This window comes from Streptomyces ziwulingensis (genome assembly GCF_039542605.1).
GTDB lineage: Bacteria > Actinomycetota > Actinomycetes > Streptomycetales > Streptomycetaceae > Streptomyces > Streptomyces ziwulingensis.
This window is the reverse complement of record NZ_BAABIG010000052.1, coordinates 113,692-171,362: the sequence shown is the minus strand read 5'-3', so window position 1 is coordinate 171,362 and position 57,671 is coordinate 113,692. Positions and strand designations below refer to the sequence as shown.

The window sequence follows — 57,671 nt, the reverse complement described above, 5'->3', positions numbered from 1 at the left end:
CGACCGCAGTTGCGGGTGGGGGGTGTGCAACGCCTTGTGCGCGATCTGTCTGCCGTGGAAGCGCCGGATGACCTCGCGGGAGTTCTTGCCCGCCGAGTTCGGTGCGGGTTCGAGGGGGTGCGGGTCGCCCACCCCGAGTTTCAGCGGGGAGAGCGGGATCCGGGCGATGCCGTTGCCGTGGAAGAAGCGCTCGGGCGGCACCGGGCGGTTGAGGAAGACGTCGTCGTTGAAGTACAGGTAGTGGTCCGAGAGGCCGGGGATGTGGTGCAGCCGGGTCTCGATCGCGTGCGAGTTGAAGACGGGCAGCGCGTCGGCCGGGAGGATGTCCCGGTGGTCGACCACGGTCAGGCCCGGCGCGTCCGGGTCCAGCCAGGCCGGGGTCTGCCCGTCGGTCACCAGGTAGACGTGCCGGACGAATCCCGCGTACATCTCCAGCGAGCGCAGCGCGTAGCGCAGTTCGTCGTGGCTGGTGTAGCGCGAGGCGCCCGTCTCCCGCGGCGCGATGGCGTTCTCGCGGCCCTGCTGGTGGAAGCGGCGTTTGGCGGCCATCTCCGGGTCGTCCCCGTCGACCCAGGTGTAGACGGCGTCGACGGGGAAGCACACCGTGTCGATCCCCGGCTCGGCGAACGCGGCGAACGTCGGCACGCTGCGGCCGGGGGCCGCCACCGCGGCCGGCCGCTGCGCCGTCTGCGGCAGCACCTCGGAGACGGGGTTGCGGCGCGGAGCGACGAGCGCGGTCGCGAAGACGTCCCCGAGGCGGCTGCCGGGGACGGTGAGCCAGGCCGGGTCCGCGGCCCGGCGGGCGGCCAGGTCCTGGCCGCGGCGCCAGAACTCGATGTCGCAGCCCGCCTCGATGCCGCTGAGCACCTGCCCGCCGGGGCCGAGGCGCACCACGCCGGTGCGCAGCACCCCGGCCCGCCGGAGCGCCGGCGGCAGCGACCCGTCGGCCCACAGCACCGCGGTGGTGACACTGCCGTCGGGTCCGACGGCACCGACGTATCCGGCGGTGTCCGCGAAGCGCCGCGCGGCCTGGGTGAGGACGGCGGCGCGGTGGCTCTCCTCGACGCCGATCACCTGGCGCGGCGCCTGCCGCCCGTGGTCGGCGGGGACCAGGAAGTAGGGGGCGCCGACCGCCTCCAGCAGGGCGCACACCCCGTCGAGGTCGGTGGCGGCGGCGTCCGCCGCGGTGTATCCGGTGACCGTGTGCCCGTACAGCCGCACGGCCCCGAAGGCGACCGGGCGCAGTCCGGGAACGGCCGCCCGCAGGTTCCGCCGGGCCCGGAACGCGCGCAGCGTCCAGAGCCGGGCGGTTCCTCGCCGGCGCAGGCCCGTCAGCATGTTCCGGGCGGCTCGTATGCCCGCCGGCCCGGCGAGTCGGTGACGCATGTCCATGCCGGGGCCTCGTCAGTCCTGCTTCTCGAAGGGGCTCGGGAACGGGAAGTAGTCCGCCAGGAACTGGTTCATCCGGGCGCTGATCGGCTCGCGTTCCTCGGGCGGTACGTCGACGTCGTTGAGGCAGAAGAAGTCGAAGCGGCGGGTGCGGCTGAGGTCCGCCAGGCGTCGTTCGGCGTCCGGGCGGCTGATGTTGACGTACCGGAAGCTGAATCTGCCCGGCACGCCGTGGCCGGTCATCAGCGCGTACTGGTAGAGCAGCGGAGCCGTCAGGGCGATGTCCTGCGGTGAGCGGAACCGGGACGCGGTGGTGCGGCGGATGTCCTGGGCGAACAGTTCCTCCAGCCTGGCCAGCGTCTCGCGCTGCTGCGGCAGGGGGGTGTGCATGAAGTTGTTGGTGGTCATCCGTCCGAACATCTCCAGCAGCAGGCGCCGTACGTTCTTGCTGGCGGAGTTGGTGGCGGTCTCCTCGGCGTGCGGTTTGCCGATGCCGATCTTGAGCGGGGAGACCGGGATCTTCATCAGGCCGCTGCCGTGGAAGAAGTGCTCCGCGGTGACCCGGCGGCCGACGAACACGTCGTCGTTGAAGTACAGGTAGTGGTCCGAGAGGCCGGGNGCCGTGGAAGAAGTGCTCCGCGGTGACCCGGCGGCCGACGAACACGTCGTCGTTGAAGTACAGGTAGTGGTCCGAGAGGCCGGGGATGTGGTGCAGCCGGGTCTCGATCGCGTGCGAGTTGAACACCGGCAGGACGTCCGGCGGGAAGATGTCGCGGTGGTCGACGACCGTGATGCCCGGGGCCTGGTCGTCGAGCCAGTGCGGCTTCTGCCCGTCGGTCACGAGGTAGATGTGCCGCACGAAGTCGGCGTACATCGCGAGCGAGCGCAGCGAGTACTTCAGTTCGTCGTGGCTGGTGTAGCGCGAGGCGTTGGTCTCCTTGTCCAGGATCTCGACGGTGCCGCGCTCCTGGTAGCGGGCCCGTTTGGCGCGCATCGCGGGTTCCTCGCCGTCCACCCAGGTGTAGACGACGTCGACGGGGAAGGTGACGGCGTTGACGGTCGGCAGGGTCAGGGGGCGGAAGGTGGGCAGGTCCCGGTCGCCGACCCGCACCGTGGCCAGTTGCTGGTCGGACGTCGGCAGCACGTCGGTGACGCCGTTGTTCCGGGGGGCGACCAGGGACTCGGCGAAGACGTCGGCGGACGCCTGCGGCTGCACCTTGGCCAGTCGCCGCTCCCCGTCGGCGGAGGCCAGCAACCGCGCCCCGTCCTCCCAGAACTCCACGTCACAGGCGAGTTCCGGTCCGGCGAGCAGTTGGCCGGCCGGGCCCAGGTGGTTCTCGCCGATGCGCAGCACGGGGGCGGTGCGCAGGGCGGCGGGCAGTACACCGTCCATGAACAGTGCCGGGCGGTACAGCCTGCCGCCGGGCAGCGGCCGGCCGATGAAGACCGCGCTGCCCGCGTGGCGCGTCTCCAGCGCGGCGAGGAACCGTTCCCGGTCGACGGCGTTCACGCCGACCGTGTGCCGGGTCCGGGAGCCCGGCACGAGGAAGTGGGCGATGCCCTCCTGCTCCAGCGCGGCGACGACCAGGCCCAGGTTGGCGGCGGCCGCCTCCACGGCGGTGAACCGGGTGACGACCCGTCCGTAGAGCCGCTGGCCCCGCACCGCCACCGGACGCAGGACCGGGTCCGTGACCGCCGCCCTGCGCCGCCGTCGCATGGTACGGAGCTGCCAGACCTGCTCGGCGGCCTTCCGCTCGACCCGTGGTTTCATCCGCCGGGCAAAGGAACGCACGGTCACGTTCTGAACTCCTCTTCATGAACCTCTGTACATATAACTGTTAACCAGACGCGTCTTGTAGGTGAAGGGTTGTAGAAGTTTCCAGCCAAGTTCGGTGTCGATGCGCTCGGTTGGGAGAATCCGGCCGTCTTCGCTGTCCGCCGGGACGGCCGGGGCGCGTCGGCGGTCGAAGGCGCGGACCGAAGGCAGGGATCGAAGGTGTGTGCGGAATCCCTCCGTCGGCCGGTCCGGCATGAGTAAGGTGCCTCGCATGAAGGCACTTGTGTTGTCTGGCGGCTCCGGTACCCGTTTGCGCCCCATCACCCATACCTCCGCCAAGCAGTTGGTCCCGGTCGCCAACAAGCCGGTGCTGTTCTACGGCCTGGAGGCGATCGCGGACGCCGGGATCACCGAGGTGGGGATCATCGTCGGGGACACCGCGCCGGAGATCCGGGAGGCGGTGGGGGACGGTGCGCGGTTCGGCGTCGAGGTCACCTACATCCCGCAGCGGGAGCCGCTGGGGCTGGCCCACGCCGTGCTGATCGCCCGTGAGTTCCTGGCCGAGGACGACTTCGTGATGTACCTCGGCGACAACTTCGTGGTCGGCGGGATCACCCCACTCGTGGACTCCTTCCGCGCCGAACGCCCCGCCGCGCAGATCCTGTTGACGAAGGTGCCCGACCCCCGCCAGTTCGGCGTGGCCGAACTCGACGCCGAGGGGCGGGTGGTGGGCCTGGAGGAGAAGCCGCAGACGCCCAGAAGCGATCTCGCGCTGGTCGGCGTCTACCTCTTCACCCCCGCCGTGCACGAGGCCGTCCGCTCCATCAAGCCGTCCGCGCGGGGGGAGTTGGAGATCACGGACGCCCTCCAGTGGCTGATCGACGCACGGCGTGACGTCCGCTCCACGACCGTCTCCGGCTACTGGAAGGACACCGGCAACGTCACCGACATGCTGGAGGTCAACCGGTCGGTGCTGGAGACCGTGGAGCCGCTCCGGGCGGGCACGGTCGACGCGGACAGCGAGATCATCGGCCGGGTCCGCATCGAGGCGGGCGCCCGTGTCGTGCGCAGCCGGATAGTCGGCCCGGCGGTCATCGGCAGCGGCGTCGTCGTCGAGAACGCCTACATCGGCCCGTTCACCTCGGTCTCGCCGGACTGCCGGATCGTGGACAGCGAGATCGAGTACTCCATCGTGCTGCGCGGCTCGTCGGTGACGGGCGTGCGCCGTGTGGAGGCGTCCCTCATCGGGCGGGACGTCGAGGTCACGCCCGCGCCCCGCAACCCGTCGGCCCACCGGCTCGTGCTCGGTGATCACAGCAAGGTGCAGATCTCCTCGTGACCACCCGGATACTGGTGACCGGCGGTGCCGGTTTCATCGGCTCGCACTACGTCCGCACCCTGCTCGGCCCCGACGGTCCGGGCGAGGTGTCGGTGACCGTACTGGACAAGCTGACCTACGCCGGCAACCCGGCCAACCTCGACCCGGTACGCGCCCACCCGGGCTTCGCCTTCGTGCACGGCGACATCTGCGACCCCGGCCTGGCCGCCGCGCTGACGGCCGGGCACGACCAGGTCGTGCACTTCGCCGCCGAGTCCCACGTCGACCGGTCCATCGACGGCGGCGCCGAGTTCGTCCGCACCAACGTCATGGGCACCCACACCCTGGTCGACGCCGCCCACCGGGCCGGTGTCGAGACCTTCGTGCACATCTCCACCGACGAGGTCTACGGCTCCATCGACGAGGGCTCCTGGCCCGAGACGCACCCCTTGCGGCCCACTTCGCCGTACTCCTCCACCAAGGCGTCCAGCGACCTGATCGCACTGTCCTACCACCGCACCCACGGCCTGGACGTCCGCGTCACCCGCTGCTCCAACAACTACGGGCACCACCACTTCCCCGAGAAGCTCATCCCCCTGTTCGTCACCCGCCTCCTCGACGGCCGCAAGGTCCCGCTGTACGGCGACGGCGGCAACGTCCGCGACTGGCTGCACATCGACGACCACGTCCAGGGCATCGAACTGGTCCGCACCAAGGGCCGGGCCGGCGAGGTCTACCACATCGGCGGCGGCACCGAACTCTCCAACAGGCACCTCACCGACCTGCTGCTGAGAGCATGCGGCGCGACCTGGGAGAGCGTCGAGCACGTCACCGACCGCAAGGGCCACGACCGGCGCTACTCCGTCGACTGCGCCAAGATCCGCGAAGAACTCGGTTACGCCCCGCGCAAGAGCTTCGAACAGGGTCTCGCGGAGACCGTCCGCTGGTACCGCGACAACCGCTCCTGGTGGGAGCCGCTGACGGAACGCGCGACCACCTGGCAGAAAGGCCCGACCAGATGAACTTCCGAGTCCAGCCGACCGCCCAGGTCGACGAGTCGGCCACGATCGGGGACGGGACGGCCGTCTGGGACCTGGCCCAGATCCGGGAGGACGCGCGGCTCGGCGGCAACTGCGTCGTGGGCCGGGGAGCCTACGTCGGCCCCGGGGTGCGGATCGGCGACAACGTGAAGCTCCAGAACCACGCGCTGGTCTACGAACCCGCGGTCCTCGGCGACGGGGTGTTCGTCGGCCCGGCCGCGGTGCTCACCAACGACCACTTCCCGCGGTCGGTGGATGCGGCGGGCCGGCTGAAGCGGGGCGGCGACTGGGAGGCGGTGGCGGTCGTGGTGGACGAGGGGGCGTCGCTGGGGGCCCGGTCGGTCTGCGTGGCCCCGGTGCGCGTCGGCCGGTGGGCGCTGGTCGCGGCGGGCGCCGTGGTGACCCGGGACGTGCCCGACTTCGCCCTCGTGGCGGGCGTGCCGGCCCGCCGGATCGGCTGGGTCGGCCGGGCCGGCGTCCGGCTGGTCGCACGCGAGGGCGCGCCCGGCGGCTGGGCGTGCCCGGAGACGGGGACGCGGTACGACGAGCGGGACGGCGTCCTGGTGGAACGCGTCTGACCTCGGGGGCCGTGCGTCGTCCCCGGCTGTTTTCGGCTCTTTCCCGCAAAGGCCGAATCCTCGAACACTTACCGGCATAACATGTGTGCGAAGTGTGCAGACCAAGCACGATGAGCACACACACATCAGTCGTGCCCAGGGGGGGTTACGGGGTGACGGGGACACCTGCGTCCAAAGCCGGGAGCGTCCGCCGCTCCGGCGTCTGACGTCTGACGTCCGTCTTCTTCCGTCCGGCCGGTCGCGGCCCGACGGACCACAGTCTGTTCCGCACAGGACCCACAGGGGGGTTGGTGTGTCCGAAAGATGACCACTTCACGTCTGGCGAGGCTCGGCCGTGAGGAACCGTCGCTGCTTCCGCTCGCCCAACGGCTGCTCACCTTGGCGGAGTCGGGCCTTCCGTCGATGCTGCTGCCCGGCAAGGAGGCGTTCGCCTTCACCATGGCCGGGACGAAGGCCGCCGACGGTTCCTGGCGTCTGGAGCGGCGCGGGACCAGTACCCGGTACGCGGCCATCACCGCTCTCGGGGTCCGTCACCTGCCCGAGGACCGTCAGCGGACGGTGCTCGCGGGCCGCAGCGCCCAGGAGTTCACCGGCCTGCTGGTGGAGTCCCTGCCCTCGGTGACCAACCTCGGCGACGCGGCGCTCATCGCCTGGGCCGCCGCCGAGACCGGGCATCCCAAGCTGTCCGACGCCCTGGCCCGGGTCGAGGCCCTGGACGACGACCCCGGCCGGCCCCGCTACACCGTCGAGGCGGCCTGGGTGCTGTCCGCGCTCGCGGCGGCCCGCGACACGGCCGACGTGGAGAGCCGTCTGCGCGCGGCGCGCGACCGGCTGCTGCGCTCCAGGAGCGACGGCAGCCCCCTGTTCCCGCACGCCACCGGCCCCGGCCTGGTGCCCTGGTACCGGTCGCACGTGAGCTGCTTCGCCGACCAGACGTACCCGCTGCAGGCCCTGGCCCGGGCCCACGCCGGCGGCGACGGCGACCCCGAGGCGCTGGCCGCGGCCGAGGCGTGCGCGGAGCGGATCTGCGCGCTCCAGGGCGAGGGCGGCCAGTGGTGGTGGCACTACGACGCGCGCACCGGCGGTGTCGTGGAGGGCTATCCGGTCTACAGCGTCCACCAGCACGCGATGGCGCCGACCGCGCTGTTCGATCTCGCCGACGCCGGCGGCAGCGACTTCGGCGCCTCGGTCCGCAAGGGTCTGCGCTGGCTGACGGACGTGCCGGAACTGGCCGGACACCCGACCGCCCAGGAGCCGTTGATCCTCGACGAGCTGGGCGTCACCTGGCGCAAGGTCTACCGGGGTGATCCGAAGAAGGCCGTACGTGCCGCGCGCGGCCTGTCCACCCGGGCCGCCGCGGGCCTGCGGCTGAAGCCGCTGGACCGGGTGTACCGCCCGCTGTCCGTGGACCGCGAATGCCGGCCGTACGAGTTCGGCTGGATGCTCCACGCCTGGCTGGGGGGCCGGATATGAGCGAGCGGCGTGCGCTGTTCGGCATCGAGCTGGACCCGCTGACCATGGACCAGACCGTTGAGCGCTGCCTCGCCGCGGTGCGGGACGGCGGGCAACTGGAGATCGGCGTGGTCAACGCGGCCAAGCTGGTCAACATGCGGCGGGACCCGCGGCTCGCCGAGGCGGTGGCCGGCTGCGACCTGGTCCTCGCCGACGGACAGGCCGTGGTCTGGGCCGGGCGCGTGCTGCGGGCTCCGCTGCCGGAGCGGGTGGCGGGCATCGACCTGTTCCTGAGGCTGCTGGCGGAGGCGGAGTCCGCGGGCATGTCGGTGTACTTCCTCGGCGCCCGGCACGAGGTGCTCCAGGAGATGCTGCGCCGGGTCGCCGACCGGTTCCCGGCGCTGAAGGTGGCGGGCCACCGCCACGGCTATTTCGACGACACCGAGCAGGAAGCCGTCGCGGACGCGATAGCCGCGAGCGGCGCCCGGATGCTCTTCCTCGGCATGACCTCGCCGAAGAAGGAGATCTTCACCGCCGCCCACGGGTCGCGTACCGGTGCCCGGGTCGTGCACGGGGTCGGCGGCTCCTTCGACATCCTGGCCGGGGTCACCCGGCGGGCCCCCGAGTCCTGGCAGCGCCGGGGGCTCGAATGGCTCTACCGGGCGCTGCAGGAACCGCGCCGCCTGGGCCGGCGCTATCTCACCACCAACGCGGCCTTCGTCCTCATGACGGCCCGCGAGCGCCTCCGGCTCAGCCCGTCGATCGTCCCCGCGAACAGGAGTCACTGATGCGCGTCGTCGTGGTCGGACAGGGTTACGTCGGGCTGCCGCTGGCCGTCCGGGCCGCCGAGGTCGGGCACGAGGTGATCGGCTACGACGTCGACGCCCGCCGGATCAAGAGCCTCGCGGCCGGCGAGTCCTTCGTGGAGGACGTCTCCTCCGAGCGGCTGCGCGCCGCCCTGGACAACGGCACCTACCGCCCGAGCGAGTCGGCGCGCGACTGCGGCGGTTTCGACGTCGCCGTCGTGACCGTGCCGACCCCGCTCCACGAGGGCACCCCCGACCTGCGGTACATCCGGGAGTCGGCGGTCACCCTCGCCCGCTATCTGCGCCCCGGGGCCACGGTGGTCCTGGAGTCGACCACCTACCCCGGCACCACCCAGGACCTGTTCGCGCCGCTCCTGGAGGAGGGCTCCGGTCTCACCGCGGGCAGCGACTTCCAGCTCGGCTACAGCCCGGAGCGGATCGACCCGGGCAACGCGGTGTGGGGTTTCAAGGAGACCCCGAAGGTGGTCGCCGGGGTCGACGAGTCCTCGCTGCGGGCGGTCCAGGACTTCTACGGGCAGCTCGTCGACACCACCGTGCCGGTGAGTTCGCCCAAGGAGGCGGAGCTGGCCAAGCTGCTGGAGAACACCTTCCGGCATGTGAACATCGCGCTGGTCAACGAGATCGCGATGTTCGCCCACCACCTGGACATCGACGTCTGGCAGGCCATCGAGGCCGCTTCCAGCAAGCCGTTCGGCTTCATGAAGTTCACCCCCGGGCCCGGTGTCGGCGGGCACTGCCTGCCGATCGACCCCTCGTACCTGTCCTGGCGGGTGCAGCGCGAACTGGGCCAGAGCTTCCGCTTCGTGGAGCTGGCCAACGACATCAACAATCACATGCCCGAGTACGTGACCCGGCGGGTCGGCGACCTCTTCAACACCCGGCGCCGGTCGGTCAACGGCTCCCGGATCCTGCTGCTCGGGCTCGCCTACAAGAAGAACACCGGCGACGCCCGCGAGTCGCCCGCGCTGCGCATCTCCCAACTGCTTCTCGACATGGGAGCGCAGGTCAGGGCGGCGGACCCGCATGTCGTGGAGAGCCTGCCGATGGACACCCGGCTGGTGCGGGTCGATCTCGACGCCGAGGAACTGGCGGCCGCCGATGTGGTGGTCCTGCTCACCGACCACGACTCCTTCGACTACGAACTCGTCGCCGAGCACGCCCCGCTGGTCCTCGACTGCCGGCGGCGGCTGCCGTCCCGACCCACGATCGAGGTGCTCTGAGAGATGCCGCGCATCATCTGCGTCGCCGGGGCCCGCCCCAACTACATGAAGATCAAACCGGTGATGGACGCGCTGGAACGCCGGGGTGCCGAGGTGCTCCTCGTCCACACCGGGCAGCACTACGACCCGGCGATGAACGACGTGTTCTTCGCCGATCTGGGCATCCGGCCGCCGGACCGCTTCCTCGGCGTCGGCTCCGGCAGCCACGCCGAGCAGACCGGCCGGGTGATGACCGCGTTCGAACCGCTGCTCACCGAGGTGTCCCCGGACCTCGTCGTCGTGGTCGGCGACATCAACTCCACCCTGGCCTGCGCACTGGTCACCGCGAAGGCGGGCCCCTTGCTGGCACATGTCGAGGCCGGTCTGCGCAGCCGCGACTGGAGCATGCCGGAGGAGGTCAACCGCGTCGCCACCGACCGGGTGAGCGACTATCTGCTGGCCCCCTCGCCCGACGCGGTGGAGAACCTGCGCGCCGAGGGCTACCGGGAGGACCAGATCCACCTGGTCGGCAACGTCATGATCGACACGCTGCTGGCCGGCCTGGAGCGCGCCCGCGCCTCGGACGTCCTGGAACGCTCCGGCCTGACCAGGGGCGGGTACGGGCTGGTCACGCTGCACCGGCCCGCCAACGTGGACGACCCCGGGGTGCTGGCCGGGCTGCTGAAGGCGCTGGGCGAGATCGCCGGGCGCTGCCCGCTGGTGCTGCCGGTGCACCCGCGCGCGGCCGGCAGGCTGGCCGAACTCGGTGTCCCCGGGGGCGTCCGGCTGGTGCCGCCCGCGGGATATCTGGACTTCCTCGCGCTGCAGGACGCGGCGCGCGTCGTGCTGACCGACTCGGGCGGGGTGCAGGAGGAGACCACCGCGCTGGGTGTGCCGTGCGTGACGTTACGGGACAACACCGAGCGGCCCATCACCGTCGAGCAGGGCACCAATGTGCTGGCCGGGCGCGACCCGGCCCGCATCGTGAGCATCGTGAACAAGGTGCTGGACGCCCCTCCCGCGCCGCGCCGGCCCGAGTTGTGGGACGGCCGGGCGAGCGACCGTATCGCCGAGGTGCTGCTGCGCTCAGGCACCGCGGGCACCCGGCCGCGGCCCACCGACCGGCCGGGGCCCACGGGCCCGGAGTTCCCCATATGATCCGGTTGCCGCACCTGCTCGTCGTACATCGTGTCGCCAGGGGGGACCACCATGGATCTCGCGGAGATCTTCCGGGTCATGCGCAGGCGCTGGTACGTCCTGCTGCCGGGACTGCTGCTGACCGCCGCGCTGATGGCCGCCGTGGCCCTGCTGGTCCCGGTGACGTACCAGTCGCAGAGCACGGTGGTCCTGCTCAACTCGCAGAAGGCCACCGTCGCCTACGACGGCAACCCCTTCCTGAGCACGCAGACCTCGCTCACCGGCATGGCGGACGGGCTGGCCCGCAACCTCAACTCCGACGGCTCGGTACGGGAGCTGAAGTCGCGTGGTGCGACCGGCACGTTCGAGGCCAAGCTCGCCGACAACGCGCAGGGTCCGCTGATGTGGCTGACCGTCACGGGCACGGACGAGAAGGCGGTGCTGGCCTCCGCGAAGGTCCTGACCGGGTACGCCGAGGAGCGGCTGAAGGACTTCCAGAAGCAGCAGGCGGTCACCCCGAAGGCCATGATCCGGATGACCACCGTGGTGGCCCCGCAGACTCCGGTGGCGCAGACCAAGACACGGCTCCAGTACCTGGTCATGGCCGGCGGGCTGGGCCTGGTGCTCAGTCTGGTCGCCGTGTTCTACGTGGAGGCGCGCCGCCGCCCGCGGCCGCCCCGGCGCCCGGACCCGGCCGGGGAGCCGGCCGAGGGGGGCACCGGGGAGCCGGAGAGCGTCCCGGGGACCGGTGAGGAGGGCGCGGACCGGACGATCGCCCTGCGGCGCCCGCCCGAGTGGTCCCGGGCCGCCGGGAGGCGGGCCCGGGCGGACAAGACCCAGGCGGAGCCGGAGGCGGGGCGCGTGGCCGTGACACCCGCCGCCGAGCCGCTCGACGAGGAGCCGACCCATGGACAGCGTTCGCACACCGGACAGCGGGACCGCTGAGCCGGGCGCCACCCCCGCCGCGGCCTCCCTCGGCGTGAAGGTCCGCACCGCGGCCCGCTGGAGCCTGGTCAACACCATGGTCATGCGGCTGGGCAACTTCGCCACCGGCATCGTGCTGGCGCGTTTCGCCCTCGGTCCGGCGGAGTGGGGCGTCTACGGCATCGCCCAGACGGTCCTGCTGGTGCTGCTCTCCGCCAACGAACTCGGCGTCAGTCTGGCCCTGGTCCGCTGGGAGGGCGACCCGCGCCGCTTCGCGCCGACCGTGCTGACCCTGTCCGCCGCCTCCAGCGTGCTGCTGTACGCCGCCCTGTTCGTCACGGCGCCGACGGTGGCCGGGCTGCTGGACTCGCCGGACGCCGCCGGTGTGCTGCGGGTGATGTGCCTGTGTCTGGTGATCGACGGGCTGGCGCAGGTGCCGGCCGGCTTCCTGACCCGGGAGTTCGCCCAGGGCAGGCGCATGGTCATCGACGCGCTGAACTTCGTGCTGAGCACCGCGGTGACGCTGCTGCTGGCCTTCGCCGGCTGGGGTGCGATGAGCTTCGCCGTGGGCGCGGTGGCCGGCAACATCGCCGCTCTGGCCGGCTGCGCGCTGGCCGCCCCCGGGACCCTGCGGTTCGGCTGGGACCCGGAGCAGGCCCGCGAGCTGCTGAAATTCGGGCTGCCGCTGGCCGGCGCGAGTCTGCTCGCCCTGGCCGTCGTCAACGTGGACACCATGGTGGTGGGCTCCACCCTCGGCGGGGTCTCGCTCGGTTTCTACGTGATGGCGTTCAACATCTCCGGGTGGCCGGTCCGCATCATCTCCGAGGCGGCCCGGCGGGTCTCCTTCGCCGGTTTCTCCCGGCTCGCCGACTCGCCGGGAGCCCTCGCCGAGGGCTTCAGCCGTGCGCTGGGCGTCCTGGTGACGGGCACCGTACCGCTCTGCGTGCTGCTCGGCGGCCTCGCCGCCCCGCTCATCGAACTCGTCTACGGCTCCACCTGGGTGCCCGCCGCCGCCGCGCTGCCCTGGCTGATGGTCCTGGGCCTGATCCGGATCGGCTGCGAACTCGCCTACGACTGCCTGGTCGCCGCCGGTCAGCGCCGTTCCCTCATCCTGGTGCAGGGACTGTGGGTGGCGGCGCTCGTTCCCGTCCTCGTCGTCGGCGCGCGGCTGGATGGCATCGTCGGTGTCTCCCAGGGCCATGTCCTGGTCGCCGCCGTGCTCGTCGTCCCCGTCTTCCTGTACGCCCTGCACCGCGCCGGGATCGGCCTCGTCCACGTCGGCAGAGCCTGCGCCTGGCCGTTCCTCGCGGGCACGGTGATGGCCCTGGTGGTCCTCGCCGAGCGGCGGCTGCTCGGCGACGGCATCCTCGCCCTGTCCCTCGTCGCCACCACCGCTTCGGCCTGCTACGTGGTGTGCGTGCTGCCCAGCCGGCGCTTCCTGCTCGGCTCCAAGACCCCGGAGGCCTGATGACGAGGCTCCGCCGGCTGCCGGCCGGCCTGACCCTGCTGCTGATCGCCGCCTGTTCCGCGGGAACCTCCGAGACCGGTTCCCCGGGGACCGGTTCCGCTACGGCCCGGGCCCCGGGGACCGGCTCCGGGTCCCCGGCCCCGGGTTCCTCCCCGGGGATGCCGCCCGCCACCTCGGCGGCCCCCTCGGTGTCCACCGCCGCGCCGCCCCCCGCGCCGAGCCCCTCCTCGGCGGCGCCGCCGCCCGCCGTCTCCGCTCCGCCCGCGGAGGCCGGTTTCCCCGACGCGGGCAGCACCGGCCCCCGGGTCCGGCTCACGCCGAAGCCGACGGGGAACATGACCGTGCGCAGGGACGGGACGGTCATCAGGGGGCAGGACATCACCGGCTCGCTCGACGTCTACGCGAACGACGTCACCGTCATCGACTCCAGGATCACCTCGGCCAACTGGTGGGGCGTCAACCTGCGCCCCGGCTACCACGGCCTGCGGGTGCTGCACAGCACCATCACCGCGATCCCCGGCAAGGGCCCCGACAACGGCGGGGTCGACTACGCCGTGTCCAACATGGGCACCGGCTCCGTCGAGGTCGGCTGGTGCGACATCTCCGTCTTCGGCAACGCCCTCTCCATGGGTCAGGGCCACCTGCACGACAACTACGTCCACGGTCTCGTCCCGTTCCGCAACAACGGCGGCGAGTGGCAGCACACCGACGCGGTGATCAGCGGGGGCGGCGGCCGGGGCAGGCTGGTCGTCCGGCACAACACCCTGCTCAACCCGGTCGCCGTGGACCGCGGCGCGTCGGCCGCCGTGGGCCTGTTCGCGGACACCGGCCATGTCTCCGACACGGTGATCGACGGCAACCTCCTGGCCGGTGGCGCGTACGCCCTGTACGGGGGCGGCGCGGGCGCCACCGGCATCACGGTGACCGACAACGTCTTCTCCACCCGTTACCACCCCAAGAGCGGCTTCTACGGACCGGTCACGGCCTGGAACGCCGACGGCGCCGGCAACGTCTGGCGCGGCAACCGGCTCTCCGACGGCACCCCGGTCACCCCCGAGCCGGCCGGCTGAGGAAGAGGATCATGCGACGCGTCGCCCGCGCCCCCTGGGAGCTGCTCAAGCGCGCCTTCGGCTGGCTCGTCCTGTTCGAGCTGCGCAACAAGGTCCTGCTGTTCCCCTCCGCGCTGCGCCTGCGCCGGCTGGAGACGGCCGAGACACGCCGCCTCGCGGCGGCCACCGCTCCCCCGCCGGCCGCCCTGGTGGCAACGGTCATCGCCACCCACCGCCGGCCCGAGGAGCTGCGGGCGGCGGTCCGCTCGGCGCTCGCGCAGACCGTTCACGACCAGGTGGTCGTCGTGGTCGACGACGGTGCCGGACTCCCCCGCCTCCCCGCCGATCCGCGGCTGTTCGCCGTCTCGCTGTCCCGCAACACCGGGGTGGCCGGGGTGGTGCGCAATGTGGGCATCCGGCTCACGCGCTCGCGGTACGTGGCGTTCCTGGACGACGACAACCGGTGGGAGCCCGACCATCTGGAACGGGCGCTGGCGGTCCTCCAGGCGCCCGGCGGGCCCGACGGCGTGTACACGGCACTGCGCCGGGTCCTGCCGGACGGCACCGAACGGGACGTGCTGTCGGTGCCGTTCGACCGTCGCCGGGCCGCGCGGGAGTCCTTCCTCGACACCAACGCGTTCGTCGCGCGGCGCGCCGGCTCCCTGCGCTTCAGCCGGCTGCGCCGCACGCCGGAGGTGCTGCCCCGGGAGGACTGGGAGCTGATCCACCGCTACAGCCGCGGGCACCGGGTGCGGCATGTGCCGCACGCCACCGTGCGCTATCTGGTGAACCCCGCCAGCTTCTACACGACGTGGTCCGGCTGAGCCTCATGGACCCGGCGTCGCCTTCAGCACGCCCGGCCGCAGCAGGGCCGCCGCCGCCGCCCGGCTGGCCTTCCTGCCGAGAGCGGCCCGGGACGCCTCGCGCAGGAACACGGCCGCTCGGAAGCACACCGTGGCGAGAGCCCCGTGGCGCCGCTCGTACAGCCGCACGCGGTTGACCGTGAGCAAGGTCCACAGCCGGGGCGACACCCGGGAGTCGCCGCCGAGATGCACCGCCCGCGCGGCCGGTTCCAGTCGCGTGGCGTATCCCAGGTCGCCGGCGCGCAGGCAGTACTCGGTCTCCTCGGAGTAGAGGAAGAAGGACTCGTCCCAGGGACCGCAGGCGGCCCGGCAGTCGGCCGAGACGGCCATCAGCGCACCGGTCGCCCAGTCCGCGCGGGTGGGCCGGCGGTACGCGGCCGGGTCGGTGACGATCTCGCTCAGCGACGGGAACCGCCCGGCCCGGCGGTTGCCGATGAGGGCCTCGCCGAGGGCCCGGGTCACGCTCGACTCGCGGCGCAGCGAATGGTGGGGCGTGTCCCGGCCCTCCTCGTACAGCAGGGGTACGGCGATCCCGGTGCCGTCGCCGAGCCGGTCGACCAGGCGTCCGGCGCAGCCCGGCCGCATCCGTACGTCGGGGTTGCAGACGAGGGCGGCGCCGAAGTCACCGGCGGCGGCCAGCGCCGCGTTGATACCGGCGGCGTACCCGGCGTTGCGGCCGGTCCGCACGACGGTGGCGGTGGGCGCCAGCGTACCGAGGACCTCGACGGTGTCGTCGGCGGAGTCGTTGTCGGCGACGACCAGCCGCCAGTCGAGTCCGGCCATGCCGTCCTCCAGCGTGGCGAGGAACCCGGGCAGCACGGCGGCGCTGTTCCAGGTGACGACGATGACGGCGACGGGACTCATCGGGACTCCGCTGGTCGGGGAAGCTTGATCTCTGCGGTCGGGGCGGTCTCCGCGGTCTCCGCGGTTTCGCGGGGCCCGGGGGCGTCGGCGGTGGCCGCCGCGCGCCGGACGAACCCCAGATAGCCGGCGCCCGCTCCGAGCAGCAGGAAGAAGATGCCGGCGAACATCGGGAAGCTGAGCGAGTCGAAGGTGGCGCTGATGACCAGGGCGACCAGCGACGAGGCGAAGAACGCCTGCCCCAGTTCCCGGTCGCTCTCGGTACGGGCCAGCCGCCGCACGGCGCCGCCGTGGTGGATGCCGGTGATGAACAGGGCGAGCAGGGCGACGATCCCGAGCAGCCCCAGTTCGGCCAGGGTCAGCATGTACTGGTTGTCGGTGAAGAAGTACAGGTCCGGGGTGAAGGTGCCGAACCCCCGCCCGAACAACGGGTGTTCTTTCAGGTAGGGCACGATCGCGCTGTACTTGACGGTCCGCGCCTGGGTGCTGCTGTCGGAGTTGGACAGGAACGAGGCGAACAGTTCGGTGATCGTGCCGAGCAGACCCGGGATGAGCACCTTGAACACGGCGACGGAGGCCGTCAGCACGCCGATGGCGGCCCAGCGGCGGGCCGGCTTCCAGCGGGGCACCATCACCAGGGCGACCAGCAGCAGTCCGATGATCGAGGTCCGTGACACCGTCAGGGGCAGCGCGCCGCCGATCAGGATCACCGGTCCCCAGCGGCGCAGCGCGTGCAGGGAGCGGCGGACCGGGTCGAGGGCCTGGTGGATCGCGAAGGGCAGCAGGATGGCCAGCATGCCGCCGAACTCCAGCGGCTGGGCGGTGGTGGACCGGGGGCGGGTGAAGGAGCCGCGGTCCATGACGGAGACCTGGGCGACGCTGGCCCGGAGCCCGGGGATGTGGATCGAGTCGGCGATGTTGGTGGCGGCGGCGAAGTCGTAGAAGCCGATCGCGGCGACCACCGACCCCATGACGACCATCCGGCGCATCAGGACGTCGAGCCGGGCGCGCTCCTGCACTCCCGCGGAGACCAGGACGACCAGCGCCACCCACACCAGGAACCCGATGAGGCCGCGGTCGGCGCCGAGGATCTCCTGGTGGGAGCTGCCGCGCAGGGCGTCGGAGAGGTAGGCGGCGAGGACCGCCAGGCCGAGCAGGCACATCACGAGCCGTACCGGCCGGGTGCCCGGCGCGGGCAGGACCCGGCCGCCCAGCCAGGTCGCCAGGTACCACAACAGCCCCAGCAGGGCGAAGACGTTGGCCGGGGTGCCGACGCCGCCCAGGGCGGGCAGGGCGAGGTTGGAGGGGACGAAGAAGGCCAGCACCAGGTAGCCGGTGAGGACGGCGGTGGCGTCGATCCGGCGGCCGAGCGGTCCGGTCCGGGCCCGCTTCGGGGCGCGGGGGCCGCCCGGTCGGGGGAGGGTGTGCCGCCGGCGCACCACCGCGACGCCCTCCATCAGGATCGACAGCAGGAACGCGCTGACGACACCGAGGATGACCACGGCCGCCACGCCCTGGTAGCGGCTCTTCGGCTCCGCCACCGGGGTCTGCGGCAGCACGATGGGCGCGGTCCCCACCAGATAGGCGGGCGGGACCTCGGCGGCCTCCTGGAGGGCGGTGAGCTGCTCGCCGGCGAAGGTGGTCAGGGTGTCGGTCTCCGCGAGCACCTTCGCGCGGTCGGTGCCGGTGACGCTGAGCAGGAGCAGTGGGCTCTCGCTGCCCGGGGCGAAGCCGGCCGTGTAGGCGTCGGTGACCCCGCGGCCGCGCAACTCCGCCGCGGCCTCGCTGGATTCGAGCGTTCTGATCAGGACGTCGGCCGTGACGATGAGCGAACCGCCCGCGTTCGAGAGGGGGTTGCCGAAGGTGGGGGCCAGTTCGGCCACGGCCGAGGAGTCGAGGAGCGCCACCGAGCTCTGCGACTCGTAGGAGACGGGGACGGTCAGGTACAGGTAGGTGCCGCCGAGCAGACTGAGCACGGTGAAGGGCACCATGAAGTACCAACGCCTGCGCAGAATGGCCCATATCTCACCAAGGCTCACGTACTGTCCCCCTCCGTTCGCTGGCACCGCGCGGCGCGCCCTGCCAGTATCGGGAGTGACGGAAGGAACTCGTAATGTCGCCTGGGAACGTCGCCGACGCGCTGCTGCGCCGCTGGTACGTCGTGGTGGTGGCGCTGCTGCTGACGGCCGCCGGCGCCCATCAGGTGGTGCGGCCCGCCCCCGAGTACGTCGGGTCCGCGGTGGTCGTCCTCAAGCCGCCGGTGACGCGCAACCAGCCCAACCAGCTCACCAATCTCCAGCCGCCGCTGGCCGCGCTCTCCTACGCGGTCGTCCAGCAACTGCGGTCGCCCGCCGGGACCGAGGCGCTGCGGGCGGCGGGCGTCCGGGACACCTACCGTCTCGTGCCGCGCAACAGCGGCACCAGCGCGACGCCGCAGTATCTGATCCCGTCCCTCCAGGTGCAGTCGCAGGCGTCCGACGCGCGGGCCGCGGTGACGGCGGTGCGCCGCGTCATCGACGTGTACTCCGCGCATGTGGAGCGGCTCCAGTCGGCACAGGGCGTGCCGGACCGGTCGCGGATCGCTCCCACGGTGCTGACCTCTCCGAGCGCGGCCCTGGTGCGGGGCGACCGGAGCCGTGCGCTGGCGGGCACGGCGCTGCTGGGCGCGGCCGGCGGGGTGCTCGGCGCGCTCTGGCTCGACCGGTGGCTGGTGGGCCGGCGGACGGCCGCCGGGCACGGCCGCCGGCAGCCCGGTCCGGTCGCCGCGGCCCGCTGAGACGCGCACCGGGTGGAACTGTCCGCTCATCAGATACCGCGGCGCTTCCACGATTCCCACCAGAGCCACTCCCGCCCGCGCTCGGCCACGGCCGACCAGACCAGCGGCTGGAGGTACGGCATGGCCTTCGGGCCGATCCGCCTGCGCAGCCGGAGCGCGCGGTACTCGGGCAGCGCCGCGTATCCGGGCAGGCACTGTTCGGCGAAGGCCACGCACTCCTCGACCGGGACGACTCCGGTGCGGCCCCGGTCGTAGGCGCGGTAGGCGCGGCGCAGCGCGAAGCGGGCGAGCCGGGTGTGCACCTGGTCGGCCAGGCGGTCGGCGTCCGGCAGCCGGTCGCCGCACTTGGCCAGCACCGAGTCGAAGGCGATCAGCCGCTGGCGCAGGTCGTCGAGCTGGCCGCCGAAGTCGGTGGTCGACATGTTGTCGCCGTGCACCCGGTAGAAGGCCTGGTCCGCACCGCGTACGTGGCCGACGTCGGCGTGGGCGGCGAGCCGCATCCACATCTCGATGTCGCCGGCGTGCGGCAGGGCCGGGTCGTAGCCGCCGACCGTGCGCTGGAGGCCGGTGCGGACGACGACCTCCGGGGAGGTGATGCAGCCGGTGCCCTCGCGGAACCGTCGCTCCAGCCACCACTGCCCGGGGTAGACCACCGAACCGGTGCCCCGCGTACGGGCCCTGGGCAGCGGTCCGCCGTGCCGGAAGCGCAGGGGGCGGCCGTAGGCGAAGCCCGCCTCGGGGTGGGCGTCGAGGAGGGCGGCCGCCCGGACCAGGGCGCCCGGTACCAGCCGGTCGTCGGCGGAGAGGAGGGCGACGTAGTCGCCGTCGGCCCACTCCAGGAGTCCCTCGTTGTAGGTGGCGATGTGGCCCTTGTTGGTCTCGTGGACCCGGACCTCGATCCGCGGGTCGGCGGCGGCCAGTTCGCGCGCGACCTGTGCGGAGTCGTCGGGTGAGGCGTCGTCGATGACGAGCACCCGGACGTCGACGCCGTCCTGTTCGTCGAGGGCACTGCGCAGGCAGTCGGCGAGGAAGTGGCCGTACTTGTAGCAGGGGATGACAACACTGACGCTGCTCATCGGTGGGAAAGCCAATCCCCGGTGGTGGCCCGCGCCCTGCCGGGCGGGGCCGCCACCGGTGCGTGGGGTCGGGTCAGTTCTTCTTGTGCCGGACGGTCTTGGCGGTCAGGGTCCAGCTCCGGGACGCCACCCGGTGCCGGTGCCGGTCCTTCGCCTCGGCCGTGACCTTGAACCGGGTGCCGTCCGGCAGCGGCGCGGTCAGGTGGACGGTCACCTCGCGGGTGGCCCGGTCGTAGGAGGTGACGGCCTTGACGTGGAGCTTCTTCGCGGCGGCCGCTCCGGGGCCGGGCAGGATGGCCAGGGTCGCCTTGACCGACGAGGGTTCGGCCTTCGCCGGCACGGTCGCCACCAGCGGGCTCGCCGCGTCGGCGGTGTACCGCACCGTGGACGCGGTGGGTTCCGAGGCGGTGGCCGGGGCCAGTGAGGCGCCGGGGTCGTCGGCGGTGAAGACGGGGCCCACCCAGTAGTTCGCGGAGCCGTAGGAGCCGCTGGGGAAGGCCGGGTCGGCGCCGTACTTGTAGAGCCCGTTGTGGTGGGCGGTGGTGTCGGCGGTGCCGGTCAGCGGGTAGGACCGGTGGGCGGCGGCGAAGTAGCCGCCGTTCACCGCGTACCGGCCGTTCGGCGCGTGGTACGAGGCGACGTAGGCGGTGCCGGCGGTGACCGGCACCGGAGTGGCGAAGACCAGGGTCTGCCAGCCGGAGGCCGTCTCGTTGACGAAGGTGCCGCCGGCCAGCAGCGTGCCGTCGTCGGACCAGAGGCTGCCGGTGTGGGTGCCCGTGTTGGCGGCCGCCTTGTAGAAGGTGACGCCGGTGATGAAGCCGTCCGCCGAGGAGGTGAACCGAGTGCCCAGTTCCACGGAGTTGCCGTCGGCGGTCATGTCCGTGACGGCCGGCACGGTGGAGGGGCTCCACAGCGTGCAGGGGCAGGTGACCGCCGGTGGTGTGGAGCTGGTGGTGAAGGACCAGGTCACCGGTTCCGCCATGGTGTTGCCCCAGACGTCGGAGGCCCGGACGGAGGCGGTGTAGGCGGTGTGCGGCGACAGTTCGGTCGAGGGCGTGAAGGTCGCCTTGTCCGCCGCGGGCACGGTCACCGTGCCCGGCACGGTGTTGCCGTCGGGGTCCCGCACGGTGAACGTCAGGCCGTCGGAGTCGACGGCCGCGCTGAACACGGCGGACACCGAGGCCGTGATCGAGGCGCCGGTCGCCCCGGAGGTCGGGGAGGTGGAGGTGACGGTGGGCGGGGTGGTGCCGGCCGTCGAGGTGTCCAGCACCACGTCGACCCAGTAGTTGCTGCCGTCGGACGCGGTGGACGGGAAGGCGCTGGCCGAGGTGTAGCGGAAGACGCCGTTGCCGCCGTCGGTGCCGGACTTCAGGGCGGTCAGCGGGGCCAGGCCGGCGTCGCTGCCGGAGAAGTAACCGGCGTCGTAGGAGTACCCGCCGTGGGGGGCGAAGTAGGAGGCCACGTAGGTGGTGTTGGCCTTGACGGTGACCGGGGTGGCGAAGTTGAGCTGCTGCCAGCCGGAGGCCGTCTCGTTGCTGAAGGTGCCGGTGGCCAGGCGGGTGCCGGAGGCGCTCCACAGGCTGCCGGTGTGGGTGCCGAGGTTGGCCGCTGCCTTGTAGAAGCGCACGCCGGTGATGGAACCGGCTCGGGTGGCCCGGAACTTGACGCCCAGTTCCACCGAGCTGCCGTCGCCCGCGTTGACGGTGCCGGGTACGGCCGAGGCCGGCCAGACGGTGCAGGGGCAGGTCTGGGGGCCGACGGTCAGCGCGATGGTGGTGACGGCGCCGATGTTGACGCTGTCGTCGACCGCGCGGACCTTGAGGGAGGCGGGGCCCGGGGTGGTCGGGGTCCAGGTGTAGCTCCAGGAGGTCAGGCCGGTGGCGGCCTGCCAGGTGGAGCCGCCGTCGGTGGAGATCTCCACCCGGGCCACCGCGCCGCCGCCGGGGTCGGTGGCGGTGCCCTTGACGGTGACCGGTCTCAGTGCCGGGACGGTGGTGCCGGAGGTGGGGGCGGTCACGGTGACGGCCGGACCGGCGGTGTCGGTGGAGGCGGTGGCGGCGACGAGGCCGCTCTGCAAAGTCAGCGGCTGGACACCCATGTCGGCGAGGACGTTGGCGGTCGCCTGCTGCATCCGGGCGTCCTCGGTGACCACGACGTCCTCGGGGTCGTACGTCGGGATGTTGGTCAGTCCCCACGACCACTGCACGGTCCCGGCGCCGAACACCAGGGCCCCGGAGGTCTGGTCGCGGAACTGGACGAGACTGTGGGTGGCGGTGCCGTTGCCGTAGACGTTGCCCCAGTCCGTGCGGAGCTTGCCGTCGTTGATGTCCACGGTGGTCGACGACACGTTGATCGCCCCGGCGGGCCGGGTGCTGTTGTCGATGTCGCTGTCCCACTCGTAGCCGAGGGTTCCGGTCGGGAAGGTGGCGGTCTGGCTCGCGGTCAGACGGGCGATCGAGGTGTTGCGCCAGATGCGGTTCTTGCCGTACGAGCCGGGGACGGTGATGGCGTCGGCCCGGTAGCCGTTCACGGTGAACATGGAGCCGGTGAGGATGTTCGGCGGCTGGTAGTCCTGGCCGTACCGGGTGCTGGCCGGGTCCATCCAGGTGCCGGTCCAGGTGCCGCTGGGGTCGGCGATGCCGTTGTTCTGGGCCATCTTGGTCATCTTGTAGCAGACCAGGGTGCGGTTGTCCGTGCTCGTGCCGTCGATGCTGGGGGTCAGCCGGGTCTGCCAGAAAACCTCGTTGCCGCTGAAGTACGCCTGCCGCACGCCCGCCTTGCGGGCCGCGAGGACGTGGGAGTACTGGCTCTGCGTCCAGTACTCGTCGTGGCCGGAGGAGAGGTACACCTTGTGCTTCTTCAGCAGGGTGCCGCCGTTGACGGAGACGTCCACGCCGGACAGGTAGCTGACGTCGTACCCGTTGCGCTCCAGCCAGGACAGCATCATGAACTCGGAGCCGTAGATGCCGTTGTCGCCGCCGATGTCCAGCGGCCGGTTGTAGCTGACCTCGTAGGCCCGGCCGTCCGGCGCGGGTCCGGCGCCGCCGTAGAGGTCCTGGCCGCCGTAGTCGTTGTACGCCTGCCAGGTCTGGTCGCTGGTCTGCACGACGACGTCGGAGGTGCTGTCGTCGTCGCGGACGACGAACGGGTACGGCATCATGCCGTCGCCGTCGGTCTGCGCGAGGTTGGCGATGTACAGGCCGGAGACGGCGTCGCCGGGCACCGTCCAGGTGACGTTGACCGGCCAGTTCCCGCAGTCGACCAGGCCGGTGCCGCTCTTGGTGCGGCAGGCGGCCGGGCTGGTGGTGTAGTTGGCCGGGTACGTCACCGCCGCCTGGGCGGGGGTCGAGAGCAGCCGTGCGCCGTCGCCGCCGTACCAGCCCAGGCGGTAGATCTCCACGTGGTACGGGACCGGGGACTGGATCTTGAACTGGACGGTGTCACCGGCCTGCACGCTCTCCTTGGTGGAGAAGCCCTTGATGTCACCGTAGGCGTTGGGCGCGAACCAGTCGGACGTCGGGCTGCCCGGCTTGGAGTTCTCGCAGACGATCGGGTTGGAGCCCGTGCCGCACGGATCGGCCGCGGCCTGCGCGGGACCGGGCTGCGGGAGCACCGCCCAGATCAGCGCTGCCACGACGGCGAGGCGGGCGCCCCGGATCCGTCTCCTCCATCGGTTCATGTGTACCTCTCAGCGGTGCTGCGCAGGGCCGGCCCGTGCGGCCGGGGTGAAGCGGTGGGACCGTCAGCCGGCGAGCGCGTGGACGAGTGCGTCCACGACCCGCCGCTGCTGGTCGGGGGTGATCTGCGGGTAGAGCGGCAGGGACAGCATCCGGTCCGCGGCCCTCTCGGCGTGCGGGAAGTCGCCCCGGGCGTGGCCGAGGTGGCGGTAGGCGGGCGTGAGGTGGACCGGGGTGGGGTAGTGCACCCCGGCGCCGATGCCCTCGGCGTTGAGCTTGCCGACCACGTCGTCGCGGTCCGCGCCGGTGATCTGGACGACGTACAGGTGCCATACGTGGACGTTGCCCGGTGCCGTCACCGGCAGGACGGCCCGGTCCGCCTCGGCGAGGTGGGCGAGCAGCGCGTCGTAGCGGGCGGCGGCCGCGCGGCGGGCCGTGTTGGCCGCTGCCAGCCGGGCCAGTTTCGCCCGCAGCACGACGGCCTGGAGACCGTCGAGGCGGCTGTTGAACCCGGGGACGTCGTGGCGGTACTTGGCGACGCCGCCGTGGTTGGCGACGGCCCGCACCCGGGCGGCGAGTTCCTCGTCGTCGGTCAGGACGGCGCCCGCGTCGCCGTAGGCGCCGAGGTTCTTGCCCGGGTAGAAGCTGGTCGCCGCGATGTGACCGCTGCCCGGCGGGCGGCCGTCGCGGGTCGCGCCCTGGCACTGCGCCGCGTCCTCGACGATCCGGACGTGCCCGGGCAGGTGGCCGGCGAGCGCGGTGACGTCGGCCATCTGTCCGTACAGGTGGACGGGGAGGACGGCGCGGGTGGCCGGGCCGACCGCCGCGAGGGCCGCCTCGGGGTCCAGGAGGTGGCTGCCGGGCAGGCAGTCCGCGAGGACCGGACGGGCGGCGATCCTGGCCACCGCGCCGGCCGTGGCGATGAAGGTGTTGGCGGGCAGCACGACCTCGTCGCCCGGCCCCACTCCGACGGCGCGCAGGGCGAGTTCGACGGCGTCGGTGCCGTTGGCGACGCCGACGCAGTGCGCGACGCCGCCGAAGCCGGCGTACTCGCGCTCGAAGAGGCGGACCTCCTCGCCGCCGACGAACGCGGTGTCGGCCAGGATCCGTTCGAAGCCGGCGCGTACCTCGTCGGCGACCTCCTCGTGGGCCGCCTTGAGGTCCACCAGCGGAATCCGGTTCATCTGACAGGTCCCCCCGTTGTTCGCGTGTCTTACGTGTCGTGCGTGTCTTACGTGTCGTGCGGGTCGTGCGGGTCGTGCGGGTCGTGCGTGTGGTGCGGGTCGTGCGTGTGGTGCGGGTCCGGTGTGCCGAGTTCGGCGAGCGCGGGCGGGGCCGCCGCGCGCAGCCGGCGGGCCGGGTTCCCCACCCAGATCTCGCCCGGCGGCACCTCGGTGAGCACGTTGCTGCCCATGCCGATCTGCGACCAGGCGCCGACCGTCGTCCCTTCCCTGACCAGGGCCCCGGACCCCACGTAGGCGCCGCGCTCCAGCCGGGCGCCGCCGCCCAGGCGGACACCGGAGGCGAGGGTGGCGAAGTCCTCGACCACGTCGTCGTGGGTGAGCACGGTCTGCGGCATCACCGCGACATGCGCGCCCACCCGCACCGCGGCGGTCAGCACGCAGTGCGCGAGGAGGACCGAGCCCGGCCCGAGCGTCGAGCCGGCGGAGCGGGCCGCCGCCGGATGGACGACGGTGGCGTAGCGCTCCTCGGGCAGGTCGAGCCGGCGGACCAGCCGGGCCCGGGCGGCGTAGTCGCGGGGGTTGCCCACACAGACCACCACCCGGGCCTCGGGCAGGTCGTGGACGAGGTCCGAGGCGCCGAGGACGGGGGTGCCGTCCACCTCGGTGCCGTGCAGGGCCGGGTTGTCGTCCAGGTGTCCGAGCAGCTTGAACCCGCCCGTGGCGAGTGCCGCCTGGGCGGTCTCCCGGGCGAATCCCCCCGCGCCGACGATCACCAGTGCGGTCATCCGCCCGCCTGCTCGCGCAGCGCCGCCACGACCCGGTCCTGCTGGATCTCGGTCATGGTGTGGAACAGCGGCAGGATCAGTGAGTCGCGGCTGATCCGCTCGGTGACCGGCAGCGGCCCGCCCGGGTGGTCGGCGTAGGCCGGTTCGAGGTGCGCGGCCATGATGCCGCGCCGGGCGGAGACACCGGCGTCGGCGAGCGCGCCGAGCAGGGCGTCCCGGCCGCCGGGGAAGTCCTCGTCGAGGAGGACCCAGTAGGACTGGAAGTTGCTCTGCCCGTGCCCGGGGTCGCGTACCGGGGTGAGGCCGGGCACGTCGCGCAGCGCCTCGTCGTAGCGGGCGGCCAGTTCCCGGCGGCGGGCGATCATCGTGTCGAGCCTGCCGAGCTGGACCAGGCCGACCGCGGCCTGGATGTCGGTCATCCGGTAGTTGAAGCCGACCTCCAGGTAGCTCTCCAGGAGGGGCCGGTCGCTGGCGTGGCGCTGGGCCGCCGACGCGTTCATCCCGTGCTCGCGCAGCCGGCGCAGCCGGGCCGCCCACTCGGCGTCGTCGGTGGTGATCATGCCGCCCTCGCCGGTGGTGACGAGCTTGCGGGGGTGGAAGGACCAGGCGGCGAGCAGCGCGCCGTGGCCGACGGGCTTGCCGCCGACGGTGGAGCCGATGGCGCAGGCCGCGTCCTCCACCAGAGGCAGGCCCCAGTCGGCGCAGGCGGCCCGCAGCGCGTGCACGTCGGCCGGTACGCCGCCCTGGTGGACGGCGAGGACGGCCTTGGTGCGGGGTGTGCGGACCGCGTCCACGGTCGCCGTGGTGAGGTTGCCGGTGGCGAGGTCGACGTCGGCGAAGACGGGCTCCGCGCCGGCGTACCGCACGGCGTTGGCGGTGGCGATGAACGACAGTGAGGGCACCACCACCTCGTCGCCGGGCCCGATGCCGAGCACGACGAGCGACAGGTGCAGGGCGGTGGTGCAGGAGCTGACCGCGACGGCGTGCTCGGCGCCCGTCCGCTCGGCGAAGGCCCGCTCGAAGGCGGCGACCCGAGGCCCCTGGGCGACCCATCCGGACAGTACGGCGTCGGAGGCCGCGCGGGCCTCCTCCTCGCCGAGCCAGGGGATCATCACCGGGATGCGGTCGGCGGTGGGGTCCGCGGGGCGGCCGGCGGGGGAATCGGAGCCGCGGTCGGTGGTGTGCCCGGTGGCGTGGTCGGTGCTCACTTGGCCGCCTCGCGCTCGGCACGCCACCACTGGACCAGGTCGCGCAGTCCGGTGCGCAGGTCGATCCCGGCCGTGAACCCGAGGCGCTCGGCGGCCCGTGAGGTGTCCGCGAGCCGCCGGGTCACACCGTTGACCGCGCGGGCCGGTCCGTGCTCCGGCTCCAGGCCCTGGGCGCCCATCGCCTCCAGCAGGCCCTCGGCCAGCTCCTTCAGGGAGGTCTCGGTACCGCTGGCGACGTTGAACACCTCGTCGGTGAGGTCCGACTCGACGGCCAGGATGTTGGCTCTGGCGATGTCGCGGACGTCGACGAAGTCCATGGTCTGGGTGCCGTCGCCGAGGATCAGCGGCGGTTCGCCCGCCTCGATCCGTTCCATCCAGCGGATGAGCACCTCGGTGTAGAGGCCGTGGATGTCCATCCGGGGGCCGTAGACGTTGAAGTAGCGCAGTGCCACGTAGTCCAGGCCGTACATGGCGTGGAAGCTGCGCAGCACGCCTTCGTTGAACGCCTTGGCCGCGCCGTAGAAGGTGTCGTTGTGGTACGGGTGGTGGTGTTCGGTGGTGGGGAAGGTCTCGGCCATGCCGTAGACGGAGGCCGAGGAGGAGGCGACGACTTTGGAGACGCCGGCCTCGGCCGCCGCCTCCAGGACGTTGAAGGTGCCGTCGACCAGGACCTCGTTGGCGAGCCGGGGTTCCTCCGCGCACTGGGTGATGCGGATCGCGGCGAGGTGGAACACCAGGTCGGCGCCCTCGGTGACCTTCCGCACGGTGGCGGCGTCCCGGATGTCGCCCTCGACGATCTCCACGACGCCGCCGGGCAGGGCCTGGGCGAGATTGGCCCGCCGGCCGCGCACGAAGTTGTCCAGCACCACGATCTCGCGGGCGCCGCCCTCCGCCAGGCGGTCGACGAGGTGCGAGCCGATGGTGCCCGCTCCCCCGGTGACCAGGATCTTCTTGCCTCGTACGGTGCTCAACTGCGGTGCCCTCTCCCTGTGATCCCGGTGGTCCGGTGGTCCCGGTGGTCCGGTGGTCCGGTGGTCCCGGTGGTCCGGTGGTCCCGGTGGTAAAAAACGTCAGCGCCCGGCGCGCAGGCCGACGACCGCGCCCTTGAACTCCAGGCTGCGGGAGGCCGCCTCCAGGATGTCCAGCACCCGCAGGCCGGCTTGGCCGTCGGTCAGCGGGGCCCGGCGTTCGGCGATGGCGTCGGCGAACTCCTCGACCATGGAGCGCAGCGCCTCCTTCTCGCCGAGGGCGGGCGCGACCATGTCGCCGGAGCGGTACGAGACGAGCATGTCGCGGCGCTGGTCGGCGCCGATCTCCTGGGGCGAGGCGAGTTCCACGCCGCGGTCGTAGACCGCCACCCGCTGCAGGGGGTTGAGGTCGTCCCAGACCAGGGTGCGTTTGGCGCCGCCGACCATGGTGGTGCGGACCTTGGTCGGCGAGAGCCAGTTGACGTGCACGTGCGCGATGGCGCCCGTGTTGAGCTGGAGCGTCAGATAGGCGACACATGCCTGTCCGGCGCCGATCGGGTCGGCGCCGTGGGCGGCGACGGCGACCGGCTCGACGTGGTCGGGGAGGATGAAGTCGAGGATCGACAGGTCGTGCGGGGCGAGGTCCCACAGGACGTCGATGTCCTTCTGGACCAGCCCGAGGTTGATCCGGACCGAGTCGACGAAGTGGACCTCGCCCAGTTCGCCGGAGCGGACCGCCTCGCGGATCCGGCCCACGGCGGGCGTGTAGCAGTAGGTGTGGTCGCACATCAGGGTCAGGCCGCGTTCCCGCGCCTCGGTGACCAGGCGCATGCCGTCGGCGTAGGTCGCCGCGAGCGGCTTCTCCACGAGGACGTGCTTGCCGGCGCGCAGTGCGGCCAGGGCGATGTCGAGGTGGGTCCCGGCGGGTGTGGCGACGGCGACGGCGGTCACCTCGGGGTCGGCGAGGACGGCCGCGTAGTCCGAGGTGGCCCGGACGGTCGAGTAGCCGCCGAGGACCCGCCGGGCCCGCTCCACGTCGAGGTCGCACAGCCAGTGCAGCCGGAAGCGCTCGCCGGCCTGGAAGTTGCGCACGAGGTTGGGGCCCCAGTAGCCGGCACCGACGACGGCGACCCCCAACGGCTGCGGTGTCACTGTTCCGGTTCTCCTCTTTCCTCGGTCCATCAGTAGGCCCCCGTTCCGCGCACCACCGCTGACCCGGTGCGCAGCAGGATCGACAGGTCGAGGCTGGTCGACCAGTTGTCCACGTATCCGAGATCGAGCCGGACGGCCTCGTCCCAGGGCAGGTCGGATCGGCCGCTGACCTGCCACAACCCGGTGAGTCCGGGTTTCACGAGCAGCCGGCGCTTGATGTCCGGCGAGTACTCCTCGACCTCCTCGGGCAGCGGCGGGCGGGGGCCGACCAGCGACATGTGTCCCCGCACCACGTTGAGGAGCTGCGGGAGTTCGTCGAGGGAGCTGCGGCGCAGGACCGAGCCGACGCGGGTGATGCGCGGATCCTTCTTCACCTTGAACAGCAGGCCGTCGCTGTTCTGGTTGAGCGGCGCCAGCTCCGCCCGCAGGGCCTCCGAATCCGGCCGCATCGTGCGGAACTTGAGCATGGTGAAGTGGTCGCCGTAGCGGCCCACGCGTGGCTGGCGGAAGAGGGCCGGACCGGTGCTGTCCAGCCGGACGACGAGGGCGACGAGCAGCATGGGAAGTGCCAGCAGCAGCAGGAGCACGGCGGCGAAGGAACGGTCGAGGAGTTCCTTGGGCAGCCGGGCGGCCCGCGAGAGGTTGGGCGCCTGTACCCGCACCAGCGGTACACCGCCCGCGGGCCGGACCGCGAGCCGCGCCGCGCAGACGTCGAAGAGCACCGGCGCCAGCAGGAAGTCGACACCCTGCGCGGCCGCCGTCCAGGACATCCGGCGCAGCGCCGAGGCGTCCAGTTCGGGCGCGGGGAACACCACCACGGTGCCGATGCCCAGGGCCCCGACCACGTCGTTCATGTCCCCGACGCCGCCGAGCACGGGCAGCCCCGCCTGACGTATCAGCGTGGCGTTCTCCGGATCGGTCAGGCACACCCCGGTGACCTGTAACTCCTGGGCACCGCCGCGCCGTACCACGGCGACCAGTTCCAGGACGTCGCGCGCCGGTCCCACCAGGAGAGTCGAGCTGCGGCCCTGGCCCCGCGCCCATCGTCGGTGCAGTCGGCGGCGCAGCGCGCAGCGGACCGCCAGGCCCATCGCGACCACCGGTAACGCGGCCATGGTCATGTCGTGAAGAAGGGCCGCGTCGCGGGTGAACAGCAGGTGAGCGACGGCGGCCAGAGCCGGCAGCGCCACGGCGCCGCGCAGCACCCGCCGGTACTCCTCGGTCCCCAGGCCCAGCGCTCCGCGGTCATAGGAACGATGGACCAGCATGATCACTATCCAGGTCGGCGGCAGCACCAGGGCGACCGCCCACCGGCCGTACGCTCCGTGGATCAACAGGGCCGCGACGACGGCCACGAGGCCGTCCGCGACCAGCAGAACCGTCCGGTACTTCCGGTCCCAGGGTCTTCGGCGTCGTTCCGGACGCCTGCGTTCCACATCAATCGGCTCGTGCGTGACCTCAATGGTCATGGCCCCCCACCACACGCGCAGCTACCTCCGCCCGCGAGAGCGCGGGTGACCGTACGGTCACCCGGCCGCGGCCGGAGCCGGGTCGACGCCGACGTGTCTCCTCCACACAGCGGCACCGACATATGAGAAAGCTGTCAGCGGTTCCCCAACCGCCTTACTGCGTCTGCATGTTGCTCACTTCTCACTTGCCGACCGGTGATCCGGGTCGCGCCTTGGCATGCCATCGGCGACACGTTCCCCTCCCTCGTCACCGGGTCGGCGGACGTCAATCTAGACCATTGACCGCAGTCGCGGGAACAGTTGGACGAAACACACCTCACAAGGGTGACGCCGACGGCATACTGCCCAGGTGACGAGCATCGTGATCCCGGCGCACAACGAGGCGCGCGTCATCGGCCGGCTCCTCGATTCGCTACTGGCCGACCCCGCCGAGGACGACACCGACATCGTGGTCGTGTGCAATGGCTGCACCGACGACACCGCGCGGATCGCCGCCCGACGCGGCCCGGGTGTACGGGTCGTGGAGATTCCCGTGCCCTCCAAACACGCCGCCCTGCGGGCCGGCGACGACCACGCCGCCGGCTTCCCCCGGCTCTATGTGGACGCCGACGTGGTGATCACGGGGGCCGGCGTGCGCGCCCTGTGCGCGCCCCTGGCCGACGACACCTCCGGCATCCTCGCCACCGCCCCCGAGCGGCTGATCCCGCTGGCCGGCTGCGCCTGGCGGGTGCGGGCGTACTACCGGGTGTGGCAGCGCCTGCCCGCCGTCCGGGAGGGGCTGTTCGGCCGGGGCGTCATCGCGGTCTCCAAGGCCGGCCACGCCCGTATCGCCGCGCTGCCGCCGCTGATGGCGGACGACCTGGCCGCGTCCCTGGCGTTCGCCCCGCGGGAGCGGCTGGTGGTCGGCGCCGCCGAGGTCGTGGTGCGACCACCGCGCACCTGGCGGGACTTGATCAGACGGCGGGTCCGGGCCGCGGTCTCCACCGCCCAGGTCGAACAGCGGCAGGCTCCGCAGGACGCCTCGGCGCGCACCAGTGTCGCCGATCTGAGGGGCGTGCTCCGTGCGGAGCCGACACTCCTCGCGGGCGTGGCCGTCTTCGTCGCCGCCGCGGTCGTCGCCCGCCGCCGGGCCGACAGGGCCATCCGGGCCCGGGACTTCGACACCTGGCTGCGGGACGACAGCAGCCGGCAGAACTGAGCCCACCGCTCCTGGAGTTCGCGTACATGTACCTCACCGACCGCTCAGCGGCACCGGCGGCGGACGCCGGGCCGGGCCGAAGACGCGGCCCGCGGCCCGGGGTCGCGCCGGTCGTGCTCGTCCTCGGCACGGTCAGCCTGATCACCGACATCTCCTCGGAGATGGTCACCGCGGTCCTCCCGCTCTACCTGGTGACCACGCTCGGCTTCAGCCCGCTGGCGTTCGGCACCCTCGACGGCGTCTACAACGGCGTCAGCGCGCTGGTCCAGCTCACCGGCGGCCATCTCGCCGACCGGGTGCGCAACCACAAGCTGCTCGCGGGCCTCGGCTACGGGCTGTCCGCGCTGTGCAAACCGCTGCTCCTGTTCGCCGGCGGCATCGGCACGCTCGGCACGGTCCTGGCGCTGGAGCGGACCGGCAAGGGCCTGCGCACCGCCCCGCGCGACGCGCTGATCTCCCTGTCCACGCCGGCCGCGCACCAGGGCCGGGCCTTCGGTGTGCACCGGGCGATGGACACGACCGGCGCGATGCTCGGCCCGCTGGCCGCGTTCCTCATCCTCGGCGCGGCCGCCGACGGCTACGACGCGGTGTTCGGCGTGAGCGCGTGCGTCGCCGTGCTCGGCGTGATCGTACTGGTGCTGTTCGTGCCCGGACGGCGGCGGGGGCCCGCGACGGGCGTCTCAGCCGGGACGGGCGTCTCGGCCGGGGCGGACACTTCGGCGGGGACGGGCGTCTCGGCCGGGGCCGACACCGCGGCCGGGACGGGTGCCTCCGCCGGGGCCGGCACCTCCGCCGGGACGGGCATCTCGGCCAGGACGGACACCTCGGCCGGGACGGGCGCGAACGGTGCCGGGACGCCGCCGGTCCGGGTGCGCGAGGCACTCGCCCTGCTGCGGCTGCCGCGGCTGCGGGCCCTCGTCTGCTGTGCCGCGCTGCTCGGTCTGACCACCGTCAGCGACGCGTTCGTCCATCTGCTCCTGCAGCGCCGGGCGGGCATCGCCGAGGAGTGGTTCCCGCTGCTGCCGCTGGGCACCGCCGCGGTCTTCCTGCTGCTGGCCGTGCCCCTGGGCGCGCTGGCCGACCGGGTCGGCCGGCGCGTCGTCTTCCTCGCCGGGCACCTGGGCCTGCTCCTCGCCTACGCGCTTCTGCTGTGGGCCCCGGCCACCCCGCTGCTCGTCCCGCTGGTCCTCGCCCTGCACGGCACGTTCTACGCGGCCACCGACGGGGTGCTTCCGGCCGCGCTGGCCGGTATCGTGCCCGAGCACCTGCGCGCCAGCGGCCTCGCCCTCGTCGGCACCGGCCAGGCCCTGGCCAGGTTCTGCTGCTCGCTGGGGTTCGGTGCCGCCTGGACCATGTGGGGGGACGGCCCGGCGCTGGCCGGTTCGGCGGTCGGCCTGCTGTGCTGCGCGGCCGTCGCCGCCCTGCTGCTGCGCCCGAACCGCCGGCTCCGATGACCGGCACCGCGGCCGCGACCGTTGCCGTCGCCGTCGCTGTCGCCGTCGCCGTCGGGGGGGCGACCGCCCCCCGGCACCCGATCCGAGAAGCGTCTTTCGACAAGTGACAGGGACCCCCATGACCTCGCTACGCCGCCGCCTGTTCCTCCTCGTCGCGGCGGTCCTGGTGCTCGCGGGCGCGGCGACCGGCATGGTGCTGCACGCCGCCGACCGCGCGGACCGCGCCGACCGGCCCCGGGCGGGCGACCCCACCGTGCGCGGAGGTGTGGTGACACTGCGGCAGCCGGACCGGCTGGCGTTCGTCAACGGCGCCGCCGGCCCGCATCGCACGGCGGTCGCCACGGTGCCGGCCGAGAACCCCGGGGGCGGCCGGACCGCCTCGGAGCTCAAGTGCGTGCGCTTCTACGCGGCGGCCGGCACCGGCGTCTGCCTCCAGTCCGACCCCGGGGTGCTCAAACAGAGCAACCGCGCCCTGCTGCTCGACTCCCGCCTGCGCACCAAGCGCACCTTCGCGCTCGCGGGCACGCCCAGCCGGGCCCGGGTCTCCCCCAGCGGCCGCTTCGCCGCCTGGACCGTCTTCGTCTCCGGCGAGTCCTACGCGTCGACCTTCTTCTCCACCCGGACCTCGATCCTGGACACCCGCACCATGCGGCTGATCCCGAGCCTGGAGACCTTCTCCGTCGTGCGGGACGGCAAGCCCTACCGCGCCGCGGACGTCAACTTCTGGGGTGTCACCTTCGCGGCCGACGACGACACCTTCTACGCCACCCTCAACACCGACGACAAGACCTATCTGGTGCGCGGTTCGGTCTCCGGGCGCTCGGTCACCACCCTGACCGAGAACGTGGAGTGCCCCTCGCTCTCCCCCGACGGAACCCGTGTCGCCTTCAAGAAACGGGTGCTGTCCCGCACCGACCTGTGGCGCGAGTACGTCCTCGATCTGCGCACCCTGCGCGAGACACCGCTCGCCGAACGCCACAGCGTCGACGACCAGGCCACCTGGCTGGACGACGACACCCTCGCCTACGCCCTGCCCACCGACGGCAAGGTCGGCAGCAGCGACCTGTGGAGCGTGCCGGCCGACGGTACGGGCAGCCCGCGGCGGCTGATCGCCGGGGCTTCGTCCCCCGCACCGCTGTAGGACCTGTCCGACAAACCCTGGCCCCCGCCGCACCCGGTGACGGTGACGGTGACGGTGATTCGGTGCGGACTCTGGCGTTCGCGGCTCGATTGTGCTCCCCTGAAGATACAGAGAGCCTCTAGATGTTTCACCGTATCAATGGACGGCCGCACAGTCAGGGGCCGCCGCAACCGCCGGTACCACCAAGGGAGTTCGGAGGGATGTCGGGACAATGGACGGACTCAGCAGGCGCAAGATGTTGTTCGCGGGCGGGACGTTGGGCGCCTTCGGCGCGCTGAGTGTGGCGTCACCGGCCGGGGCGCGGTCCTTGTGGACGTGGGCCCCGAGCGGTTCGGTGGCGGGAGCGGGCGCCGGGCTCGACCCGGAGTGGGTGTGGGACGAGGAGGCCGACCGGCTCGTCGCCGCCGTGCTCGACCGCGGCGGCGTGGCCGAGGTCAACGCGGCACTGCGCGAGTGGACCCGCAACGACCAGCCGCCGCCGGCCGGCCTCCCCGCCGACCTGCGCGACTTCATGGAGCGGGCGCGCCGGCTTCCGGCCTGGGCGGACCGGGGGAAACTGGAGACGGCGGCCGAGTTCAACAAGTCCCGGGGCCTCTACCTCAACCTGCTCAACGGCGTGGGCGGGGGGATGCTGAGCACCGCGATCCCCAGGGAGGCGCGCTCCGTCTACCACTCCAAGGGCGGGGCCGACATGGAGGACCGGGTCGCCAAGACGAGCCTGCTCGGCTTCGCCGTCGGGGCCCTGAACGCCTACCGGCCCGACGGCGACGTCATCGTGCAGGCCGTCAAGACCCGCCTGGTGCACGCGGCCGTACGGCACCTGCTGCCGAAGTCGCCGGGCTGGTCGCGCACCAGCGGCGGCCAGACCGTCCCCATCAGCCAGGCCGACCTGCTCGTCACGTGGCACAGCCTGCCCACCTACACCATGCGCAAGCTGCTTGAGTGGAAGGTGCCGGTCACCCCGGCCGAGTCCGAGGGCTATCTGCACGTGTGGCAGGTGACCGCGCACCTGCTCGGCATCCGGGACGAGTACATCCCGGCCACCTGGGATGCCGCCGACGCCCAGTACCGGCAGGTCCTCGACCCGATTCTCGGCCCCACACCCGAGGGCGTCGAACTGACCGACATCCTGCTGGGCCAGCTCGCCGAACAGACCAGTCCCGGCGGCGTCGACCGTCCGCTCGTCAACGCGCTCGCCCGGTACCTGGTCGGTGACGAGGTCGCCGACTGGGACGGCATCCCGCGCGAGCCGTTCTGGGAGCGGGCGATCGCGACCGCCTGGCCCAAGCTCGTGGCGTTCCGCGAGAAGCTGATCCCGCTCCCGCTCGTGCCGCCGCTCGCCTGGACGATCGACGAGGCGGCCCGGCAGTACATCCTCTTCTACCTCACCAAGGGCCGGGGCACGCGCATCGAGATCCCCGAGACCAACCGCCCCGGCTGAGCGCCGGTGACCGCGGGGAACCACCGCACGGCTCATCCACAGCACAGTCATTCACACCACTGAGGCATCAGCGGAACTCAAGGAGGAGTTCGAAGCGATGGACGAACTCAGCAGGCGCAAAATGCTGTTCACGGGAGGGGCGCTGGGTGCGCTCGGCGTACTGGGAGCGGCGTCGCCGGCCGGCGCCCGGTCCCTGTGGACGTGGGCACCGAGTGGTTCGGTGGCGGGCAAGGGGGCGGGACTCGACCCGGAGTGGGTGTGGGACGAGCAGGCCGACCCGGTGCTCGCCGCCGTCATCGAACGCGGTGACGTGGCCAAGGCCAACGAAGCGCTGCGCAAGTGGACCCGCAACGACCAGCCGCTGCCGGCCGGTCTCCCCGCGGACCTGCGCGACTTCATGGAGGAGGCACGCCGGCTCCCCTCCTGGGCGGATACGCGCAAGCTCGACGCCGCGGCCCGGTTCACCAAGAAGAGGGGCATCTACACCGGCGCCCTGTACGGGCTGGGCAGCGGCCTGATGAGCACCGCCATCCCGCGTGAGGCCCGCGCCGTGTACTACTCCAAGGGCGGCGCGGACATGAAGGACCGCATCGCCAAGACCGCCCGGCTCGGGTACGACGTCGGTGACCTGGACGCCTACCTGCCCCAGGGCGGGATGATCGTGACCGCGGTGAAGACCCGGCTGGTGCACGCCGCCGTGCGGCATCTGCTGCCGCAGTCGCCGGGCTGGTCCCGGACCAGCGGCGGCCAGACGATCCCCATCAGCCAGGCCGACATCATGGTCACCTGGCACAGCCTCTCCACGTTTGTCATGCGCAAGCTAAAAGACTGGAGGGTTCCGATCAACTCCGCCGAGTCGGACGGCTTCCTGCACGTGTGGCAGGTCACCGCGCACATGCTCGGCGTTCCGGACGAGTACATACCGGCCTCCTGGGCCGAGGCCGAAGCGCAGTCCCGGCAGGTCCTCGACCCCGTCCTGGCCTCCACACCCGAGGGGATCGAGCTGACCGACATCCTCCTCGACATCGTCGCCGAACTCGACGCCGGCCTCACCCGGCCCCTGATCAACGCCTTCAGCAGGTACACGCTCGGCGACCGGACCGGTGACCTGATCGGACTGGACCGGGAGCCGTTCTGGCAGCCGCTGATCAGTGCCGCCTGGCCACTGCTGGTGGCGTTCCGCGAGGGCCTCATCCCCCTGCCGCTGGTCCCCGAGGCGGCCTGGACAGTGGAGGAGGCCCTCCGTAAGTTCGTCCTGCTCTTCCTCTCCGAGGGAGAGGGCATCCGCCTGGAGATCCCCGACGCCAACCGTCCCTCCTGAACCGTCCGAGGCACCACCGGCGCGCGGGGGCACGTCGTCACCGGCGTACCTCCGCGCGGCGGCGCACGAGAGATCCGCACACACACCGTGCCGCCCCGCGAGCCTGGGGGTGGGCCTTCCGACCGCGAACCCGAGACAGGACGATGACGACCTCGCGCAGCAACGGCGATCACGGGCCGGACCGCACATCGGCGCCGCGGCCCCTCGCCAGACGCCGGTTCCTCGGATACGTGCTGGCCGCCCCGACGTTGACGGCCGCGGCCGAACTCGTCCCCGCGGCCGGGGCCCGGGCGGACATCCCGTCCCCGGAGATCACCGAGCTGATCGATCTCAACGACGTGATGACGGCGGCGGCCCTGCCGACCTCCGGCCTGATCACGGTCGAGGTGAACAGGGACGGCACCGTGTCCTTCGCCCTGCCGCGGACCGAGGTGGGACAGGGCATCACCACGTCGACGGCCATGCTGATCGCCGAGGAACTGGGCGTGCCGCTGGAACGGGTGCGCGTCACCCTGGCCGACGCGCGACCGGAGCTGCTGTTCAACCAGCTCACCGGCGGATCGAACACCACGTTCTCGACGTACACCCCGATCCGGGTCGCCGCCGCCGTCGCCCGGGAGCGGCTGCTCACGGCGGCGGCGGCCGCCTGGGACACCGACGTCGCCGAACTGACCCTCACGGCGGGAGTCGTCAGCGGTCCCGGGAAGCGGAGCGCCGGCATCGGGGAGCTGTCCGAGCGGGCGGCGGGCGCGCGGACCGAGCGGGTGCCGGTGGCTCTCAAGCCCCGCGACCGGTTCACCGTGATCGGCCGGCCGCACAACCGTGTCGACGCCCTGGCCGCGGTCACCGGCCGCAAGGAGTTCACCCTGGACCTGGCCGTCCCGGACGCCCTGCCGACGATGGTGTGCCGGCCGCCGACGATCAACGGCCGGGTCGGATCGGTGGGCAATGTGAGTGAGGTCCGGGCCATGCCGGGCGTCACCGACGTCGTGGTGATCTCGACCGGGGTGGCGGTGCGGGCGGCCACCTTCGGCCGGTGCATCGACGCCGTACGGGCCCTGCGGGTGTCCTGGAAGCCCGGAAGCGCGGAGGGCAAGTCCGACGCATCCGTGCTCAGGGAACTGAAGGCGGCCGAACTGCCGCTCGGACCGCCGCCGCTGACACCGAGCGTGGAGGAGACGTTCACCTTCCACTTCCGCGGCAACAGCGCACTGGAGCCGAACTGCGCGATAGCCGACGTGCGGGCCGACCGGGCCGAGATCTGGGCGAGCCTGAAGGCACCGATCGTCGCGAAGGAGGCGATCGCCGCCAAGCTCGGCCTGCCGCTCCGGGCGGTGACCGTCCATGTCACGGAGGGCGGCGGCTCCTTCGGCCGCAAGCTCTTCTTCGACGCCGCGCTGGAGGCCGCCGAGGTCTCCCAGAAGACCGGCAAGCCGGTCAAGCTCATGTGGCACCGCGCGGACGACTCCCGTCAAGGACGCGTCCACCCCATGGCCACCTCCCGCGTGCGCATCGCCTACCTCGGCGACACCGTCCTCAGCTACCGGCAACGGCACACCAGTGTCGCCACCGACCTCGGCCACGGCCTCGGGGAGATCTTCACCGCCCTGGCCGCGAGTCTGCCGGTGGGCGACATCGGGTTCTCGCAGACGTTCTTCCAGCTCTCCCAGTCGATGCCCTACGACTTCGGGGCCAACAGCCGGCTGCTGAGCGAGACCGACAAGGGCTTCAACACCGGCAGTATGCGCAATGTCTACTCCCCCGACGTCACCTGCGCCCGGGAACTCCTCGTCGACCGGCTCTCCGCGAGGATGGGCAAGGACCCTTACCGGTTCCGGCACGACTTCCTGCGCGACGACCGCTCCCGCGCGGTGCTGGACAAGGTCGCCGAGGCCGGGAACTGGGGCCGGAGCATGCCGGCCGGCACCGCGCAGGGCATCGCCTTCCACTCCGAGTACCACTCCGTCAGCGCGGTGCTGGTGGAGATCGACTGCCGCCCCGAGACCGTGGGCCGGCCCATCCGCGACGGCGTGACCGGCCCCCGCGTCACCAAGGCGGTCATCGCCGTGGACGTCGGCCTCGCCGTCAACCCGCGCGGTCTGGAGGCGCAGATGACGGGGTGCCTGATGGACGGCATCGCCCTGGCGCTGACCGCCAGTCTGCACCTGCGCGACGGGGCCTTCCTGGAGGCCAGTTGGGACAACTACTTCTACACCCGGCAGTGGAACACACCGCCCGAGCTGCACGTCGTCGTCATGCCGGACTCCACCGGCGAACCCGGCGGTGCCGGGGAACTCGGCGTGGCCGCGTCCATGGCCGCGGTCGCCTGTGCGTACGGCCGTGCCACCGGCACCATGCCCACGGTCTTCCCGCTCAACCACGGCACCCTGTCCTTCACCCCGAAACCCACCGTCCCGCCCGTCCCGGCCTCCCCCACCGACGGCCTGGACCACGTCCGCTGACGGCCCCTGGGCCGGCTTGGAGTTCTCCGTGCCTGAGCACACGTTCCGCCTCAACGGCGAGCAGGTCACCGTCGACGTCCCCGACGACGAACGGTTGTTGTGGGTCTTGCGTGACGTCCTCGGTGTGACGGGGCCGAAGTACGGCTGCGGCATCAACGTCTGCAAGGCGTGCACGAGCCACCTCAACGGCCGGGCGGCCAACCCGTGCGCCATTCCCGTGCGGGACCTGCGGCCGTCCGACGAGATCACCACCATCGAGGGACTTCCGGCCACCGTGGGCGCGGACCTGCACCCCATGCAGGAGGCCTGGCTCGACCAGGACGTGGCCCAGTGCGGTTACTGCCAGCCCGGTCAGATCATGGCCGCCGTCGCCCTGGTCCGCCGGGTCCGGGAGGAAGGCCGCCCGGTCACCGAGGCCGACCTGGACGGCATCCGCAACATCTGCCGCTGCGGCACCTATCCCCGTATCCGCGAAGCGATCAGAGCCGGCGCCGAGAACATGTGACGCGGCCCGGCACATGACACACATCACGAGGGAGAAAAAATCGTGTCCGCACGTCGTTCAACGGTCGTGCTCATCGCCCTGGCCGTCGTCCTGGTGGCTGTCGCGGCGGCCGTACGCCTCGTCGTCGCCCCGAACGCGAGCCAACTGCCCGATGACGCCGACCAGACGGTGCGCTACGCGGGCGAGGCCACCATGCTGGACAGCGCGGCCCTGGAGTCCGGGGACACCGCGCACGCCCTCAGATCCGGCGTCCCCGTCACCGCCGACCGCCGGGTGCGGGTCACCTCCACCCACGGCGACACCGCCGTGCTCCAGGACACGATGACGGTCCGGGTGGGCGAGCAGTCCCTGCCCAGTACCAAGACCTACGCCGTCGACCGGAGCAGCAGGGAGGGGACGGCACCGCCGGACTCGACGCCGGTGGAGCCTTCGCGGGGCGCGCTGAGTTCCGCCTTCCCGCCGGACGCCGCGCCGGACGACTCCTACACGTACTACGACGCGACGACCCGCACGATCGTGCCGGTCCGTCGCACCGGAGCCGCGGAGCGCGAGGGCCGTGCGGTGAATGTCTACGAGATCACCGTCTCGGCACCGGTCAAGGACCCCGAGGTGCTCGACCCGCTGCCGGCCGCCCTGCCGAAGAAGCTGCTCGCGGGTCTGGTGCCGGCCCTCGACGCCGCGGCCCGGGCCCGTCTCACCCCCGCGGCGCTGTCCGCGCTGCCGGACCCGGTACCGCTCACCTACCAGGGCCGGTCGACGCTGGTCGCCTACGTCGACCAGCAGACCGGCATCGCCATCGACCAGACGGTGAACAGGAAGGTGGTGGCGACCACCGCTGTCGGCGAGGAGCCGCTCCCCCTGCTGCCGGTGTCCGCCTTCACCCTCGACATCACTCCCGAGAGCGCGAAGGACCTGGGCGACAAGGCGGCCTCGGCCGGCCTGGCACTGACCGCCCTCACCACCGTGGCACCGCTCGCCCTGCTGGTGGTGGCCGCCGTGCTCCTCCTGATCGCTTTCCTGCGGAGCCGGAGCCGGAGCCGGAGCCGGAGCCGGAGTGGGCGGCGGGGGAACGGGGAGCCGGACCCAGCCGCGTCGGGAGATCCCGCCGCGGCGGCGTCGGGGCCCGGTGGGGGCGGCGTCGGCTGAGGCCCCGCCCGTGCCGGGTGCTCGGGCGGGGAACCGGGACCGGCTCCACGGCACGGCCCGGCCCGTGACCGGCCCTAGGGCGTCGCCCTAGGCGGCCGGCGGTGGCGCCGGCGAGCGCGAACTGCCGCCCGGCCCGCTGCCGCGCCCCACCCCGGTCGGGTCGTGCTGACGCGAGAGCCTCGGTCACACCCATTGCCGACCGCACCGCGCCTCGCTATGTTAATGGGGAATCACATAGCTCAGCACGATCCGAAACTCGGTGGTAACGCGACTGACAAGCAGGACAACGGCACGCACCGCCGTCTGGCCCATCAGGGAAGCGAGTTAGTAAATGCAGAATCTCAGCAGGCGAGGAGTCCTGTCCCTCGGTGCCGCACTCGGCCTCGTGGGCGTGACGGGACCCGCCAAGGCGTGGGCGTCGGCGGACTCGGTGGCCGGAACCGGCACGGGCGCGGACCCGGAGTACATCTGGGACAGCGCGACGGATCCACTGTTGGCCGCACTGCTCGACAACGGCCAGGTCCCGGCGGTCAACACCGCGCTGGCGTCGTGGGTGAACAACGGTGACCCGCTGCCCAGCGGCCTGCCGGCCGACCTCGCCGCCCATCTGGCGAAGGTCAACAAGCTGCCGTCCTGGGCCGACCCGGCCAAGCTGAAGCGCGCCGCCGACTTCAACCGGCGCAAGGACACCTACCTGTTCATGCTGTACGGCCTCGGCAGCGGCATCATGAGCACCGTCATCCCGCGGGAGGCCCGGAGCGTCTACTGGTCCGCGGGCGGCGCAGACATGAAGGACCGCGCGGCCAAGACGTTCACCTTCGGCTACGACCTGTCCCAGCTCAAGGCCTTCGAGCCGACCGGGCAGTTCGTCGTCACCGCCAACAAGACGCGCCTGGTGCACGCCGCGGTGCGCCACCTGCTGCCGCAGTCGCCGCACTGGCAGCAGGGCGCCGACCAGACCATCCCGATCAGCGCCGCCGACATCCTGGTCACCTTCCACAGCCTGGGCACCTTCGTCCACCGCAAGATGCTCGACTGGAAGATCCCGATGTCCGCCGCGGACCAGGAAGCCTTCCTGCACTCCTGGCAGGTGGCGATCCATCTGCTCGGTGTGCCGGACGAGTACATTCCGCAGACCTGGGCGGCAGCCGAAGCGCAGTCGGCGCAGGTGCTCACCCCGATCCTCGCCACCACGCCCGAGGGCATCGACCTGGCCAAGGAACTGCTCGGGCTGACCGCGGAGATCGATCTCGGCGTCACGCGCGGGTTCCTGAACGAGTTCGTGCGCTACGTCCTCGGCAACGAGGTCGGCGACTGGCTGGGACTGCCCCGGGACTACGCGGCGGCGGCCCTGGTCCGCACCGGATGGCCGGCCTTCATCCTGTTCCGCGAGGGACTCTCCCCTGTCCTGCCCGGCACCTTCTACATGTTCGACCAGTTCATCCGCGCCCTGGCCATGCTGTTCCTCAACAAGGGCACCTCCCCCACCACCACCGGCATCACCATCCCCACCGGGAACAGGGCGGGATCCTGACCGGCTGTCCGGTCACAGGCCGAGGGACGCCACGACCAGTGCGGTCACGGCGTCCCGGTGGCCGGAGCCGTCCCGCCACCCCAGCCCCCGTCCGGCCTCGACCGCCACACCGAACCCCGCGTGCACCAGCACCCGGGCCTGGCGCGGGTCCAGCTCCGGACGGGCCAGCCGCAACTGCTGCTCCCAGACGGCGATGTGCTCCCGCTGCGCGAGGACCAGGGACCGCCGCTGGTCGGCGGGCAGGCCGGCCAGCTCGGCCTCGGCGACGCTGTTGAGCGCGGTGTACTCGAAGCTGTAGGCCACGTACGTCGCCGCCAGCGCGACGAGGGCGGCGTGCGGGCCGGCCACCTCTCGAAGACTGCGGTCCACCCCCTGGGCCAGCAGCGCCGCGGCCTGGAGGCACGCCGCCGCCAGGATGTCGGCCTTGCCGGAGTAGTGCCGGTAGAGCGCGGACGGGGCCAGGCCGACCGCCCGCGCGATCTGTCCGTTGGTGACGCTGGCGAACCCGTCGCGCGCGAACAGCGGGACGGCGGCCGCGAGGATCTCCGCGCGGCGCGTGCGCGGCACCGGCTGGGCGGGCAGCCCGACGGGGTGTGCGTCGCTGCGGAAGGCGGCGGGGTCGGTCGCGGCCACCCGCAGCGCGGAGGTCAGCAGCAGTTCCTCGGCCCGGCGCTGGGCGATGGAGGTGTGGTGCATCGTGACGGACCCGATCGCGCCGAGGGCCGCCATGGCCCGCAGCCGCTCGTCGGGCAGTGCGTACGCCCGCTGCACCGCCTCGTCGACCCGTCCGACGACGCGCCCGAACTTCGCCTTGAGCTGCCGGCGGTCCTCGCGGTTGAGGTACCGGGCCTCCCACCGGTACACGCCGCCGGAGGCGCGGTGGGCGACGGTGACCCGGGTGACGGCGGTGAGCACCTCCGTCAGGTCCGCCCCGGGCGGCACTTCGTCGAGCGCGGCGACGAGTCCGTCCGCCATGACGTCGGCGCACTCGGCGAAGAGCGCGTACTTGTTCGGGAAGTGCCGGTACAGGGCCGCCGCGGTGATCCCCACACCGGCGGCGATCATCTCCATGGACGCCGTGTGGTAGCCGCGCTCGCTGAAGACCCGGCCGGCCGCCTCCACGATGAGCTGCCTGCGGTTGCGGGGCCGGGCGGCCGCGGCCGGATCGGCGGTCACGACCGAACGGGCGGATGCGGGGACAGGACCATGCGCAGCAGTCAACCACACGCCCCCGCAGGCCCGGGGCGGGCCGGACCCGGGCCGGTGCGTGAGCGGACCCGGACCGGTGCGTGAGCGGCCTTCGCTACCGACGGTAGCCGCAGACCTTGGCGACCCAGGTGAGGAAGTCGCCGGGGTCGGCGTTGGTCGCGTGGCCCTGGTCCCAGTAGAACTCGTGGCTGACGTCGTCGCCGAGGTGGTGGGCGGCGGCGGCGAGGTTGGCGGAGATGACGTGGGAGGTGTCGGTGTCACTGGTGCCGAGCCGGATCCACCAGTGCCTCGACCGGCCAGAGTTGCGCTTGCCGAGGAAGTACATCGGGTTCATCAGGTCGAGCAGTTCGGGGAGGTCGCTCTCCAGCCGCTTGCCGGTGACGCCGGTGGTGTCGTTCTTGAGGCTGTACGCCGTGAAGTGGCGGGCCTTGGTGGTGGCGGTGCCGAACTCGTTGTTCTCACCGGCGGAGAGGTCGAACGCGTCGAAGGCCGGAGCGGTCTTCTTCCGCTTGGCGACGTGGGTGAGGTAGTCGTCCCAGGTGAAGGTCGCCTTGCCGCCCGACCAGGTGAGGAAGGTGTTCTTCGCCAGGTACGCCGTACGCTCGGATTCCGAGAGGGCCGCCAGACAGGTGGTGGCCGACGGCTGGAGGTAGGTCTCCAGCAGGTATTGGTCGTAGTTGCGTGCCGTGAGTGTGCCGAAGCCGTTCAGGCCCTTCAGTTTGAGGGACGCCTGGTACTCGGCGAACTGGGACTGGAGCGCCTTGGACACGGTCTGGTCGACGGCCTTGCCGGTGCTCTGGGTGACGAGAGCACCCCAGTTGAACTCGTAGGCACCGTCGGCGTGTTCGAGGTCGGTGATCGGGCACCAGGCGCCGGTGGCGAAGATCGCGTCACTGGCGTCCGCCGCACCGACCGCCTTGAGGTACTTGTCGTAGCGGGGGCTGTCACCGGACGCGCCGAGCAGTGCGGAGACGGCGCCGCCGGCGCTGGTGCCGGTGGAGACGACGCGGTCGGTGTTGCCCGGGATGCGGCCCTTGTTGAACTTCACGTACCGCACGGCGGCCTTGAGGTCCACGATGACGGCCGGTGCCATGCCGTAGTGGGCGCCGGAGGAGTCGGCGAGGCTGCGGCCCCGCGTCCCGGGCTCGACGGCGACGTACCCCGCCACGAGGGCGAGTTTGGCGAGGTTGACCATGCCGTTGACGCCGCCCGTGCCGCCACCGCCGGTCATGAGATCGCCCATCTCCAGCGCGGCCTGTCCCACGCCGGTGGCCTCGGCCACGCTCGACGGCATGTAGGCACCCACCGCGTTGGCCAGGACGATGGGAGCGTTCCGGGCATCGACGGCCTTGCCGTCGATCTTCACGGGGACGCTCACCACGAGGCTCTGGTGCGTGTCGTCCGACGGGACGGTGACGTAGTCGCGCGGCTTGTAGAAGTGGTACACCACTTCGTGGTCGGTGCCCGCCGCGTCGGCGATGGTCTCGGTCAGCTCGGTGTAGTCGTCCTTGTCGAAGACCAGGGCGTCCGAGGACGTCGAGCCGCTGGTGCCGCCCGTGCCGGAGGCGTTGGCGGTCAGCGCGATCCCGCCCGCCGCCGCGACGCCGACGCCCGCTCCGATGCCCATGACGACAGACCTTCGCTTCACTGCCCTGTGCTTCACAGTCCCTGTCTCCCTGATCGGTCCCACCGGTCCCACCGGTCTCATCGGACTCACCGGTCTCATCGGTCTCTTCGTCGCGGCAGGCGAACCGCCGCACTGGCGAACCTAGAGGCGCTCGCGATCGATCGTCAACAATTCTGTTGACTTCACAGTGAATGCTAAGAAAGGGCTGGTGAGCGCGTGTCCAGCAGTTCCAGCCCCGATCCGTCCGTGAGGTGGCGGCTTCAGCGCGGCGGTGCCGGGATGTTGAGCATGCCGCTGCCCAGACCCTGCTCGTCCCGGGAGATTCCGCTTCCGGCTGCTGGAGGACGACGCCGGCGTCCTTCCCACCGGGCATCTGCCGATCCATCTGCCGTGCGGACTGCCGCCCCCGGGCCCCTGGCCCCGCATCCTTGAAGTCGGTGCACAGATACCGACCTTGAGGTGGGTGTATGCCAAGGGACGCGTCACTGCTGGTCACCTACGACTACGGCAGCCTTCCACCCGTTCGGCTGGCCCAGGCCGCCGAACGGAACGGCTGCGCGCTCGTGTTCGTCACCGCCGGGTCGGACCACGCGAGGGAGATGACGCCCGCCCTGGAGATGCTGGGCTCGGTCGTCGACGCCGCGGGCCTGGAGGCGTCCGGGATCGCGGACCGGGTGAAGCGCTTCGAGCCGGAGGGCATCGTCACCTTCAGCGAGGGGCGGATCGCTCCGACGGCCCGGCTCGCGCACCTCCTGGACCTGCCGTACCACCGCGTCGAGGACGTCGGGGCGATCACCAAGAAGGACCTCCAGCGCGAGCGCCTGCGGGACCGGGGCGTCGACTCGGTGCGGTTCTGCGAGGTGGCCCGGGTGGCGGACGTCGGCGACGCCCTCGCCCGGGTGGGGCTGCCCGCGATCGTCAAACCCACCACCGGCGCCGCCAGCAGGCACACCGTCTCGGTCGCCACGGAGGCGGAGTGCGCCGAGGCCGTCACCCGCATCCTGGCCGACGACCGGGCCCGCACCTCGTCCGCGCGCACAACCGCCGTCGTCGAGGAACTCCTCGTCGGGCGCCCCGTCGAGCACCCGTGGGGCGACTACCTCGCCGTGGACTGCCTGGCCACCGGCGACGAGGTCCGGCCGGTCTTCGTCACCAGCAAGTTCGCGCTGGCCGAGCCCTACCGCGAGCGCGGCGGATACGGGCAGGCGTCCACGGTGCCCGCCGCCGAGCTGGATGCCGCGCGCGACCTCGCCTGCCGGGCGGTGCACGCCCTCGGCATCCGCACGGGCATCGCCGACGTGGAGCTGAAACTGACGGCGGACGGCCCGCGGGTCATCGAGGTCAACGGCAGGCTCGGCGGGTGGGTCGACGACCTGTCCGTCCGCTCGGGCAGCGCCGACCCGGCCGACATCGCGGTCCGGGCGGCGCTGGGCCTGCCGGTCGAACCGCCGGCCGTGTCGTCCGGCGACCGGCTCGCCTTCCACTACCTGGTGCTGCCGCCGATGAGCGCGCACCGCGTGCGCGACGTGCGCCCCGGCCTGTACGCCCTGCGTGACCGGCCCGGTGTCGACCGCGTGTCCCTCAGCACGCACCGCGGCGCCGTCGCCGACTGGCGGGCCGGCACGGACGGCACGGTCGCCTCGGTGCTGGGTACCGCCGACACCCATGACCAGCTCGCGGACCTGGTGGCGGAGATCGAGGGCGCCGACTGGATCGACTACGACTGACCCGGCGCCGGCCGCCGGCCACGCTCGTTGTCCGCAGACCAAGAAATGAGACACATGTCAGTCGTACGGCTGCGTGAGCTGCTCGACGACGCCCGCACGGGCGGCTACGCCATTCCCGCGTTCAATGTCATCGACGAACTGAGCATGGACGCCGTCGTCTCCTCGGCCGCCCGGGCCCGCTCCCCCGTGGTGGTGCAGGTGTCGGTGCGCACGGCGAGATTCTGGGGTCCCGGCCTCCTGCACACCGCCTTCGAGGCCAAGAGACGGCTGCACGGCGCGACGGCCGTCCTCCACCTCGACCACTGCCAGGACCCCGGCTTCCTGCTGTCCTGCCTGGACAGCGGCTGGCGTTCGGCCCTCTTCGACAGTTCGCACCTGCCCGCGGCGCAGAGCGTGCGGGAAACCCGCCGCCTCGTGGCACAGGCCGAGCGGCGGGAGGCCGAGATCGAGGGGGAGTTCGAGCGCATCGTCCGGGTGGACGCCCCGCCGGAGCCGGCCGGTCCCCGGACGGACCCGGCGGACGTCGCGGCCTTCCTCGACGCGACGGGCGTCCACTGCTTCGGACCCGATCTCGGCACCCGGCACGGGACGCACCTGACCGAGCCGAAGATCGACTACGAGCGGGCCCGGTGGCTCTCCTCGCGTGTCCCGGTGGTCCTGCACGGCGGGAGCGGGCTGCCCGAGGGGAGCCTGCGCAAGGCGGTGGACAGCGGCGTGACGAAGGTCAATTTCTCCAGTGTGCTGAAGGAGACGTACACGGCGGCCGTCCACGGCTTCGCCCGCGCCGGGAGCACCGAACCGCTGGACCTGGTCAGAGCGGCGCACAGCCGGATCGGCGAACTGTGCCGCCACTACGCGGACGTACTGGGCAGCACGGGGAGAAGCCTATGAGGCAAGCGTTGATCTTCGACTGTGACGGCGTCATCGTGGACGTCGAGATCCAGCGTCACCTGAAGGCCTTCAACCAGGTGTGGGAGGAGGCGGGCGTCCCCTGGCGCTGGAGCGACGCCGAGTACGAACGCGCCCTGCGGGTCTCCGGCGGCAAGGAACGCCTCCATCTGCTGCGGGACGACCCGCGCTTCCGCGCCGTCTTCGACGTGCCCGACGATCCGGAGGAGTGGCGGCGGATCGTCGCCGCCTGGCACCGGCGCAAGACGCAGTTCTACGTCGCCTCGCTGCGGACCGGGGAGGTGACCGCGCGGCCCGGTGTCCGCCGCCTGGCCCGGGACGCCCTGCGGGCCGGCTGGCGGGTGGCCGTCGCCTCCGCGGGGGCGCGCGACTCGGTGCGGACCCTGGTGCGGGCCGCGCTCGGGACGGAACTGGCCGCCCAGCTCACGCTCGTCACCGGTGAGTCGGTGCGGCGCAAGAAGCCCGCACCCGACGTGTTCGACGTCGCGGCGGCCTCGATCGGCGTGGTGCCGGAGAGGTGCGTGGTGATCGAGGACACCCGCAACGGCCTCCTCGCGGCCACGGCCTCCGGCATGACCTGCGTGGTGACGCCCACCCGGCTCAGCCTGCACGACGACTTCTCCGAGGCCGCGCTCGTGATCAGCGGTCTGGGCGACCCGGGGCTGCCGCCGGAGATCGTGCTGGGCGGTCCCGCCTGGGGCTGCTCCCGCCCGTGTATGACGCTGGACGAACTGGCACGGCTGAGCGGGGTGCCGGGCCCCGCGCGCACCGGCCGCCGGTCGCTGCACGGCTGAGCGCCCGGGGAGCCGGGCGGGTACGAAGACGACGGTGCCAGGGCTGGGAGGCCCTGGCACCGTCGTGTGCGGGTACGTGCCGCGCCGCTCACCGGTGGGCGCGCGGCTCCCGGTCGCCGGCCAGCAGGAGGTTCAGCAGGACGTCGGCGCCGGCGACCAGGTCCTCGGGGGCCGTGTACTCCTCGGGCACATGGCTGACCCCGCCCCGGCTCGGCACGAAGATCATGCCGGTCGGGGCCACCCGGGACATCCACTGGGCGTCGTGTCCCGCGCCGCTCGGCAGGGTCAGGTGAGCGTGTCCGAGGGACTCGGCGGTGGCCGTGGCCAGCTTGCGCAGCCGGTCGTCGCACCGGGTGGGCGCGACGCGCTGCATGGGCGTGACGGTGATCTCCGTACCCGTGTCGGCGGCGATGTGGTCCATCAGGGCGTGCAGCCGGGCCAGTCCCTTGTCCATGGCGTCTGCGCTGACGTCCCGCAGGTCGATCTGGAGCCGCGCCTCCCCGGGGACGACGTTCCAGGCACCCGGCAGCACCCGGCACTGGCCGACGGTGGCGACCCGCACCACACCCGAGGGTCCGGCCAGTTCACGGACCCCGAGCACCGCTCGCGCCGCGGTGACCAGGGCGTCGCGCCGGCCCTCCATCGGCGTGGTGCCGCCGTGGCCCGCCACCCCCTTGACGGTGACCTCGGCGGTCTGGCGTCCGCTGATCGCCTCCACGATGCCGATCCGGGCGCCGGCGCTCTCCAGGACCGGTCCCTGTTCGATGTGGGCCTCCAGGAACGCGGTGATCGAGCCCTGCGGCCAACGGGCCCGGTGCAGGCGGGCGCTGTCGCCGCCGGCGCCGTCCAGGACCTCGGCGAAGGTGCGGCCGTCGGCGGTGGGCCGGGTCAGTTCCTCCTCGTCGACCAGCCCGGCCACGGCCCGGGAGCCGAACATGGGCGAGGTGTCCGGGGTGCCCTCCTCGTTGGCGAAGGCGATGACGGCGACCGCGTGGTCGAGCCGCCGGTGCTGGTCGTGCAGGCTCTGCAGGGCCTCGACGGCCGCCATCACGCCGTACGCGCCGTCGAAGGCGCCGCCGCCCGGCACGGTGTCCAGGTGGGAGCCGAGGACCAGGGTGCCGAGGCCGGGGTCGCGGCCGGGCGCGTGACCGATGAGGTTGGCGGCCGCGTCGACCCGTACCCGCAGGCCGGCCTCGCGCAGGAAGCCCGCGGTGGTGTCCCGGGCCCGTACGTCGTCCGGGGTGAACGCGGGCCGGGTGACGCCGCCGTCGGCACCGCCGCCGAACGCGCGCAGTGCCTCCAGCCGGCGGGTCAGGCGATCCCCGTTCACGTGCAGCGGGCCGGCGGGCAACAGCGATTGGAGCAGGGCCATCATGTCTCCCGGGTCACTCGGTGTCGGGGGCGAGGTGCGCGGCGAGTCGGGCCACGGTCGGATGGCGGAAGAGGTCCCTGATCGTCACGGCGTGACCGGTCGTCTCCCGGATGCGGGTGCCGAGCCGGATGGCCAGCAGGGAGTGCCCGCCGAGCTGGAAGAAGTTGTCGTCGACGCCGACGGGCGGGCACTGCAGAAGGTCGGAGAACAGACCGCACAGCTTCTCCTCCAGCGGGGTGCGGGGCGCCTCCCCCCGCTCGGGCGGGGTGTCGGGGCGGGGCAGCGCGGAGTAGTCCACCTTGCCGTTGGCGGTCAGGGGCAGTTCGGGCAGTACGGCGACGGCCGAGGGGACCATGTAGGGCGGGAGCAGCCGCTCCAGGGCGTGCCGGACGCTCTCGGTGTCCGGGGCCGCGGCCGCCGAGCCGTCCGGCACCAGGTGGGCGGCGAGACCTCGGCCGCCGGGCAGGTCGTCGCGTAGCGTGACGACGGCCCGGGCCACGCCGGGGAGGGTGACCAGGGCGGCCTCCACCTCGCCCGGTTCGATCCGGAAACCCCGCAGTTTCACCTGCCGGTCGGCCCTGCCCGCGAAGGTGAGGCTGCCGTCGGCGTGCCGGGCGGCCAGGTCGCCGGTGCGGTACATGCGGGTGCCCGGCGCGCCGTGCGGATCGGGCAGGAACCGCTGGGCGGTCAGCCCGGGCCGGCCCAGGTAGCCGCGGGCCAGCCGCGGGCCGGTGACGTACAGCTCGCCCTCCTCGCCCGGGGGCACCGGGCGCAGGCCGGCGTCCAGGACGTACAGGTCCGTGTGGGCCATGGGGGTGCCGAGGTCCAGCCGGGCCTCGCCCCGGTGCGGTGGCGCGAAGGTCTGGAGGCTGCAGAAGACGGTGGTCTCGGTGGGGCCGTAGGCGTGCACGACCGTCGTGTCGGGGCAGTGTGCCCGGATCCGCCGCAGGGCGCCCGGGGACAGGACGTCCCCGCCGGTCGTGACCTCGCGCAGCGGTGCCAGGGCGGTGGCGTCCTCGTGGGCGACGGTGTCGAAGAGGGCCGTGGTGAAGTAGGCGGCGGTCACCTCGTGCCGGGTGATCACCTTGCGCAGTTCGGCCACGTCGAACCGGTCGGGGGCCCACACCACGGCCTCTCCCCCGTGTGTCAGCGGCACCCAGAGTTCGTACGTCGAGGAGTCGAACCCGAGGGGCGAGTAGGCGAGCACCCGGGCCTGCCGGTGCGGGTCCCAGCAGGGGTCCCGGACGAAGTCCACGATGTTGCGGTGGGTGTTGACGACGCCCTTGGGCCGGCCGGTCGACCCGGAGGTGTACATCACGTAGGCCGGCTGGTCGGGGTGGCCGGGGACGTCGGGCAGCCGGCGCGGCACGGGGACGGGACCCGCCGCCGGTGACACCTCCTCGACCTGGACCCCGGCCGGGCCGCCGGCCTGCGCGGCGGGCCCGTCGGTCAGGAGCAGGACGGCACGGGCGTCCTCGGCCATCCAGCGCAGCCGGTCCGGCGGGTGCCGGCGGTCCAGCGGCAGGTACGCGCCTCCCGCCATGAGGACCCCGAGGGCCGAGACGACGTAGGACACGGAGCGGTCCATGAGGAGGGCGACCACGTCACCGGGGCGTACCCCCCGGGCGAGGAGCCGGTGCGCCAGTTCACCGGCGCGGGAGACGAGTTCGGCGTAGCTCAGGTGGCGGCCGGCGTACGTCACCGCCACGGCGTCGGGTGTCCGGGCGGCCTGCTGTCCGACGAGTCCGTCGACGGTCGCGGCCGAGCGAGCGATGGCGGGGAGCATCATGTCGGTGGCTCCGATCACGAGGGGGTGCCGGGGAAGTCGTCGAGCAGGCAGTACTCCAGGACGGCCATCGCGGCGGTCATCTTGTGGAACGCCTGCCGCCAGGCCAGGCTCCGCTCCCCGTCGAGCACCTCGTCCGTCACCTCCTGGCCGCGTACCGCCGGCAGGTCGTGCAGGAAGACGGTGTCCGGGCCGCCCACCCGGGCGAGGAGGCCGGCGTCGACGCGGAAGCCGTCGAAGGCGCGCAGCCAGTCGGGGTCGGCCTTGGGCACGCCCATGGTCTGCCACCGGCTGGTGTAGACGGCGTCCACCGGCCCGGCCACCCGGCCGGGGTCGGTCACCTGGGTGACGAGCCTCGCGTCGCCCGTCTTGGCCAGCAGCTCCAGGTGGTCGGCGGGCACTTCGTACCCCTCGGGGCAGAGCAGCGTCAGGCGCAGTCCCGGGGTGAGCGCCGCGGCCAGGGCGAGGGCGCGCGCGGAGCTGTTGCCCTCGCCGACGCACAGCACGTGCCGTCCGGAGAGGTCGCCGAAGTGCTCCGCCAGGGTGGTGAGGTCGGCGACCGCCTGGGTGGGGTGCTCGTCGAGGGTGAGCGCGTTGACCACGGACAGGTCCCCGGCGGCGGCGAGCTGCCGGAGTTCCGCGACGTCCCCGTTGGTGCGTACGACGAGCGCGTCGAGGTAGCGACCGAGGGTCCGGGCGGTGTCCTGGAGCGTCTCGCCGGTACTGAGCTGGAGGTCGTCGGGGCCGTAGGCGATGACGTCGGCGCCGAGGCCGGTCGCCGCGGCCCAGAAGGCGGTACGGGTCCGGGTGGAGGACTTGCGGAAGTAGATGCCGATCCGGCGCCTGTCCAGCGTGCGGTCCGGGCCGGTGCCGCCCGCGCGGGCGCGGTCGGAGTGCCGGGCGAGCAGTACCGCGCGGCGGACCAGGCCCGCCAGTTCGTCGGTGCCGAGGTCGGTGAGGGAGATCAGGTGTCGCATGGTGCGTCGGCCTCCTTGGGGCGGACGTCGGTTTCGCCGGGGGTGGGGCCGGCCAGCCGGATGCCGATCAGCCCGGCCGCCCGGTCCAGCGTCTCGGTGACTTCGGCGCGGGTCCGGCCGCAGGCGATGACGTGGCCGAGCCGGTCGTAGGCATGGCGGGGCGGCCGTACCGTGCGGCCGGGCTCCGCGGTCGCCACGACCTGTGCCACACCGGGGAGCCGTGCGGCCTCGGAGAGGTGGTCGAAGCCGCTCAGCACTCCGGTCCGGTCGGCGGTGAGGAAGTGGACGCCGGCGTAGCCGTCCTGGTCCGCCCTGAGTTTGCCGGGCAGGCCGGCGGCGGCGCGGAGCTGCTCGGCCAGCAGGTCGGTGCCGGCGCTGAGGCGGACGAGTTCGGGGATCATGCCGCCGCCGGCCCGGCCGTTGATCTCGATGACGGCCACGCCGTCGCCGCTCACGCGCACCTCGGTGTGGGAGGCGCCGTGCCGCAGGCCGACGGCGGCCAGGGCGGCGGCGACCGTCTCCTCGATCTCGGCGGCCAGGGCCGCGGGGACGGCGGCGGGGAAGACGTGGCGGTACTCGACGAAGTGCGGCCCGTCGGTGACGTGTTTCTCGGTGATGCCGACGCAGACCGTCTCGTCGCCGGTGCCGAACATCTCCACGCTGTACTCGGGTCCGTCGAGGTACTCCTCGACCAGGACGGTCCGGGCGGCGCGCTGGCCCCTGACGTTGACGGTGCGCTCCAGCACCGTCCGCGCGGCCGCGACGGCCTCGGTCTCGGTGGCGCAGCGCACCACGTCCATGGAGCCGGAGTCGTCGACCGGTTTGACCACGCAGGGCAGCCCGACGCGGCGGACCGCTTCGGGCACGTCCGCCGCGTGGTCGACCGCCGCGAATCGGGTGCGGCACAGGCCGGCGCCGGACAGCGTCTCGCGGACCCGGGCCTTGTCCCGGCAGAGCGTCATCACCTCGGGCGGGTTGCCGGGCAGCGCCAGCCACCGGGCCAGTTCCGCGACGAGGGGGAGGTAGAACTCGCTGGTGGTGGTCACCGCGGCGCAGTCCTCACGGCGGACGGTGTCGCGCAGCGCGCGCCGTACGGCGACGAGGGAGTTGGTGTCGCAGCGGACCGTCGCGCAGGAGCGTTCGGCGAGCCCCCGGTAGCGGTCCGGGTCGGAGGTGACGAGGAGTGGTTCGAACCCCAGTTCCCTGGCCTTGTCCAGGGCGAGCATGCCGGTGCCGGTGGTGTTGGACTCGACGAACAGGAGGGTGCGGGGCTGCTGCCGGGGGCGCAGCTCCGCGCAGGACCAGGCCGTCACCTCCTGGCCGTAGGGCACCCGCTCGGGGGTGTGCCGCCGGGGCAGGGAGCGTACGTCGGTGCTCTGCCAGTGGGCGTCGTCGTAGACGGTGTCGACGTAGCGGTCGCCCCGGTCGGCGAAGATGCCCACGATCCGGCTGCCGGGGGCGGCCTGCCGGGCCAGGTGCAGCAGGACCTGGTAGACGGAGCCGGAGGTGTTGCCGGCGAAGAGGTGCTGGTCCCGGGCGAGGTCGCGGGTGGCGGCGAACGCCTCGTGGTCGTTGAGCCAGTGCACCTCGTCGATGAGGGTCCGGTCGAGGTTGGCGGGGCGCAGGCTGTTGCCCAGTCCGCTCTGCAGGCGCCGGGGCCGGTCCGGCTGGTCGAACAGGACGCTGCCCACGCAGTCGACGCCCACGACCCGCAGCCCCGGCAGGGCGGCGCGCAGTTCCCGGGAGGTGCCGCACAGGGAGCCGCCGCTGCCGACGGACCCGACGACGGTGTCGAACTCCCCAAGGTCTTCAAGGAGTTCACCGGCGAGGGCGCGGTAGGCCAGCGGGTTGTCGGGGTTCTGGTACTGCTGCGGCCAGAAGGCGCCCGGCAGGTCGTGCAGAAGCTGTTCGAGCCGTTCCAGCCGGGCGCTCTGCCAGCCGGCGGCGGACATCGCCTCGACGACGTGGACGGTGCAGCCCAGGGCGCGCAGTTTGGCCAGCGTGATCCGGTCGGTGCGCGGGTCGGTGACGATGTGGACGGGATGGCCGAGGGAGGTGCCCACCAGGGCGACGCCCAGGGCCATCGTGCCGGACGAGCTTTCGATGATCGGTGCCCGCTCGGGGAGTTCGCCGGTGCGGCGTGCTTCCAGGACCGCCTGTCTGGCGACGCGGTCCTTCATCCCGTAGAGGTTCTGCAGTTCCAGCTTGGCGTACAGCTCGACGTCGTCGGGTCCGTCGTGGCGGAGCCGGACGACGGGGGTGTGGCCGATGGCGTCCACGACGCTGCTGAAGATCACATGTCCCCCGATCGGTCGGTGAGGGGTGGGGCGTACCACGCGTCGTCGGTCAGCGAGTGGTACACGGTGGTGTGGCGGGTGAGGGCGCCGCAGGAGCGGCGCAGGTGCTCCAGCTTGTTCTCGTACTCCGGGTCGTCCTCGGCGAGGAGCACGCCCAGGACGGTGCCGCTGTGTGCCGAGACCACGCCCAGGCCGCCCGCGGCGCGGCAGATGCGGCGCATCTCGTCGAGCGTGCGCTTGGGACGCAGCCGCTGGTTCATGACCGCGCTGCGGGTGGCGACCTCGCCCACGGTGGCCAGGTCCCGGTCGCGCACCGCGCGGGCGAGGGTGTCCAGGAGTCGGGCGTACTCGTGCTTGTCGGCCGGGCCGAACGGTTTGGGGATGCGGTTGAAGGCGACCGTGGGCACCGCACCGCCCTCGTCGATGCCGACGATGGTGAGCGGGGGCAGGTGCCCGAGGCGCTCGCGCAGCTTCGCCCGGCGGTGGTAGAAGGCGACCGATCCGGTGTACATCACGCCGTCCGAGGGTTCGATGGCGCGCAGCAGATCCTCGATGGTGCGGTCCGTCAGCGGGAGGTGGAAGGCGGCGCAGATCGCCCGGCAGCTCGCGACGAGGTCCGCGGAGGAACTCGCGAGCCCCTTGCCCTCGGGCAGGGCGCTGTGCAGGGTCAGTGTGCCGCCGCGGTCGATGCCGTGCATGGCCAGCAGGGCGCGGGCGAGCGTCAGCGACTTGCGTTTGCGGGCCGGCCGGACGAGGAGCGGATCGCCGGCGGAGGCCGCCTCGAACCGTGCGGTGGACCACAGGTCGATGGGCAGGGTCACCAGGAAGTCCAGATCGCCGCCCGGCAGCACTCCTTGGAGCAGTTCACCGAACGTGCCGAAGGCGCGGCTGATGCCGAGCCCGCCGTCCAGTGCGCTCTCGGTAGCGGACTCATGGGTGCGCATGTGTGTGGGCGTCCCTCTCGCTCGGTGCGCTGTCAGCCGGTCAGTCCGACCAGCCGGTCCGTCTCCGCCGCGGCGGCCCGGACGGTGGCCCGACGGCTTTCCCAGGCGTCCGCCAGGCGGCGGGTGCGCGCGCGTTCTTCGCGGAGCAGGGCGCGGACCGCGTCGGGATGGGCCGAGCCCGGTGTCTTCTTGCTCCGCAGCCCCCGGTCCACGTCGAAGGACTCGGCCAGCAGCCCGGCCGGATCGTCCACGTCGTGGCCGTGCCGCAGTGCCGCCTCGTGCAGCAGTGCCGGTTCCGTGCGGCGGGGGGCCAGTCCTTTCTCCAGGGCGTGGGTGATGTACTCCCCGGCCACGACCTGGGCCGTGCGCCAGGGCACGCCGGCCCGCAGGGTGAGCAGGTTGGCGAGGGTGAAGCCGCCCAGGAAGTCCCGCTCGCAGGCGGCCCGCATGCGCGCGGGCCGGAACTCGACGTGCCGCAGTACGGCCGTGAACAGCCGCAGGGCCGAGGTGACGCTCTCGGCGGCGGAGTTCCCGAGGCCGCCGGACTCCTTCGAGACCTCGATCATGTTGGTGTACGGAACGCCCCGCTGGCCGATCACCAGGTCGAGGTGGGCGCCGGCCGCGTGGGCGGCCCGGCCCCGGATGCGTTCCAGGACGGGGAAGTTCTTCTTCTGCGGCATCGCCGCGGAGATGCCGCTGAGTTCGTCGGGGAGGTCGATGAAGCCGAGTTCGCTGCTCCCCCAGGACATCAGGTCGGTGACGAAACGGCCCAGCGCCACCGCGAAGGTGGAGAGTTCGGCCGCCGCCTCGACGCGCCAGCCCCGGGACGCCACCGCGGTGAGGGCGTGCGGCACCGGGCCGGCGCAGCCGACCAGGCGGGCCATGCGGTCCCGGTCCCACTCCAGTTCCTGGCCCGCCATGGCGCCCGCGCCCAGCGGTGAGACGTTGTTGGTGTCGTAGGTGAACAGCAGCCTTTCCGCGCAGTGCAGGATCTGTCCGGCGACGGCGGTGAGGTAGTAGCCGGGGGTGATGATCTGCGCCGCCTGGTACTGGGTGTATCCCGGCATCGGCAGGTCGGCCGTGCGCTCGGCCAGGTCAAGGGCGGCCTGTGCCGTGTCCAGCAGGGTGCCGGCGAGGTCGCCGAGCGTCTGCCGTCCGTACAGCAGTTGCGCGCAGGCCTGGAGGTCGTTGCGGCTGCGGTCGACGTGCCAGCGCACCACCCGGGCCGGCAGGTGCCGTTCCACCTGCCGTTCGAGGCCGAGGGCGAGGTCCGACATGTTCGCCGCGGGGTCCGCGACCAGGTCCTCGGTACTCGTCCGGTCCAGGATCCCGGCGATGGCCGTGCGCTCCGTCGCGTCGATGAGCCCCATCCGGTGGTACTCGACGAGCAGCACCTTCTCGATGAGGACGTACCACGGCAGGAGACATCGGGCCTCGTGGCGGAACTGAGGTTCGAGCACCTCGTCGTGGAGTAGTCGGCTGGGCGTGTCCCGGACACGGCCGCTCAGTGGGGCCGTCGCCTTCGAGCTGGATCGCATCGTCGCGAGTGCTCCTGCCTGGCGACATCCGTCGCCTGCCCGATCGTTTGCGGACACCAAGCATCGCGGGGCATTCGGGGCTCGGGCGGCAGCACGGAGGGCAGGAACGCGG

At 72.5% G+C, this 57,671-nt stretch carries 44 protein-coding genes and 1 pseudogene (1 of these 45 running past the window's edge); 24 read left to right on the top strand and 21 right to left on the bottom strand.

Translation table 11 applies throughout. The features are described 5' to 3' along the window. From ABEB00_RS23995 to ABEB00_RS23985, 3 genes and pseudogenes are all read right to left on the bottom strand, one after another. On the bottom strand, positions 1-1,392 hold the 5' portion of the coding sequence (locus ABEB00_RS23995) for a stealth family protein (protein ID WP_345622181.1). 405 nt of this gene lie to the left of the window's left edge; only the first 1,392 of its 1,797 coding nucleotides appear in the window; its start codon is at positions 1,390-1,392; the stop codon falls past the left edge of the window. Between the two features lie 12 nt (positions 1,393-1,404). Further along, positions 1,405-1,968, bottom strand: a complete 564-nt coding sequence (locus tag ABEB00_RS23990; RefSeq protein ID WP_345622180.1) for a stealth conserved region 3 domain-containing protein — start codon at positions 1,966-1,968, stop codon at positions 1,405-1,407. A gap of 103 nt (positions 1,969-2,071) precedes the next feature. Beyond that, positions 2,072-2,782: pseudogene (locus tag ABEB00_RS23985) on the bottom strand (stealth family protein); the annotation flags it as partial. A 655-nt stretch (positions 2,783-3,437) separates the two neighbouring features. On the opposite strand from ABEB00_RS23985, the gene ABEB00_RS23980 reads away from it, so the two are divergent. The 11 genes from ABEB00_RS23980 to ABEB00_RS23930 all read left to right on the top strand — a co-directional run bounded on the left by ABEB00_RS23980 (position 3,438) and on the right by ABEB00_RS23930 (position 14,982). Next, positions 3,438-4,505, top strand: coding sequence for a glucose-1-phosphate thymidylyltransferase (locus tag ABEB00_RS23980; protein ID WP_345622179.1), 1,068 nt, complete (start codon positions 3,438-3,440; stop codon positions 4,503-4,505). Beyond that, positions 4,502-5,506, top strand: coding sequence for a dTDP-glucose 4,6-dehydratase (gene rfbB, locus ABEB00_RS23975; protein WP_345622178.1), 1,005 nt, complete (start codon positions 4,502-4,504; stop codon positions 5,504-5,506). The genes ABEB00_RS23980 and rfbB overlap by 4 nt, the downstream gene beginning before the upstream one ends. After that, the gene (locus tag ABEB00_RS23970; RefSeq protein ID WP_345622177.1) at positions 5,503-6,102 is read left to right on the top strand and encodes an acyltransferase; all 600 of its coding nucleotides are present in this window, start codon (positions 5,503-5,505) and stop codon (positions 6,100-6,102) included. Before rfbB ends, ABEB00_RS23970 begins: the two co-directional genes overlap by 4 nt. A gap of 303 nt (positions 6,103-6,405) precedes the next feature. After that, positions 6,406-7,575, top strand: a complete 1,170-nt coding sequence (locus ABEB00_RS23965; RefSeq protein WP_345622176.1) for a hypothetical protein — start codon at positions 6,406-6,408, stop codon at positions 7,573-7,575. Next, positions 7,572-8,342 carry a WecB/TagA/CpsF family glycosyltransferase gene (locus ABEB00_RS23960; RefSeq protein ID WP_345622175.1) on the top strand — a complete coding sequence of 257 codons (771 nt, stop codon included), beginning with the start codon at positions 7,572-7,574 and terminating at the stop codon, positions 8,340-8,342. Before ABEB00_RS23965 ends, ABEB00_RS23960 begins: the two co-directional genes overlap by 4 nt. Next, positions 8,342-9,601, top strand: coding sequence for a nucleotide sugar dehydrogenase (locus tag ABEB00_RS23955; protein WP_345622173.1), 1,260 nt, complete (start codon positions 8,342-8,344; stop codon positions 9,599-9,601). Before ABEB00_RS23960 ends, ABEB00_RS23955 begins: the two co-directional genes overlap by 1 nt. 3 nt (positions 9,602-9,604) lie before the next feature. Beyond that, positions 9,605-10,738, top strand: coding sequence for a non-hydrolyzing UDP-N-acetylglucosamine 2-epimerase (gene wecB / locus ABEB00_RS23950; protein WP_345622171.1), 1,134 nt, complete (start codon positions 9,605-9,607; stop codon positions 10,736-10,738). A 51-nt stretch (positions 10,739-10,789) separates the two neighbouring features. Beyond that, positions 10,790-11,662 (top strand): Wzz/FepE/Etk N-terminal domain-containing protein, encoded by an 873-nt coding sequence (locus ABEB00_RS23945; protein WP_345622170.1) that lies wholly within the window; start codon positions 10,790-10,792, stop codon positions 11,660-11,662. Further along, a complete protein-coding gene (locus ABEB00_RS23940; protein WP_345622168.1) occupies positions 11,625-13,109 on the top strand; it encodes an oligosaccharide flippase family protein in 1,485 nt (494 codons plus the stop codon). Before ABEB00_RS23945 ends, ABEB00_RS23940 begins: the two co-directional genes overlap by 38 nt. After that, positions 13,109-14,179, top strand: a complete 1,071-nt coding sequence (locus tag ABEB00_RS23935; protein WP_345622167.1) for a hypothetical protein — start codon at positions 13,109-13,111, stop codon at positions 14,177-14,179. The genes ABEB00_RS23940 and ABEB00_RS23935 overlap by 1 nt, the downstream gene beginning before the upstream one ends. 11 nt (positions 14,180-14,190) lie before the next feature. Next, positions 14,191-14,982 carry a glycosyltransferase family 2 protein gene (locus ABEB00_RS23930; RefSeq protein ID WP_345622165.1) on the top strand — a complete coding sequence of 264 codons (792 nt, stop codon included), beginning with the start codon at positions 14,191-14,193 and terminating at the stop codon, positions 14,980-14,982. Between the two features lie 3 nt (positions 14,983-14,985). Here ABEB00_RS23930 and ABEB00_RS23925 read toward each other — a convergent pair whose 3' ends face one another. Together ABEB00_RS23925 and ABEB00_RS23920 are read right to left on the bottom strand one after the other, a co-directional pair. Further along, positions 14,986-15,885 (bottom strand): glycosyltransferase family 2 protein, encoded by a 900-nt coding sequence (locus ABEB00_RS23925; RefSeq protein ID WP_345622164.1) that lies wholly within the window; start codon positions 15,883-15,885, stop codon positions 14,986-14,988. Then, positions 15,882-17,921: an O-antigen ligase family protein gene (locus ABEB00_RS23920; protein WP_345622163.1), complete on the bottom strand. Its 2,040-nt coding sequence runs from the start codon at positions 17,919-17,921 to the stop codon at positions 15,882-15,884. The genes ABEB00_RS23925 and ABEB00_RS23920 overlap by 4 nt, the downstream gene beginning before the upstream one ends. A gap of 74 nt (positions 17,922-17,995) precedes the next feature. Between ABEB00_RS23920 and ABEB00_RS23915 the strand changes: the two genes are divergently transcribed. Further along, complete coding sequence (locus tag ABEB00_RS23915; RefSeq protein ID WP_345622162.1) at positions 17,996-18,658, top strand: hypothetical protein; 663 nt, start codon at positions 17,996-17,998, stop codon at positions 18,656-18,658. A 29-nt stretch (positions 18,659-18,687) separates the two neighbouring features. On the opposite strand, the gene ABEB00_RS23910 is transcribed toward ABEB00_RS23915, so the two are convergent. The 8 genes from ABEB00_RS23910 to ABEB00_RS23875 form a co-directional block, all read right to left on the bottom strand. After that, entirely contained in the window at positions 18,688-19,734 is a 1,047-nt protein-coding gene (locus ABEB00_RS23910) for a glycosyltransferase family 2 protein (RefSeq protein ID WP_345622161.1), read from the bottom strand. Positions 19,735-19,807: 73 nt separating this feature from the next. Then, positions 19,808-23,368, bottom strand: a complete 3,561-nt coding sequence (locus ABEB00_RS23905; RefSeq protein ID WP_345622160.1) for a DUF4082 domain-containing protein — start codon at positions 23,366-23,368, stop codon at positions 19,808-19,810. Between the two features lie 108 nt (positions 23,369-23,476). Next, positions 23,477-24,595: a DegT/DnrJ/EryC1/StrS family aminotransferase gene (locus ABEB00_RS23900; protein ID WP_345622158.1), complete on the bottom strand. Its 1,119-nt coding sequence runs from the start codon at positions 24,593-24,595 to the stop codon at positions 23,477-23,479. 47 nt (positions 24,596-24,642) lie between these two features. After that, positions 24,643-25,380 (bottom strand): acetyltransferase, encoded by a 738-nt coding sequence (locus ABEB00_RS23895; protein WP_345622157.1) that lies wholly within the window; start codon positions 25,378-25,380, stop codon positions 24,643-24,645. Further along, entirely contained in the window at positions 25,377-26,588 is a 1,212-nt protein-coding gene (locus ABEB00_RS23890) for a DegT/DnrJ/EryC1/StrS family aminotransferase (RefSeq protein WP_345622156.1), read from the bottom strand. Before ABEB00_RS23890 ends, ABEB00_RS23895 begins: the two co-directional genes overlap by 4 nt. Beyond that, positions 26,585-27,559, bottom strand: coding sequence for an SDR family NAD(P)-dependent oxidoreductase (locus tag ABEB00_RS23885; protein WP_345622155.1), 975 nt, complete (start codon positions 27,557-27,559; stop codon positions 26,585-26,587). The genes ABEB00_RS23890 and ABEB00_RS23885 overlap by 4 nt, the downstream gene beginning before the upstream one ends. 99 nt (positions 27,560-27,658) lie before the next feature. Then, complete coding sequence (locus ABEB00_RS23880) at positions 27,659-28,708, bottom strand: Gfo/Idh/MocA family protein (RefSeq protein WP_345622153.1); 1,050 nt, start codon at positions 28,706-28,708, stop codon at positions 27,659-27,661. A 29-nt stretch (positions 28,709-28,737) separates the two neighbouring features. Then, positions 28,738-30,177 carry a sugar transferase gene (locus ABEB00_RS23875; protein WP_345622152.1) on the bottom strand — a complete coding sequence of 480 codons (1,440 nt, stop codon included), beginning with the start codon at positions 30,175-30,177 and terminating at the stop codon, positions 28,738-28,740. A 349-nt stretch (positions 30,178-30,526) separates the two neighbouring features. On the opposite strand from ABEB00_RS23875, the gene ABEB00_RS23870 reads away from it, so the two are divergent. From ABEB00_RS23870 to ABEB00_RS23830, 9 genes are all read left to right on the top strand, one after another. Then, positions 30,527-31,375: a glycosyltransferase family 2 protein gene (locus ABEB00_RS23870; RefSeq protein ID WP_345622151.1), complete on the top strand. Its 849-nt coding sequence runs from the start codon at positions 30,527-30,529 to the stop codon at positions 31,373-31,375. A 26-nt stretch (positions 31,376-31,401) separates the two neighbouring features. Next, complete coding sequence (locus ABEB00_RS23865; protein WP_345622149.1) at positions 31,402-32,829, top strand: MFS transporter; 1,428 nt, start codon at positions 31,402-31,404, stop codon at positions 32,827-32,829. A 118-nt stretch (positions 32,830-32,947) separates the two neighbouring features. Further along, positions 32,948-33,970: a TolB-like translocation protein gene (locus ABEB00_RS23860; protein WP_345622148.1), complete on the top strand. Its 1,023-nt coding sequence runs from the start codon at positions 32,948-32,950 to the stop codon at positions 33,968-33,970. Between the two features lie 211 nt (positions 33,971-34,181). After that, on the top strand, positions 34,182-35,411 hold the full coding sequence (locus ABEB00_RS23855; protein WP_345622147.1) for an oxygenase MpaB family protein: 1,230 nt from the start codon (positions 34,182-34,184) through the stop codon (positions 35,409-35,411). Positions 35,412-35,508: 97 nt separating this feature from the next. Continuing rightward, on the top strand, positions 35,509-36,732 hold the full coding sequence (locus ABEB00_RS23850) for an oxygenase MpaB family protein (protein WP_345622146.1): 1,224 nt from the start codon (positions 35,509-35,511) through the stop codon (positions 36,730-36,732). Positions 36,733-36,875: 143 nt separating this feature from the next. Beyond that, entirely contained in the window at positions 36,876-39,194 is a 2,319-nt protein-coding gene (locus ABEB00_RS23845) for a molybdopterin cofactor-binding domain-containing protein (protein WP_345622145.1), read from the top strand. Positions 39,195-39,222: 28 nt separating this feature from the next. Next, positions 39,223-39,699 (top strand): (2Fe-2S)-binding protein, encoded by a 477-nt coding sequence (locus tag ABEB00_RS23840; protein ID WP_345622144.1) that lies wholly within the window; start codon positions 39,223-39,225, stop codon positions 39,697-39,699. A 42-nt stretch (positions 39,700-39,741) separates the two neighbouring features. Next, positions 39,742-40,845, top strand: coding sequence for a porin PorA family protein (locus ABEB00_RS23835; protein ID WP_345622143.1), 1,104 nt, complete (start codon positions 39,742-39,744; stop codon positions 40,843-40,845). 331 nt (positions 40,846-41,176) lie between these two features. Continuing rightward, positions 41,177-42,379 (top strand): oxygenase MpaB family protein, encoded by a 1,203-nt coding sequence (locus tag ABEB00_RS23830; protein ID WP_345622141.1) that lies wholly within the window; start codon positions 41,177-41,179, stop codon positions 42,377-42,379. Positions 42,380-42,391: 12 nt separating this feature from the next. On the opposite strand, the gene ABEB00_RS23825 is transcribed toward ABEB00_RS23830, so the two are convergent. Continuing rightward, positions 42,392-43,555, bottom strand: a complete 1,164-nt coding sequence (locus ABEB00_RS23825; protein ID WP_345622140.1) for a TetR/AcrR family transcriptional regulator — start codon at positions 43,553-43,555, stop codon at positions 42,392-42,394. A gap of 127 nt (positions 43,556-43,682) precedes the next feature. Continuing rightward, positions 43,683-45,215, bottom strand: coding sequence for a subtype B tannase (locus tag ABEB00_RS23820; protein ID WP_345622139.1), 1,533 nt, complete (start codon positions 45,213-45,215; stop codon positions 43,683-43,685). 467 nt (positions 45,216-45,682) lie between these two features. Here ABEB00_RS23820 and ABEB00_RS23815 point away from each other — a divergent pair, with 467 nt between their 5' ends. From ABEB00_RS23815 to ABEB00_RS23805, 3 genes are read left to right on the top strand one after another with little or no spacing between them, the layout of a single operon-like run. Beyond that, positions 45,683-46,942 carry an ATP-grasp domain-containing protein gene (locus ABEB00_RS23815; protein ID WP_345622138.1) on the top strand — a complete coding sequence of 420 codons (1,260 nt, stop codon included), beginning with the start codon at positions 45,683-45,685 and terminating at the stop codon, positions 46,940-46,942. 54 nt (positions 46,943-46,996) lie between these two features. Next, on the top strand, positions 46,997-47,833 hold the full coding sequence (locus ABEB00_RS23810) for a class II fructose-bisphosphate aldolase (protein ID WP_345622137.1): 837 nt from the start codon (positions 46,997-46,999) through the stop codon (positions 47,831-47,833). Then, positions 47,830-48,645 (top strand): HAD-IA family hydrolase, encoded by an 816-nt coding sequence (locus ABEB00_RS23805; RefSeq protein ID WP_345622136.1) that lies wholly within the window; start codon positions 47,830-47,832, stop codon positions 48,643-48,645. The genes ABEB00_RS23810 and ABEB00_RS23805 overlap by 4 nt, the downstream gene beginning before the upstream one ends. Before the next feature lie 88 nt (positions 48,646-48,733). Here the strand turns inward: ABEB00_RS23805 and ABEB00_RS23800 are convergent, their stop codons facing one another. The 6 genes from ABEB00_RS23800 to ABEB00_RS23775 are packed head-to-tail and all read right to left on the bottom strand — an operon-like array spanning position 48,734 to position 57,559. Beyond that, positions 48,734-50,017, bottom strand: a complete 1,284-nt coding sequence (locus ABEB00_RS23800; protein WP_345622135.1) for a Zn-dependent hydrolase — start codon at positions 50,015-50,017, stop codon at positions 48,734-48,736. A 13-nt stretch (positions 50,018-50,030) separates the two neighbouring features. After that, the gene (locus tag ABEB00_RS23795) at positions 50,031-51,806 is read right to left on the bottom strand and encodes an amino acid adenylation domain-containing protein (protein ID WP_345622133.1); all 1,776 of its coding nucleotides are present in this window, start codon (positions 51,804-51,806) and stop codon (positions 50,031-50,033) included. 14 nt (positions 51,807-51,820) lie between these two features. Continuing rightward, positions 51,821-52,780 carry an ornithine carbamoyltransferase gene (locus ABEB00_RS23790; RefSeq protein ID WP_345622132.1) on the bottom strand — a complete coding sequence of 320 codons (960 nt, stop codon included), beginning with the start codon at positions 52,778-52,780 and terminating at the stop codon, positions 51,821-51,823. Continuing rightward, on the bottom strand, positions 52,768-55,077 hold the full coding sequence (locus ABEB00_RS23785) for a pyridoxal-phosphate dependent enzyme (protein WP_345622131.1): 2,310 nt from the start codon (positions 55,075-55,077) through the stop codon (positions 52,768-52,770). Before ABEB00_RS23785 ends, ABEB00_RS23790 begins: the two co-directional genes overlap by 13 nt. After that, positions 55,074-56,021: a GHMP family kinase ATP-binding protein gene (locus ABEB00_RS23780; protein ID WP_345622129.1), complete on the bottom strand. Its 948-nt coding sequence runs from the start codon at positions 56,019-56,021 to the stop codon at positions 55,074-55,076. Before ABEB00_RS23780 ends, ABEB00_RS23785 begins: the two co-directional genes overlap by 4 nt. 32 nt (positions 56,022-56,053) lie before the next feature. Continuing rightward, positions 56,054-57,559 (bottom strand): argininosuccinate lyase, encoded by a 1,506-nt coding sequence (locus ABEB00_RS23775; protein ID WP_345622128.1) that lies wholly within the window; start codon positions 57,557-57,559, stop codon positions 56,054-56,056. Between the last annotated feature and the right edge of the window lie 112 nt (positions 57,560-57,671).

Bases quoted from the DNA above. Each gene is read 5' to 3' on its own strand.
- ABEB00_RS23865 (WP_345622149.1), top strand. From the start codon at position 31,402: ATGTACCTCACCGACCGCTCAGCGGCACCGGCGGCGGACGCCGGGCCG.
- ABEB00_RS23800 (WP_345622135.1), bottom strand. From the start codon at position 50,017: ATGGCCCTGCTCCAATCGCTGTTGCCCGCCGGCCCGCTGCACGTGAAC.
- ABEB00_RS23945 (WP_345622170.1), top strand. From the start codon at position 10,790: ATGGATCTCGCGGAGATCTTCCGGGTCATGCGCAGGCGCTGGTACGTC.
- ABEB00_RS23930 (WP_345622165.1), top strand. From the start codon at position 14,191: ATGCGACGCGTCGCCCGCGCCCCCTGGGAGCTGCTCAAGCGCGCCTTC.
- ABEB00_RS23925 (WP_345622164.1), bottom strand. From the start codon at position 15,885: ATGAGTCCCGTCGCCGTCATCGTCGTCACCTGGAACAGCGCCGCCGTG.
- wecB (WP_345622171.1), top strand. From the start codon at position 9,605: ATGCCGCGCATCATCTGCGTCGCCGGGGCCCGCCCCAACTACATGAAG.
- ABEB00_RS23775 (WP_345622128.1), bottom strand. From the start codon at position 57,559: ATGCGATCCAGCTCGAAGGCGACGGCCCCACTGAGCGGCCGTGTCCGG.
- ABEB00_RS23970 (WP_345622177.1), top strand. From the start codon at position 5,503: ATGAACTTCCGAGTCCAGCCGACCGCCCAGGTCGACGAGTCGGCCACG.
- ABEB00_RS23895 (WP_345622157.1), bottom strand. From the start codon at position 25,380: ATGACCGCACTGGTGATCGTCGGCGCGGGGGGATTCGCCCGGGAGACC.
- ABEB00_RS23910 (WP_345622161.1), bottom strand. From the start codon at position 19,734: ATGAGCAGCGTCAGTGTTGTCATCCCCTGCTACAAGTACGGCCACTTC.
- ABEB00_RS23940 (WP_345622168.1), top strand. From the start codon at position 11,625: ATGGACAGCGTTCGCACACCGGACAGCGGGACCGCTGAGCCGGGCGCC.
- ABEB00_RS23875 (WP_345622152.1), bottom strand. From the start codon at position 30,177: ATGACCATTGAGGTCACGCACGAGCCGATTGATGTGGAACGCAGGCGT.
- ABEB00_RS23820 (WP_345622139.1), bottom strand. From the start codon at position 45,215: ATGGGCATCGGAGCGGGCGTCGGCGTCGCGGCGGCGGGCGGGATCGCG.
- ABEB00_RS23980 (WP_345622179.1), top strand. From the start codon at position 3,438: ATGAAGGCACTTGTGTTGTCTGGCGGCTCCGGTACCCGTTTGCGCCCC.
- ABEB00_RS23855 (WP_345622147.1), top strand. From the start codon at position 34,182: ATGGACGGACTCAGCAGGCGCAAGATGTTGTTCGCGGGCGGGACGTTG.
- ABEB00_RS23850 (WP_345622146.1), top strand. From the start codon at position 35,509: ATGGACGAACTCAGCAGGCGCAAAATGCTGTTCACGGGAGGGGCGCTG.
- ABEB00_RS23780 (WP_345622129.1), bottom strand. From the start codon at position 56,021: ATGCGCACCCATGAGTCCGCTACCGAGAGCGCACTGGACGGCGGGCTC.
- ABEB00_RS23830 (WP_345622141.1), top strand. From the start codon at position 41,177: ATGCAGAATCTCAGCAGGCGAGGAGTCCTGTCCCTCGGTGCCGCACTC.
- ABEB00_RS23965 (WP_345622176.1), top strand. From the start codon at position 6,406: ATGACCACTTCACGTCTGGCGAGGCTCGGCCGTGAGGAACCGTCGCTG.
- ABEB00_RS23805 (WP_345622136.1), top strand. From the start codon at position 47,830: ATGAGGCAAGCGTTGATCTTCGACTGTGACGGCGTCATCGTGGACGTC.
- ABEB00_RS23790 (WP_345622132.1), bottom strand. From the start codon at position 52,780: ATGCGACACCTGATCTCCCTCACCGACCTCGGCACCGACGAACTGGCG.
- ABEB00_RS23860 (WP_345622148.1), top strand. From the start codon at position 32,948: ATGACCTCGCTACGCCGCCGCCTGTTCCTCCTCGTCGCGGCGGTCCTG.
- ABEB00_RS23955 (WP_345622173.1), top strand. From the start codon at position 8,342: ATGCGCGTCGTCGTGGTCGGACAGGGTTACGTCGGGCTGCCGCTGGCC.
- ABEB00_RS23960 (WP_345622175.1), top strand. From the start codon at position 7,572: ATGAGCGAGCGGCGTGCGCTGTTCGGCATCGAGCTGGACCCGCTGACC.
- ABEB00_RS23845 (WP_345622145.1), top strand. From the start codon at position 36,876: ATGACGACCTCGCGCAGCAACGGCGATCACGGGCCGGACCGCACATCG.
- ABEB00_RS23900 (WP_345622158.1), bottom strand. From the start codon at position 24,595: ATGAACCGGATTCCGCTGGTGGACCTCAAGGCGGCCCACGAGGAGGTC.
- ABEB00_RS23795 (WP_345622133.1), bottom strand. From the start codon at position 51,806: ATGATGCTCCCCGCCATCGCTCGCTCGGCCGCGACCGTCGACGGACTC.
- ABEB00_RS23935 (WP_345622167.1), top strand. From the start codon at position 13,109: ATGACGAGGCTCCGCCGGCTGCCGGCCGGCCTGACCCTGCTGCTGATC.
- ABEB00_RS23815 (WP_345622138.1), top strand. From the start codon at position 45,683: ATGCCAAGGGACGCGTCACTGCTGGTCACCTACGACTACGGCAGCCTT.
- ABEB00_RS23810 (WP_345622137.1), top strand. From the start codon at position 46,997: ATGTCAGTCGTACGGCTGCGTGAGCTGCTCGACGACGCCCGCACGGGC.
- ABEB00_RS23915 (WP_345622162.1), top strand. From the start codon at position 17,996: ATGTCGCCTGGGAACGTCGCCGACGCGCTGCTGCGCCGCTGGTACGTC.